This window comes from Nocardioides caldifontis, from assembly GCF_008087345.1.
Taxonomy (GTDB): domain Bacteria; phylum Actinomycetota; class Actinomycetes; order Propionibacteriales; family Nocardioidaceae; genus Marmoricola_A; species Marmoricola_A caldifontis.
On sequence record NZ_ML701736.1, the window covers coordinates 544386 to 601789 of the forward strand.

The following is a 57404-nucleotide window of genomic DNA, read 5'->3' on the forward strand; positions in this document are numbered from 1 at the left end:
GCGCCCCACACCCCCCCCCGCCCCCCCGCGGAGGGGCCCCCACACCCCCGTCCCGCGCCCACGACTCGGCACATGGAGCGGGACGGAGACCGGGTCAGCCGAGCCAGGCCTCGACCTTGTCGGGGTTGTCCTCGACCCACTTGGCCGCCGCGTCCTCGGGGCTCATCCCGTCGGCGGTGATGTACGCCGCGATCTGGTTCTGGTCCTCGTTCGACAGCGTCCACTTCTCGACCAGCGAGGCGGCCGGCGACCCGGAGTCCATGAACTCCTTGGACGCGACCTTCTTCAGCTCGGTCTCGGCGTAGTCGCAGTCGACCTCGGCCTTGTTCTTGTCGCAGCCCTCCTCGTAGGGCGGCAGCTCGACCCGGGCGAACGGGATCTCCGCGTGGATGTAGTGCGGCTCCCAGAAGTAGCCGAGCAGCCACTCCTTGTTCTTCTGCGCCTTCTCGAAGGCCTCGACCGTCGCGGTCTCACCGCCGGAGAAGACCACCTTGAAGTTCAGCCCCAGGTTCTTGATGATCGCCTCGTCGTACTGGGTGTAGGTCGGGTCGGAGCCGAGGAACTGCCCCTGGTTGCCCGACTCCGAGGTGCGGAACTCGTCGGCGAAGTCGTTGAGGTTCTCCCAGTTGAGGACCTCCGGGTGCTCCTCGGCGAGCCAGCCGGGGACGTACCAGCCGATGATGCCGACCGCGCCCATCGAGCCGAGGTCGACGGCGGTGCCGTCGGCGACGGCCGCCTCGAGCTCGGCCTGGTGCGACCACTCCTCCAGGATGACGTCGCCGTCGCCGGAGGCGAGCGCCTGGTACGACGGCCCGCCTTCCTTCAGCTCGACGTAGTTCACGGTGCAGCCGAGCTCCTCCTCGGCCACGTGGCCCACCACGTAGGCGTCGGCGGTGTAGCCCACCCACGGGTGGACGAGGATGTTGAACTCGCCGCAGTCACCGCCGGCGGCGGCCGCCTGCTCCTCGTTGGCCTCGGTCTGCTCGGACACAGAGCCCCCGCCGCACGCCGTCAACGCCAGCAAGGCCGCCGCCGCGAGAGCGGACAGCCCCGCGCGTCGCTTGATCGGATCCAGCATTGTCTTCACTCCATTTCCCTCGAGTCGCTCGCGCGACCTCCCACGTGCCGCGAAGCGCGACGCGTCCTGTGCTGACCAGCCACGGCCTCACCTGCCCGGTCCCGCGCGGTCCGCTGCCGCACGCATGACCCGGTCGATGAGGATGCCGAGGAGGACGATCGAGAAGCCGGCGGCGGCGCCCTTGCCGGCGTAGTCGGCGTGCGCCAGCGCGTACACCACGTCGTAGCCCAGGGCGCCGGCACCGACCAGCCCGCCGATGACCACCATCGCGAGCACGTAGAGCAGCCCCTGGTTGGTCGCCAGCACCAGCGAGCCCTTGGCCATCGGCAGCTGGACCTTGGTGATCTCCTGCCAGGTCGTCGACCCGGTGGAGCGTCCGGCCTCGACGACCGTCTCGCCGACGCCGCGCACGCCGTCGGCGACGAGCTTGATGGCGGCCGGGGCGGCGTAGATGATGCCGGCCACGATCGCGGTGAACCGGGTCGGCCCGAAGAGCGCGAGCACCGGGATCAGGTAGACGAAGGCGGGGATCGTCTGCCCCGCGTCGAGCGTCGGCCGGACGATCAGGTCGACCCGGCGGCTCCTCGCCATCCAGACGCCGAACACCAGGGCGAGGACCATGACGAGCGCCGTCGCGACGATCGTCATGTTGAGCACGACCATCGTGTCGTTCCACAGGTCGAGCAGGTAGATCCCGGTGAGGCCGACGACCGCGGGCACCAGCGCGCGGAGCCCGCCGACGACCAGGCTCAGTGCGAGCAGCCCGGCGTAGGCGAGCCACCACGGCGACTCGGCGAGCAGCGACTGCAGCGGGTTCAGCAGCCCGTACGTCACCGCGTCCTTGAACGCACCGGACGGACCGTCCAGCGCCGAGGTGATCGACTCCATCCAGTCGTTGGCCCGGGAGGCGACCGAGCTGGCGAGGTCGTTGCTCGGAAACACCGCAGCGTCGATGGCGTAGCGGGAGTACCAGACCGCGACCGCCACCGGGACGAGCAGCGACCCGAGGACGATGCGGCGGCGCCGCGGGTCCTCCCCGCCGCCCCGCGCCACCCGCTCGGACCGCTCGCTGGCGGCCGTCGTGGTGCGGTCGAGCATGATCCCCATGACGACGATCAGGAGACCGGGGACCAGGCCGGCGCCGAAATTGTTTTGGGTCAGGGCCGAGAGCACCGGCTTGCCGAGGCCCGGGCCGTTGACGTAGCCGGCGATGATCGCGATCGACAGCGCGGCGAGGATCGTCTGGTTCAGCCCGAGGATGATCGTCCGGCGGGCCATCGGGACCTGCACCTTCCACAGCCGCTGCCAGGTCGTCTGGCCCAACGAGTCGGTGGCCTCGATCGCCGCCGGCGACACGTCCCTGATGCCGAAGCCGGCGATGCGCACGATCGGCGGCAGCGCGTAGGCAACCGTGCAGACCACGGCGTTGGGCGCCCCGATGCCGAACAGGATGAAGACGAACATCAGGTAGACGAAGGTCGGCATCGTCTGCAGCAGGTCGAGGACCGGCGTCACGATGCGGCTCGCGGTCCGGCTCAGCCCGATCGCGATCGCCACCGGGAACCCGATGAGCACCGCGAAGAACACCGACACGAGCGTCACGATCAGCAGGTCCATCGAGTCTTCCCAGAACCCGAAGAGCCCGAAGGAGACGAAGGACGCCGCGACGAGCAGCGCGATGCGCCAGCTCGCCACCGCGTAGCCGACCCACGTCGCGATCGCCACGACGCCCAACCAGCCGATCTGCGGGGCGGGACGCGGCGCCTCCGGCGTGGAGATCAGCCCCTGCAGGGTCTCGACGATCGCGTTGATCCCGTCGGCGATCACCCCGGTGATCGCGCTGCCGCCCAGGCCGTCGGCGATGTCGGTGATGCGCTCGTGCAGGTCGGTCTGCTCGGTGCCGGAGACGAACAGCGTGTCGTCGCCGCGCGTGAAGCTCCACACCAGGATCCAGAGCCCGAGCACCACCAGCGCCCATACCCAGCGGGGGACGCGACGCGGCTCGGGAGGGGGCGGGGGCGCCGCACCGGGTTCGACCGGGCGGGCCACCGTGGCGGTGGCCATCAGCGTTCTTCCGCCACGACGACGCGCAGGATGTCGTCGTCGTCGACCATCCCGACCACGCGGTCGCCCTCGGCGACGAGCACGGGGCCGTTGTGGTCGAGCACGACCCGGGCGGCCTCGCGGACGACCGTGTCGCAGGGCAGGACGGGCGTGTCGGGGGCGACCTGGTCGTCGACCGGCCGCATCACCCAGCGCAGCGTGAGCACGTGGGACTTCGGCACGTCGCTGACGAACTCGCGCACGTAGTCGTCGGCGGGCCTGGCGACCACCTCGTCGGGGCGGCCCACCTGCACGATCTGTCCGTCGCGCATGATCAGGATCCGGTCGCCGAGCTTCAGCGCCTCCTGCAGGTCGTGGGTGATGAAGACCATCGTCTTGCCGAGCTCGCGGTGGAGCCGCACGACCTCGTTCTGCATGTCCCGCCGGATCAGCGGGTCGAGCGCGGAGAACGGCTCGTCGAAGAGGAGCAGCTCCGGGTCGTTGGCGAGGGCCCGGGCGAGCCCGACGCGCTGCTGCATGCCGCCGGAGAGCTGGTCGGGGTAGGACTGGTCGTAGCCGCTGAGCCCCACCAGCTCGATCATCCGCATCGCCCGCTCGCGGCGGGCGGCCTTCTTCTCGCCGCGGATCTCCAGCCCGTAGGACACGTTGTCGACGACCTTGCGGTGCGGCAGCAGCCCGAAGTGCTGGAAGACCATCGAGACGTGCTTGCGGCGCAGCTCGCGCAGCCGGCTGTCCGGGGCCTTGGTGATGTCCTGCCCGCCGATCTCCACGGTGCCCGCCGTCGGCTCGATCAGCCGGGTCAGCATCCGCACGAGCGTCGACTTCCCCGAGCCCGAGAGCCCCATGACGACGAAGACCTCGCCGGGCGCCACGTCGAAGGAGACGTCCTTCACGCCGACCACGCAGCCGGTCTTCCTCTTCAGCTCCGCGCGGCTGAGCTCGGCGTCGGGAGTGCCGATGATCCGCTCCGCGCGCGGGCCGAAGATCTTCCAGAGCCCTTGCACGGACAGGGCCGGGTCCCCCGCGACCCTCTCGGTGGCGACAGGGGTGGTGGGCGGGACGGTCTGGGTCATGGCGAGACTCCGGAGGGCGGCTCCAGCGGCATGCCGTCGCGGTGGCGGTAGTACGGCACGTCGAGCGGAGGCAGTGGCGTGTTCCCGAGGATCAGGTCGGCCGACTTCTCGGCCAGCATCATCACCGGGGCGTAGATGTTGCCGTTCGTGATGTAGGGCATCGCGGAGGCGTCGACGACCCGCAGCCCCTCGACGCCGTGCACCCGCATCGACTCCGGGTCGAGCACCGCCTGGTCGTCGACGCCCATCTTGGCGGTGCAGGAGGGGTGGAGGGCCGTCTCGGCGTCCTTGGCGACCCAGTCGAGGATCTCCTCGTCGGTCTCGACGCTCGGCCCCGGCGAGAGCTCACCGGCATTGAAGACGTCGAACGCCGGCTGGTTGAGGATGTGGCGCGCGGCGCGCACCATCTCGATCCACTCGCGACGGTCGTTCTCGGTCGAGAGGTAGTTGAACTGCAGGGCCGGGTGCTGGCGCGGGTCGCGGCTCTTGAGCCGGAGCGTCCCCCGGACGTCGGAGTACATCGGGCCGATGTGCACCTGGTAGCCGTGGTCGGACGCCGGCCGCGACCCGTCGTACCGGATCGCGATCGGGAGGAAGTGGAACATGAGGTTCGGGTAGTCGACCTCGTCGTTGGAGCGGATGAAGCCGCCGGCCTCGAAGTGGTTGCTCGCCCCCACCCCGCGGCGCAGGAAGAGCCACTCGGCACCGATCCGCGGCTTGTGCCGGTGCTTGAGCCACGGCCCGATGGAGACCGGCTGCTTGCTGGCGTACTGGATGTAGACCTCGAGGTGGTCCTGGAGGTTGCTGCCGACACCGGGCAGGTCGGCGACGACGGGGATGCCGAGCTGCTCGAGGTGCTCCTTCGGTCCGATCCCGGCGAGGAGCAGCAGCTGGGGGGAGCCGATCGCGCCGCCGCAGAGGATGACCTCGCCGGCCCGGACGCGGCGGGCGCCGCGGCCTGCCCGGTGGTAGTCGACGCCGGTGACGCGGTTGCCTTCGGTGACCAGCCCGGTGACCGTCGCCAGGGTCTCGACGCGGAGGTTCTTCCGGTGCCGCACCGGGTGGAGGTACGCGCGGGCCGCGCTGAGCCGACGCCCCTTGTGCACGTTGCGGTCGAACGGCGCGAACCCCTCCTGGCGGTAGCCGTTGACGTCGTTGGTCAGGGGGTAGCCGGCCTGCTGGACGGCCTCGAAGAAGGCCCCGAACAGCGGGCTCGTCGCGGGGCCGCGCTCGAGCACCAGCGGCCCGCTACCCCCGCGCCAGGCGTCGGCGCCGGCGAGGCAGGTCTCCATCCGCTTGAAGTAGGGCAGGCAGTGGGCGTAGTCCCACGACTCCATGCCCTTGTCGGCGGCCCACCGCTCGTAGTCCATCGGGTTGCCCCGCTGGAAGATCATCCCGTTGATGCTGCTGCTGCCGCCGAGCACCTTGCCGCGGGCGTGGTAGACGCGGCGGCCGCCCATGTAGGGCTCGGGCTCCGACTCGTACTTCCAGTCGTAGAGGCGGTTGCCGATCGGGTAGGGCAGCGCGGCCGGCATGTGGATGAACGGGTCGAGCCTGACGTCCGAGCGCCCCGCCTCGAGCACCAGGACGCTCGTGGAGGGATCGGCGCTCAGCCGGTTCGCCAGCGCACAGCCGGCGCTGCCGCCCCCCACGATCACGAAGTCATAGCTGCGCCCGCTGTCGACCATCCGCCCGCCTCCCTCAGCCCCGGAACCACTGCTGCACCGCCGGGCGCACGTTGTGCCAGACGTGCTTGGTCTCGCGGTACTCGTCGAGCCCGGCGAGGCCGAGCTCGCGCCCGATCCCCGACTGCTTGTAGCCGCCCCACTCGGCCTGCGGCACGTAGGGGTGGAAGTCGTTGATCCACACGGTGCCCATCCGCAGCCGCCCGGCGACCCGCTCGGCGCGGCCGGCGTCCCTCGTCCACACCGCGCCGGCGAGGCCGTAGATGCTGTCGTTGGCGGTCTCGACGGCCTGGTCCTCGCCGGTGAACCCCTCGACGGTGAGCACCGGCCCGAACGACTCGTCGTGCACCACCGACATCGAGGTGTCACACCGGTCGAGCACCGTCGGCGGGTAGTAGAACCCGTCGGCCAGCCGCGGGTCGTCGGGGCGCCGGCCACCGCAGCGCAGCTCCGCGCCTTCCTCGAGCCCGAGCGCGACGTACTTCTCGACCTTGTCGCGGTGGGCGGCGGAGATGAGCGGGCCGGTCTCGGCCTCCTCGTCGAAGGGGCCGCCGAGCCGGATGCGGGAGGCGCGCGCGACCAGCTCGTCGACGAACTCCGTGCGCACGCTCTCCTCGATGACCAGCCGCGCACCGGCCGAGCAGACCTGGCCGGAGTGCAGGAAGACGGCGGTCAGCGCGAAGTCGAGGGCGACCTCGAGGTCGGCGTCGGCGAAGACGACGTTGGGGTTCTTGCCGCCGAGCTCGAGCGCGATCTTCTTCACCGTGCTGCTCGCCGCGGCCATGATCCGCTTGCCGGTCTCGAGGCCGCCGGTGAACGACACCAGGTCGACGCGCGGGTCCTCGGACAGCGGCGCACCCGCCTGGGCCCCGGCCCCGAGCACCAGGTTGCCGACGCCGGCGGGGAGCCCGGCCTCCTCGAGGATCCGCATCAGGTGGATGGCGGTGTGCGGGGTCAGCTCGCTGGGCTTCAGCACGAAGGTGTTGCCGGCGGCGAGCGCGGGCGCCACCTTCCACGAGGTCTGCAGCAGCGGGTAGTTCCACGGCGTGATCAGCGCGCAGACGCCGACGGGCTCGTGGACGACCCGGCTCACCACGTCGGGGCGGCCGGTGTCGACGACCCGCCCGGTGTCCTCGGCGGCGATGTTGCCGTAGTGCCGGAAGACGCCGACCACGTCGTCGACGTCGTACTCGCTCTCGACGAACCGCTTCCCGGTGTCCAGGCTTTCTGCCCGGGCGACGTCGGCCTTGTCGCGCTCGAGCAGGTCGGCGACGCGGTGCAGCAGCCGGCCGCGCTCCAGCGTCGAGCTCGACGACCAGGTGCCGGCGTCGAACGCCTCGCGCGCGGCCGCGATGGCCCGGGCGGTGTCCTCGGGCCCGGCCTCGTCGACCTCTCCCACGAACGACCCGTCGGCCGGGCACAGGATGGTCCGTGAGCCGCCCTCGCGAGCGGAGATCCACTCCCCCTTCACGTACAACGTGGGCACGGGGCTCCTCACGTCAGGGCGTTGCGCAACGCGCAACGACGTTTGCCTGACGCAACAGCATTGTGGGGCGGAGCCGTCGGGTCAAGGACCGTTACGCCCTCGTTGTGAATGCGTTCGCTGCCCGCGGGTACCGTCGCCGGCTCTCGGCCGTCCGCGCTAGCCGCCGACAGCGGCCTGGCGGTGCCACCCGAGCCGGTGGGAGACCTCGTCCGCGGCGTCGACCAGCACGGGGACCAGCTCCTCGACCCGGCGCTCCGGAAGCCGCAGGGTGGGCCCTGAGATGCTCATCGACGCGACGACGTCGCCGTGCGCGCTGCGCAACGGCGCCGCGATCGCGGTCAGCCCGAGCTCCAGCTCGTCGGTGGCGACGGCGAACCCCTGCGCCCGCACGGTGGCGAGCTGGCGGTGGAGCGTCCGCCGCGCCGTGATCGTGTGCTCGGTGTACGCCGGCAGCGTCTCGACCAACCGGTCGACCTCGTCCGCCTCGAGCTCGCAGAGGAGCACCTTGCCGTTGGAGGTGGCGTGCAGCGGGATGTGCTGGCCGACCCAGTTGTGGGACTGCAGCCCCGAGCCGCCGGTGACCTGGTCGACGTAGAGCGCCGCATGGTCGGCCAGCACCGCGATGTTCACCGTCTCGCCGCACTCGGCCGCGAGCCGCCGGCACACCGGCCGCGCCTCCTGCACCACGTCGAGCCGCGCGGTGCTGGCGCCGGCGAGCCGGACCAGCCCCATGCCGAGGCGGTACTTCCCGCGGTCCTCGGTCTGCTGCACGAGCTCGTGGCCCTCGAGGGTGGTCACCAGCCGGAAGGCCGTGCTCTTGTGCACGCCGAGCTCCGCGGCGATCTCGGTGACGCCGGCCTCGCCGACCCGCGCGAGGATGGACAGCACCGTCAGCGCCCGGTCCACCGACTGCACGCCGCCGACCGCCTCGGTGGTGTTCCCCATGACGCAACGCTAGCGTGTGGGCGTTGCGCATGACAGGCCCACGAGGCGCCACACGCAACAGACGGAAGGAAGTTGCCTTGAACCGGACGCTGCCGCCGCACAGCTACGTGCTCACCATCATCTGCCCGGACCGGCCGGGCATCGTGCACGCGGTCAGCGGCTTCCTCGTCGAGCACGGCGGGAACATCCTCGAGTCCCAGCAGTTCGACGACCTCGACGAGGACCGCTTCTTCATGCGGGTGCAGTTCGTGGCCCCGCCCCCGGCGAGCCTCGAGGGGCTGCGCACCGCGTTCGCGGACCGGGCCGCGGAGTTCTCGATGACCTGGGAGCTGTGGGAGGCCGCCGCGCCGTACCGCACGCTGATCCTGGTCTCGAAGTTCTCCCACTGCCTCAACGACCTGCTCTTCCGGTGGCGCAACGGCGACCTCCAGATCGACGTCGCCGGCGTCGTCTCCAACCACATGGACTGCGCACCGCTCGCCGCGTCGTACGACGTCGACTTCCACCACCTCCCGGTGACCCCGGACACCAAGGCCGAGGCCGAGGCGGAGCTGCTCACCATGGTCGACGAGCTCGACGTGGACCTCGTGGTGCTGGCCCGCTACATGCAGGTGCTCTCCGACGAGGCGTGCGACGCGCTCGCCGGCCGGGCGATCAACATCCACCACTCGTTCCTGCCGAGCTTCAAGGGCGCCAAGCCCTACCACCAGGCGTTCGAGCGGGGGGTGAAGCTCGTCGGCGCGACCGCGCACTACGTCACCGCCGACCTCGACGAGGGGCCGATCATCGAGCAGGACGTGGTGCGCGTCGACCACCGCTTCGACGCCGCCCAGCTGGTGTCGGCCGGCCGCGACGTCGAGGCACAGGTGCTCTCGCGGGCGGTCCGCTGGCACTCCGAGAGCCGGGTGCTCCTCAACGGCTCCCGCACCGTCGTCTTCCGCTGACCGCCCCTCCCCCGCCGAGTCGTCGCATCTTCACGCGCCTCCCCCGCCGAGTCGTCGCATCTTCACGGACGAGCGCGCCGACGCAGGCGAGTCGAGCTCAGGGGAAGCTCGTCGGCCCGGTGGTCGGCAGGGGCGTCAGGCACGCCACGGCTGACGGCGACCGGCTCTGCGACTGGTGGCGCCGCTGGCAGACCCGCGGCGCCAGTCGTTTCACGACAGGGCCGACCGCATCCAGGTCGTACGCCGGCGCGGCGGCTGACGACCTCGACCGCTCGGCGCGGTCGACCGTGAAGATGCGACGACTCGGCGGGGGATACGCGTGAAGATGCGACGACTCGGCGTCAGTCGCCCAGCTCGGCCCTGCGCCGGACGACGTACTCCTCGAGCTCCTGGCGGACGGCGTCGTCGAGCGTCGGCTGCTCGTACTCCTCGAGCCGCTGCTGGTAGATCTTCTTCGCCCGGCCGGCCGCGTCGACGCCGCCGTTGCGCATCCACCGCTCGTAGTTCTCCGACGAGGAGAGCATGGGCCGGTAGAAGCAGGTGCGGAACCGCTCCATCGTGTGCATCGCCCCGAGGAAGTGCCCGCCGTGGCCGACCTCCTGGTGGGCGTCGAAGGCCAACGACGCCTCGTCGATCTCGAGCGGGGTGAACTCCGCCTGGAGCATCTGCAGGATCTCGACGTCGACGATGAACTTCTCGAACCCCGCCACGAGGCCGCCCTCGAGCCACCCCGCGGAGTGCATGACCCAGTTCGCCCCGGCCAGGAAGGTCGGCAGCATCGTCATCAGCGCCTCGTAGCCGGCCTGCGCGTCGGGCACCTGCGACGAGGTGAGCGCACCACCGGACCGGAAGGGCAGCCCGAAGTGCCGGGCAATCTGTCCGGTGCACAACAAGCCGAGCCCGGACTCGGGGGTGCCGAACGTCGGGGAGCCGGACTGCATGTCGATGTTCGACAGGAACGACCCGAAGATCACCGGGCACCCCGGCCGGATCAGCTGCGCCAGCGCGATGCCGGAGAGTGCCTCGGCGATCTGCTGCACCAACGCCGCCGGGATGGTGACCGGCGACATCGCGCCCATGAGCAGGAACGGGGTGAGCACGCACGGCTGGCCGGCCGCGGCGTACTCGAACAGCGCGTCGAGCATCCGGTCGTCCCACCGCAGCGGCGAGTTGCAGTTGATCAGCGAGATCGAGACCGGCGTCTCCTCGATGGCGGCGCGGCCGCCGAAGAGGATCTCCCCCATGGCGATCGTGTCGCGGGCGTTCACCCCCGAGACGACGTTGCCCATGTAGACCTTGTCGGTCAGCGTCATGAGCGCCAGCGTCATGTCGAGGTGCCGCGAGTCGAGCGGGGTGTCGTTGGGCTCGCAGATCACGCCGCCGGCGGAGTCGAGCACGTCGAAGGACTGCGACAGCATCGTGAACCGGCGGAAGTCGTCCATCGTCGCGTCGCGGCGCACCTCGCCCTCACGGACGAAGGGCGGCCCGTAGACCGAGCCGAACGCCATCGAGTCGCCGCCGATGTGGATGTTGTGGGCGGGGTTGCGGGCCTGGACGTCGAACTCGCGCGGCGCCTTGGCCACCTGCTCCAGCACGAAGTCGGGGTCGAGGAAGACGGTGTTCTCCTCGACCTTCTGCCCCGCCGACCGGAAGAGCTCGAGCGCCTTCTCGCTCATGAACTCCACGCCGATCTCGGTGACCAGGCGTCGCCACCCCTTGTCGAGCTGGGCCATCGCGTCGGCGGAGAGGACCTCGTAGCGCGGCATCGTGTTGCGGAACATCTTGCGCCTCCTTGACCGGGGTTCTGCGGCATCCTAGCCTCATCATGTGGGAGTCAGGTTCCACATCATGGAAGACACGCCAGCACCCAGCAACACCTCGAGGAGCTTCGTGGCACAGAACCTCAAGACGGCAGTCCCCGGGACCCAAGCGGTCGACCGGGCGTGCGCGCTGCTGTCGATGGTCGTGCTCGCCGACGAGCCCCTGACGTTCACCGAGATCAGCGAGGCCAGCGGGCTCGCGCGGTCGACGACGTCGCGGCTGCTCGCCGCGCTCGAGCGCACCGACCTGCTCCGTCGCGACGCCGAGGGGGCCTACCTCGCCGGCTCGCTCTTCGCGCTCCACGCCGCCCGCCACGACCGCTGGCAGGAGGTCGCGCGCGTCGCGATGCCCTACCTGGAGCGGCTGCGGGACGAGACCGGCGAGACCGCCCACCTCGGCGGCGCCCAGGGCGGCACCGTCCTCCACGTCGCCCAGGTCGACTCTCACTACCTGCTCGGCACGCGGGACTGGACCGACACGCACGTCCCGGACCACACCAGCGCGCTGGGCAAGGTGTTGCTGGCGTTCGGCCGGCTGCGGATGCCGGAGCGGCCGCTGGAGCAGTTCACCGAGCACACCGTCACCGACCTGCGCCGCATCGAGCGCCAGCTCGTCGAGACCCGCACGCGCGGCTACGCCGTGGCGGTCGACGAGCTCGAGGTGGGGCTGGCCGCGGTCGCCGCCCCGGTCACCGGGCGCGACGGCGAGGTCTTCGCCGCGCTCGGTGTCTCCGGGCCGACCGCCCGCCTCGAGGACCGGCTCGACACCGTCGGGCGACTTCTGATCGAGCAGGCCGACGACCTGTCGGGGCTGCTGCGTGGCTTGCACAAGGAGGGAGCGGCATGACACCGGAGGAGATCCTGCAGGGGCTGTACGACGAGACGCTCGTCGGCAACGGGCCTCGCGTGCTGGAGCTGACCCACGAGGCCCTGGGGCTGGGCATGGAGCCGCAGTCGCTCCTGTTCGACGCCCTGATCCCCTCGCTGGAGGAGGTCGGCGCGCGGTTCGAGCGCGGTGACTTCTTCGTCCCCGAGATGCTCATCGCCGGCCGGGCGATGGCCGGCTCGATGGAGGTGCTCCGCCCGCTGCTCGCCGAGACCGGCGTGCAGACGATCGGCACCTTCCTCATGGGCACGGTCAAGGGCGACGTCCACGACATCGGCAAGAACCTGGTCAACATCATGCTCGAGGGCGCCGGCTTCGAGGTCATCGACCTCGGCGTCCAGGTGGCGCCGGAGAAGTTCGTCGAGAAGATCCAGGAGCACCAGCCCGACATCGTCGGCTTCTCGGCGTTCCTCACGACGACCATGCCGATGTTCAAGGCGAACATGAACGCCCTGCAGAAGGCCGGCATCCGCGACGACGTCATCGTGATGGTGGGCGGCGCCCCCGTCACCCAGGAGTACGCCGACGCGGTCGGCGCCGACGGCTACGCACCGGACGCCTCGGCGACCGTGAAGCGGGCCAAGGAGCTGCTGGAGCAGAAGAGGGCGCTGGTCTCCGCATGACCGAGAAGCACGAGACCGTCCTCCGCTCCGCGAGCAAGGAGGTGGTGATCGGCCACGGGCGCCGGTTCTGCCTCATCGGCGAGCGGATCAACCCGACGGGCCGCCGGATCTTCCAGGAGCAGCTCCGCAACGGCGACATGTCTGCGATCGAGCGTGACGTGCGCGCCCAGGTCGAGGGCGGCGCCGACGTCCTCGACGTCAACATGGGGGTGCCGCTGACCGACGAGCCCGACCTGCTGGCCAAGGCGATCCGGATGGTGCAGGGGCTCACCGACCTGCCGATCTGCATCGACTCCTCGGTGGTCGAGGCGCTGGAGGCCGGGCTCCAGGCCTACGAGGGGCGCGCGCTGGTCAACTCGGTCACCGCCGAGGACGACCGGATGGAGCTGATCCTCCCGCTGGTCAAGAAGTACGACGCCGCGATCATCGCGCTGCCGAACGACGCCGACGAGATCCCGATGGAGGCCGACCGCCGCCTCGAGCTCGTGCAGCACGTCGTCGACGTGGCGACCGGGGAGTACGGCATCGCCAAGGGCGACATCGTCATCGACCCGCTCGCGATGCCGATCGGTGCGGACACGACGACCGCGCTCACGGCGTTCGAGACCATGCGGCGGATCCGTGACGAGCACGGGCTGAACATGACCTGCGGCGCGTCCAACGTCTCCTTCGGGATGCCCGACCGGCACTCCCTGGGGGCGGCGTTCCTGCCCATGGCGATGCAGGCCGGGCTGACCAGCGCGATCATGGACGTCCGCACGCCCCAGATCGTCACGGCGGTGAAGGCCGCGGACCTCCTGCTCGGCCACGACGAGTGGGGCGGCAGCTGGATCACGGCCCACCGCGCACGTCAGGCAGCCGTGGCGGGGTGACCGTGAGCGAGTCGGCGGCGGCCGTGCCGGACCCCCCGGGGCGCGGGGCGGCCCCGCTCTCCCCGGAGCCCTCCGCCGCCCACGACGGCACCGGTCGGGTGCGGCTGTCGTTCGCGCCGTCGGGCCGCGAGGTGAAGGTGCCTCCCGGCGTGACGGTGTTCGACGCGGCCAGCTGGAACGGCATCGCGATCGACTCGACCTGCGGCGGGCACGGCACCTGCAAGAAGTGCAAGGTGCAGGTCGTCGACGGCACGGTCCCGGTCTCCCGCCTCGACGTGCGCGCGTTCACGCCCGAGCAGCTACGCAACGGCTGGCGGCTGGCCTGCCTCGCGCAGGCGACCGCCGACCTCGCGGTCGACGTGCCCCCGCTCACCACCCGACCGAAGGCCGCGACCGTCGGCGTCGGGCGGCAGGTGATCCTGCGGCCTGCGGTCAAGAAGCGCTACGTCGAGCTCGACGAGGCGACGCTGTCGGACCAGCGCCCCGACCTCGACCGGCTGCTCGACGCGATGGACGACCTCGAGCTCACCGCCGACCTCTACGCCCTGCAGCGGTTGCCGAAGGTGCTGCGGGAGGCCGACTTCAAGGTCACCGCGGTCGTCGTGGACGACGCACTGGTCGACGTCGAGCCGGGCGACACCACAGGGCGTCAGCTGGCGCTCGCCTACGACCTCGGCACGACCACCGTCGTCGCCACGCTCCTCGACGTCACCACCGGCACGCCGGTCGCGGTGGCGTCCATGCTCAACAAGCAGCAGCCGTTCGGCGGCGACGTGATCAGCCGGATCAGCGCGACGATGCTCGACCCCGACGCGCTCCCCCGGCTCCGCGACCTCGCCCAGGAGACGCTCCGCGAGCTGGCCCGCGAGGTGTGCGACGAGGCGGGCGTGCCCCCGACCGAGGTCCACGAGGTGGCGCTCGCCGGCAACGCGACGATGGCCGCGCTGGCGCTGGGCATCGACCCCGAGCCGCTCGGCGTGGCGCCGTTCGTGATGTCCACGGCCACCGTGCCGACGCTGCTCGCCGCCGACCTCGGCCTCGCCCTGCACCCGCGGGCGCGGGCGTTCGTCCTCCCGGCCCTCGGCGCCTACGTCGGCGGCGACATCGTCGCCGGGATGCTCGCGACCGGGATGGACCGCGACAAGCGGGTCCGGCTCTTCATCGACGTCGGCACCAACTGCGAGATCGTCCTCAGCGACGGCGAGACGATCCTGGCCACCGCGGCCCCCGCCGGGCCGGCCTTCGAGGGCGGCGCGATCCGCTGCGGCATGCGGGCCGCCGACGGCGCGATCGAGGTCGTGAAGCTCGGCGACGACGTCGAGCTCCAGGTGATCGGCGACAAGGAGCCGCAGGGGCTCTGCGGCTCGGGGCTCGTCGACGCGGTCGCCGAGCTGTGCCGGGTCGGGCTGCTCGACGGCTCGGGGCGCTTCGTCCCCGACGACCGGGCCGCGGAGCTCGTGCCCAGCCTCGCCGACCGGCTCACCGCCATCGGGCAGGAGCGGGTCTTCGTGCTCCACCGACCGCACCCGGAGGCGCCCCCGGAGGAGTCGGTCTACCTCTCGCAGCGGGACGTCCGCGAGCTGCAGTTCGCCAAGGCCGCGATCTCGACGGGGTGGACGCTGCTCCTCGAGCAGCTCGGCCTCGAGCACGGCGACGTGCAGCAGGTCCTGCTCGCCGGGTCCTTCGGGAGCTACCTCTCCCCCGCGGCCGCCGTACGCATCGGGCTGGTGCCGAAGCTGCCCGTGCTCCGCATCGTCTCGGCCGGCAACGTCGCCGGCGAGGGGGCGAAGATGAGCCTGCTCAGCGTGCAGGAGCGCGCCGGCGCCCTCGCCCTGCTGGAGGAGGTGAGCTATGTCGAGCTCTCCGACCGTGCCGACTTCAACGACCGCTTCGTCGAGCTCCTCGCCTTCCCGGGCTGAGCAGGCGGCCTCCCGCGTCGCGCTGGTCGCCTGCGGCGCGATCGCCCAGCCGTGCGCGGAGGTCGCGGCACGGCGTGGCTGGCCGCTCGACGTGCACCCGCTGCCGCCCCTGCTCCACAACCGTCCTGGGCTGATCGCGGAGCGGGTCGAGGAGCTGGCCGACGAGCTCGAGGAGCGCTACGCGGCGGTCGCGGTCGGGTACGCCGACTGCGGCACGTACGGCGCCCTCGACGCGCTCTGCACCCGGCGCGGGTGGAGCCGGCTGACCGGGCTCCACTGCTACGACCTGTACGCCGGCGCCGAGCGGATGCGGGAGCTCCTGGACCAGGAGCCCGGCACCTACGTGCTCACCGACTTCCTGGTGAGGTCGTTCGACCGCACCGTCGTCGCCGAGCTCGGCCTCGACCGCCACCCCGAGCTGCGCGACGACTACTTCGCGCACTACCGCCGCGTGGTCTGGCTCGCCCAGCACCCCGACGCCGAGCTGCGGGCGCTCGCCGAGCGCGCGGCGGAGCGGATCGGGCTGCCGCTCGAGGTGGTCGACACCGGTCAGACGCTGCTCGAGGAGGCCGTCGAGCAGCTCCTGCGCGATGCCGCAGCCACCGGTGTCGTCACTGGGTGACGGGCGCCAGCCGCTCCTGGAACTCCCGGCACCACCGCTCGGTCTCAGCGATCTGGTTGAAGGTGTACAGGTGCAGCCCGGTCACGTTCGACTCGGGCCGGGCCATCGTCTTCGCGCACCGCTCGAGGAACTGCTCCCCGGTGTAACCGCCAGGCGCCGCGAGCCTGGCGAACATCTTCTTGTGCTTCATGAGGAAACGCGTCGAGTCTCCCACACCGATGCGCGTGGCCATCGCGAGCAGCTTGGCGCGCTCCACCGGGCCGGGAGCACCGACGAGCACCGGCAGGGTGATGCCGCGGCTGCGCATCCGGTTCAGCCAGGTCTGGATGGTGCCCGGGTCGAAGTTGAGGTTGCTGACGATGTGCGTGGCGTGGCGCCGCTTGTCCCACATCGACTGCACGGTCAGGTCGTCGCTGATCGTGGGGTGCGACTCGGGGTAGCCGGTGATCCCGACCTCTGGGAAGGGGCGCCCGAGCTCGGTGAGGTCCTCGAGCAGGTCGAGAGCCGCGTGGTACTTCCCCGCGGGCGGGTCCTGGTCACCGCCCGGGACGAAGACGGTCGTCACGTCGGCCGCCAGCAGCCGGTCGCAGAGCTCGCTGAGCTCGGCGCGGTCGCGCACCATCCGCGCCGCGAGGTGCGGGACGACGTCGTACCCCTGGCGGGAGAGCCGCTCGGTGAGCTCGACGGTGGTCTCGAGTCCCTTCGCCGGGGACGCCGTGACCGTGACGGTGCGCCGCAGCGGGACGTGCTCGAGCACCTTCTCCTCGACGCTCGGCGTCGGCAGCACCTCGAACCGCGCCGAGGCGACGAGCCGGCTCAGGACGGCCGCGTGGGCTTTGTTTCGCATGACGCAACCTGGTTCGTGATACGCACAATGCAGCGTAGCCCCGCGGCTCGCCCGTCAGCAACGGACCGGACGACCTAGTCCGAGAGGGCGGTCAGCAGCGCCGGCACGCGCCCGGGCACCTCCCGGGCCAGGAACCCGACGGCACCGACCTCCTGAGCCAGCACCTCGCCGGCGCGCCCGTGCAGGTAGCCGCCCCACACCGCCGCCTGGACCGGGTCGGCGCCGCGTGCCACCAGCCCGGCCACGATCCCCGCCTGGGTGTCGCCCGAGCCGGAGACCCCGAGCCCCGGTCCACCGACGTCCGCGACCCAGCACCGCCCGTCCGGGGCGGCCGTCCACTTCGACGTACCTCCGCAGAGCACGACGGCACCGGTGCGCCGCGCCGCGTCCGACGCGGCGCGCGCCGGGTCGCGCTCCACCTCGTCCTCGTCGCGGTCCAGGATCCGGGAGAGCTCGGTGGGATTGACGGTCAGGACGCAGCCGTCGAGGTGCGCGAGCCCGTCGGGGTGGTGGGTGACGAAGACCGAGCCGAGCGCGTCGACGACGACGCGGCCCTCGAGCTCCGGCACGACGCCTTCCATGAACGCCAGCGCGTGGTCCACGTCGACGAGCCCGGGGCCGAGCAGCACGACCTCGGCGCTCCCGGTTTCCCGCACGACCGCCGACGCCGCGCGGCTGCCGAGCGCGCCGTCCTCGCCCTCGCCCGGGAGCGGGAGCACCCGGCTCTCCGGGGCCGCGACGGCGACGGGTGCGCAGGCCGACGCCTCCGTGGCGATGCGCAGCTTGCCGCCGCCCGCGCGCAGCGCGGCCTCCCCCGCGAGCAGGACGGCGCCGGGCGTCTGCGCGCTGCCGCCGACGACGAGGACCGTGCCTCGGGCGTGCTTGTCGTCCCCCGGAGCGGGCAGCGCCCAGTCGCGCAGCAACGGCTCGGTGACGGGCGTCGGAGCGGGCTCAGCCACGACCGGCGCCTTCCGCGGCGCGCTCGTCGCCGGCCGTGCCTCGGCCCGAGTGGTGCTCCTCGTGGGTGACGTCGGCGTCGGCCCTGCCGACGGCGGTGGTGTCCGCGAACGCGACGAGCTCGTAGCCGTCGTCGCCGCGGCGGTAGCAGGTCATCGAGGCGTTGCCGATCTGCGTCTCGCCGTCGATCTCGAGCAGCTCCTGCTCGGTGAGCCCCTCGAGCACGTAGCGGAAGCTCATGATCACCGCCTGGTGCGTGAACAGCCACACCCGTGCGCCGTCGAACCCCTCACGCAGGTCGGACAGGAGCGAACGGACCCGGAGCACGACGTCGGCCCAGCTCTCCCCCGACGGCGGCTGGTAGTAGAACTTGCCGAGCTTCGTGCGGCGCTCGGCCTCCTCGGGGTACTCCGCCCGGATCCCCGCGCCGGTGAGCCCGTCGAACACCCCGAGGTCGCGCTCGCGGAGCCGTTCGTCGAGCAGCCGCTCCACGTCGAGCCCGCGCACGGCCAGCTCGGCGGTCTCCGAGGCCCGCCGGTAGGGCGACGACAGCACGATCGTCGGGCGCGCGTCCTCGTCCGCCCCTGCCAGCCAGTCCCCGACGGCCTCCGCCTGGCGCCTGCCGTTGTCGGTGAGCTCGACGTCGGCGTCGCGTGCCGACAGCTCGAGCCGGTCCGCACCGCGGTCGCGGGCCTCCGCGTCGGCGACGTTGCCCGCGCTCTCGCCGTGCCGCACGAGCACCAGCTCGGCAGGGCCGCGACGGGCGTCGAGCAGCTTGGACAGCGTCATGGGGCCCTCCCACGGTGACGGTCGGTCCGGTCGGCTTCACGTTCTCCCCGTGGCGGGCGGTCAAACGGCGGGAGCGGTGGCGGTCGTCGCCTCCTCCAGCACCTCCCCGCGCCGCTCGGGCAGCCCCCAGGTCGCGGCCGCCGCGACGGCGAAGAACGCGGCGAACACCGCGAACAGCACCGCGTTCGACCCGCCGGCGTCGAGGATCCACGGCACCGCGAGCGGCGCCAGGATCGACGCGATGCGGCCGAACCCGGCCGCCCAGCCGGTGCCCGTGCCCCGCAGGTCGGTCGGGTAGACCTCCGGCGACACCGCGTAGAGCGCCCCCCACGCACCGAGGTTGAAGAACGACAGCGCCATCCCGGCCGCGAGGATCGCCCCTTCCGAGTCGGCGTTGCCGTAGAGGAGCGCCGCGACCGCCGACCCCACGAGGAACGTCGAGAGCGTCGGCCGCCGGCCCCACACCTCGACGAGCACCGCGGCGACGGCGTACCCCGGGAGCTGGGCGAGGGTGATGACGAGCGTGAAGCCGAACGAGCGGACCAGGTCCATCCCGGAGGCGACCAGCAGGCTCGGGATCCAGATGAAGGCGCCGTAGTAGGAGAAGTTCACGCCGAACCAGACCAGCCACAGCGACCCGGTGGCGCGCGCGTGCTCCCGCCGCCACAGCGCCGCGGGGCCGGGCACCGGCCGCGGGGGTCGTGGCTCCGGTTCTGCGCCTGCCGGCGGCGGTGGCTCTCCGGCCGCCGCCTCGAACCGGCGGACCGCGGCCTCGGCCTCTCCATGCCGCCCCCGCGCCTCGAGGAACCGCACCGACTCCGGCAGCCCCAGCCGGACCACCACCGCGTACACCGTCGGCAATGCGCCGATCGCCAGCGCCCACCGCCAGCCGTCGTCCGACTGCGGCACGACGTAGTAGCCGATCAGCGCGGCGAGCACCCAGCCGACGGCCCAGAAGGACTCGAGCGCCACCACCACCCGCCCGCGGATCCGGGCCGGTGCGAACTCGCTGACCAGCGTCGAGGCCACCGGCAGCTCCGCGCCGAGCCCCAACCCGATGAGGAACCGGAAGACGAGCAGCGCCGCCACCGACCACGAGAGCGCCGCCGCTCCTGTCGCCAGCCCGTAGACCAGCAGCGTCACGGCGAAAACCTGCCGCCGGCCGAACCGGTCGGCGAGGAGCCCGCCGATGCTGGCGCCGAGGGCCATCCCGACGAAGCCGATCGAGGCCACCCACGACAGCGTGGAGTCGCTCAGCCCCCACTGCTTCGCGAGCGCGGCCATCACGAAGCTGATCAGCCCGACATCCATGGCGTCGAGCGCCCAGCCGGCCCCCGACCCGAGCACGAGGCGGCGGTGCTCGCGGGTGAACGGCAGCCGGTCGAGCCGCTCGGACCGGGTCAGGGCACGGTCGCCGACCGGTGTGCGGGGGTCCGGGTGGCTCATGCGGGCGTCCTACCCCGTTTCAGGGTCGGCGGCCCCACGGGAACTTCGCCGTTTCGCAGCGCCGGCGCGCACGAACGCGCACGATGGTGAGGACTGCAGGCGGAGGACGTCGCGGCCGAAGAAGGAGACATGAGGCTCGTACCTTCCCTCACGAAGTCGACCCCGATGGCGGACCCCCGTCCGGCGCGCCGACGGCTCACGGGCATCGTCGCGGTCGCGTTCGCCGTGGCGGCGCTGCTCGCGTACGCCGCGGCGCCGACGGGCTGGGCCGCCGACGTGGCGTACCTCGGGACGGTGTGGGGCGCGACGATGTACGCCTTCGTCCGGACCCGCCGCGCGGCACGGCGCTCGGTTCCCGTCCTCGTTCCTGGACTCGTGACCGCCGGGGTCATGCTCTCCGCGCTTGCCGATACGTTGTGGGTCTGGCTCGTCCGGATCGGGGCGGACCCGGACGTCTCCGTGGCCGACGTGTTCTACCTCTCGAGCTATGTGGCGGTCGTCGCGGCGCTCGTGGTCCTGCTCCCTCGAGGCAGACGCGACGGGGAGGGCCTCGATGCCGCCGTCGACGCGCTGACCGTGGTCGCGATCAGCGTCATGGTCATGTGGAGCCTCACGATCGAGGAGATGGTCGCCGACACCTCGGTGTCGCCCCTGGTGAGGACCGTCTGGGCGGCGTACCCGGTGCTCGACGCGGTCGTCATCGGCCTTGCGCTGAGGGTGCTGACCACCAGGCCGCGCGACCGCGGCGTGATCCTGCTGGCGGGTGGCGCCGTCGCCTGGTTCGCATCCGACCTCGGCTACATGCTCCTGGCCGCGACCGACGGCATCACCACCGCCCTGGATCTGGGCTGGATGGTCGGAGCGCTCCTGCTTGCGGGCGCGACGCGCGTGGAGCCCGGCGAGTCGCGGACCCGGAGGTCCCCACGGCTCCGCGTCCACGGCAAGGTCGCCATCGCGGTGCTCCCGCTGCTGGTCCCGCCCGCGATGGAGGTCGCGCAGGACGCTTGGCGCGACGAGAAGACCTCCTACGCGGCGCTCGCCGGCATGGCGGTCCTCGTGGTGCTTGCCTACCTGCGCACGGCCCGGGTCCTGCGCTCGGAGCTGGCGCTGCGCGAAGAGCTCCGTGCGAGCGAGCGCCGGTCGAGCGCCCTCGCGGCGAACAGCTCCGACGCGGTCATCGTGCTGGGCGAGCACGGGGCGGTGCTCCAGGACTCCCCGCACCTCCCTCGGCTCGTGGGGCGTCCCGAGGCCCGCGACACCGGCGAGGCCCTGTCCTCGCTGACCCCGGCGGACCGTGAACGGCTCGCCGCATCGCTGCGCGAGGTGCTGCAGCGGCCCGGCGGGGTGGTGACCACGGAGCTCCGGGCCACCGGCACCGACGGACGCGAGCGCTGGCTCAGCGCGCGGTTCGCCAACCTGCTCGAGAACCCGGACGTGGGCGGGGTCGTGGTGGCCGTCAGCGACGTGACCGCCCGCAAGGAGATGGAGCAGGAGCTGGAGCGCTCCCGCGACGCCGCGCTCGAGGCCTCCCGCGCCAAGTCGGCCTTCCTGGCGAACATGAGCCACGAGATCCGCACCCCGATGAACGGTGTCATCGGCCTCACCGAGCTGCTGCTCACCACTCCGCTCGAGGAGCGCCAGCACCGGTACGCCGACGGCATCCGCACCGCGGGCAGCGCGCTGCTCACGATCATCGACGACATCCTCGACTTCTCGAAGGTCGAAGCCGGCAAGCTCGTCCTCGAGACGATCGACTTCGACCTCGAGCGGGTCGTCGAGGAGGCCGGCGAGGTGGTCGCGGAGAGCGCGTCGGCCAAGGGGCTCGAGCTGCTCGCCTACTGCTCCCCCGAGGTGCCCGTCGCGTTGCGCGGCGACCCGTCCCGGCTCCGCCAGGTGCTGCTCAACCTGCTGTCCAACGCGGTCAAATTCACCGCGACCGGCGAGGTCGTGCTCTCCGCCCACCTCGTCGACAGCGACGCGGACGGCCACCTCGTCCGCTTCGAGGTCACCGACACCGGCATCGGGCTGGACCCGGAGCGGGCCGAGCAGCTCTTCGCGCCGTTCTCGCAGGCCGACTCCTCCACGACCCGGAGGTACGGCGGCACCGGGCTCGGCCTGGCGATCACCCGGCAGCTCGTCGAGGCGATGGGCGGCACCGTCGGCGTCACCAGCACCCCCGGCACCGGGAGCACCTTCTGGTTCACCCTGCGGCTCGCGCCCGCGCTCGACCCGCGGGTGACCACCATCGCTCCGATCGAGGACCTGGGCGGCGTCCGCGTGCTGGTCGTGGACGACAACGAGACCAACCGGCTGATCCTCCTCGACCAGCTCAGCGCGTGGGGCATGCTCCCGCAGGCCGTCGCCGACGTCCCGTCCGCCCTGGCCGAGCTGCGCCGCTCGACCCGCGCCGGCACGCCGTACCGGCTCGCGGTGCTCGACCTGTGCATGCCCGACGCTGACGGGCTCGACCTCGCCGACCGGGTGGCGGCGGACCCGGAGCTCACGGGGCTGGGCATGGTCCTGCTCACCTCGGGGCCGGACCTGTCATCGGAGGAGTCGCGGAGCCACGGCATCACGCAGGCCCTGCGCAAGCCGGTGCGGCTCTCGCAGCTCGCGGTCGCGCTGCGCGAGGCGCTCGTCGAGTCGAGCATCGGCGGCCCGCGGGCTGACGCAGTCCCGGGCGGGCCCGGCGAGGGCGAGGTGGCCGCCGAGGTGCCCGGTCCAGTGCCCGGTCCAGTGCTCGGTCGGGTGCTCGTCGTCGAGGACAACGAGATCAACCAGCTGGTGACCTGCGGCCTGCTCGAGCACCTCGGTTACGGCCACCAGGTGGTGGAGAACGGACGCGAGGCACTGGCGGCGCTCGCCGCGACGCGCTTCGACGCGGTGCTGATGGACTGCCAGATGCCGGAGATGGACGGCTACGCCGCCACCCGCCGGCTCCGGGCTCGCGAGGGAACCGGGCCCCGGACGCCGGTCATCGCGATGACCGCCGGCGTCACCGAGGGCGATCGCGAGCGCTGCTTCGACGCAGGGATGGACGACTACGTCTCCAAGCCGGTCGAGGTGGCCGACCTCGCCGTCGCCCTGACCCGCTGGGTCACCTCCCCCGGCCGGGCCCTCTCCTCCTGAGCGACCCACCTCACGACGCTCCGAGGCGTGGGGCGCGTGTGACAGGGTAGTGAGACGGCGGGATGCTCCTCGGAGCACGTGACGGCGGCTCGACCGGAGGGTGTGGAACCGGGACGATGTGTGGATTCGCAGGTGAGATGCGGCTCGACGGCTCCCTCGCGGACGTCGCCACGGTCGCCAGGATGGGCGACCTGGTCAGTCCGCGCGGCCCGGACGGCGCCGGTGTCTGGGCGCAGGGCCCTGTGGCCCTCGCACACCGGCGGCTGAAGATCATCGACCTCAGCGAGAGCGGCGCGCAGCCCATGGTCGACGCCGACCTCGGGCTGACGGTCGCGTTCAACGGGTGCGTCTACAACTACCCCGAGCTGCGCCGCGAGCTGGAGGCGAGGGGCCACCGGTTCTTCTCCACCAGCGACACCGAGGTGATCCTCAAGTCGTACGCCGAGTGGGGGCTCGACTGCGTCGACCACTTCCTCGGGATGTTCGCCTTCATCATCAACGAGCACGCGACCGGCCGCGTCGTGCTCGGCCGTGACCGGCTCGGCATCAAGCCGCTCTACGTCGCCGAGACGCCCGGCTGCATCCGGTTCGCCTCCTCGCTCCCCGCCCTCGTGAAGGCGGGCGGCGTCGACACCGGCATCGACCCGGTGGCGCTCCACCACTACCTCACGTTCCACGCGGTCGTGCCCGCGCCGTACACGATCGTGAAGGGGGTCCGGAAGCTCCCACCCGCCACGGTGCGGGTCATCGAGCCCGGCGGCGCCACGCGCGACCACACGTACTGGGAGCCCTCCTACATCCGCGACCCGGCACGCGCCGGGATGGACGCGCGTGACTGGGAGGAGGCCGTGCTGGCCTCGCTGCGCACCGCGGTCGAGCGGCGGCTCGTCGCCGACGTGCCGGTGGGCGTGCTGCTCTCCGGCGGCGTCGACTCCAGCCTGATCGTCGGGCTGCTCGCCGAGGCGGGGCAGCACGGGCTCTCGACCTTCTCCATCGGCTTCGAGGCCGCTGGTGGCGAGGAGGGCGACGAGTTCAAGTACTCCGACATCGTCGCCGAACGCTTCGGCACCGACCACCACCAGATCCGCATCGGCACCGACCGGATGCTGCCCGCACTCGGCGACGCGATCTGCGCGATGAGCGAGCCGATGGTCAGCCACGACGCGGTCGCGTTCTTCCTGCTCTCGCAGGAGGTCTCGAAGCACGTCAAGGTCGTGCAGTCGGGCCAGGGCGCCGACGAGGTGTTCGCCGGGTACCACTGGTATCCGCCCCTGCTGCACGCCACGGACGACGGCGTGTCGACGTACGCGGAGGCCTTCTTCGACCGCACCCACGCCGAGCTCGCCCAGGTCGTGAACCCCGACCACCTCGCCGACCACGACGCGAGCCTCGAGCTCGTGCGCGCCCACTTCGGCCGGCCGCAGGCCGACACCCCGGTCGACCGGGCCCTACGCCTCGACACCGAGGTCATGCTCGTCGACGACCCGGTCAAGCGTGTCGACAACATGACGATGGCGTGGGGGCTCGAGGCCCGCGTGCCGTTCCTCGACCACGAGCTCGTCGAGCTCGCCGCGAGCTGCCCGCCCGAGCTCAAGCTCGCGCACGGCGGCAAGGGGGTGCTCAAGGAGGCGGCTCGCCGGGTCGTCCCCGCCGACGTGATCGACCGGCCGAAGGGGTACTTCCCGGTGCCGGCGCTCAAGCACCTCGAGGGGCCCTACCTCGACCTCGTGCGCGACGCGCTGCACAGCCCGGAGGCCCGCGAGCGCGGCCTGTTCCGCAGCGAGTACGTCGAGCCGCTGCTGGCCGCTCCCAACGAGAGCCTGACCCCGCTCCGCGGCAACAAGCTGTGGCAGCTCGCCGTCCTCGAGCTGTGGCTCCAGGCGCACGGGATCCGATGACCGCCAGCCAGTGGCACCTCCCGGCCGACCCGCCGTCGACCGGGGAGCACCGTGACGTCACGCTCGAGTGCGGCTGGGGCCGGCTGATCTTCGGCCAGACCTTCGGCGACGACGACCGGATGCTGGAGGTGCTCCGGGCCGAGGCACCGGGGCGCCGTGACATCTGCGTCTACGTGCGCGACCCGCACGTGCTGGTCGCCCGCGCCCCGCACGAGCTGTTCATCGACCCCTCCTACGTCTACCGGCTCGCGCTCGACACCCCGCCGGAGGGCGAGCCACCCCCGGGGGCCACGATCCGCCCGATGTCCGGCGCCGCCGACGCGGAGGCGGTGAACCGGCTCTACGAGCTCAACCGCATGGTGCCGGCGCAGACCGCGGCGATGCTGCACAACCTCGAGGACGACCGGTTCACCTACCTGGTCGCCGAGGACCCCGCCTCGGGGGAGGTCGTCGGCACCGTCACCGGGGTCGACCACCACCTCACGTTCGGCGACCCCGAGCAGGGCACGAGCCTGTGGTGCCTGGCGGTCTCCCCGCACTGCACGATCCCGGGGGTCGGCGAGGCGCTGGTACGGGCGCTCGCCGACGGGTACCGCGGGCGTGGCCGCGCGTACCTCGACCTCTCGGTGCTGCACGACAACGAGCCCGCGATCCGGCTCTACGAGAAGCTCGGCTTCGTCCGCGTCCCGGCGTTCTCGGTCAAGCGCAAGAACCCGATCAACGAGCCCCTGTTCGCCTCCTCGGGCACCGACGGTCTCGACCAGCTCAACCCCTACGCCGCGATCCTGGCCCGCGAGGCGCGGCGCCGCGGCATCGCGGTCGAGGTCACCGACCCCGAGTGGGGCGAGATGCGGCTCTCGCACGGCGGCCGGTCGATCCTGACCCGCGAGTCGCTCTCCGAGCTGACCACCGCGGTGGCGATGAGCCGCTGCGACGACAAGCGGGTCACCCGGCGGATCCTCGAGCGGGCCGGGTTGAAGGTGCCCCGGGGGCGCGTCGCGTCGTTCGACGACGCCGACCTCACCTTCGTCCGCGAGCTCGGTGAAGCGGTCGTCAAGCCGGCGCGCGGCGAGCAGGGGCGCGGCATCACCGTCGGCGTCGACGACGAGGAGTCGCTGCGCGCCGCCCTCGACCTGGCGCAGACCTACTGCCCCGACGTGCTCGTCGAGGAGTGCGTCGACGGGCTCGACCTCCGGGTGGTGGTCATCGACCACGAGGTCGTCGCCGCCGCCGTACGCCGTCCGGCGACCGTGGTCGGCACCGGCCGGCACACCGTGCTCGACCTGATCAAGGCCGCCAGCCGGCGCGCCTCGGCCGCGACCGAGGGCGAGTCGACGATCCCGCTCGACGACACCACGATGGCGGTGGTGAAGGCGGCGGGGTACTCCCCCGACGACGTGCTCCCCGAGGGCGAGTCGCTCGCCGTCCGCCGGACGGCCAACCTCCACACCGGCGGCACCATGCACGACGTGACGAGCGAGCTGCACCCCACGCTGATCCAAGCGGCTGTGGAGGCGAGCCGGGCCATCGGCATCCCGGTCACCGGCATCGACCTGCTGGTCCCGCACGTCGACGGCCCCGACTACGTGATCATCGAGGCCAACGAGCGGCCGGGACTGGCCAACCACGAGCCGCAGCCGACCGCCGAGCGGTTCATCGACCTGCTGTTCCCCAACCTCGCGGCGCCACCGCGGGCCTGGCGGCCACCGGCGCCCCAGCACGCCGACGGGTCGGCGGGTCGGGACTGACCGCCTCCGGCAAGGCGACCTTCGCCCTGCCTCCCCCTGCCTCGATCGGCCTAGGGTCTCCACCGTGGGGGTGGAGATGGGATACCTACGTTCGGCTGCCCGTGGACGTGGGGTGCGGCGTGCCGTCGTGGTCGCGCTGCTCTCCGGGTTGATGACCCTCGGCAACATCGCGCTGCTGAGCCAACCGGCGGCCGCGGACTACGCCATGGCCCCACGCACGACGACGTGGTCGCCGACCAGCGGCCGCGTCTACGCCATCGAGCGGGTCGGCGGCACGGTCTTCATCGGCGGCACGTTCACCGCGCTGCGCCACCCGAGCAACGGCTCGACCGTCACCCGCAACCGGCTCGCCGCCTTCGACGCGACCACCGGTGAGCTGCTGCCCTGGAACCCGGGCGCCAACGGCGAGGTCCGGGCCCTCCATGCCGACGCCAGCGGCACCGGCCTCTTCGTCGGCGGGGCCTTCACCACGATCGGCGGCCAGACCCGCCAGCGGCTGGCGCTGCTCGACGCCTCCACCGGCGCGGTCGTCACCGGGTTCACCGCCAACGCCAACGGGGCCGTCCGCGCGATCGAGCGGGTCGGCGACCGGCTCTTCGTCGCCGGCGCGTTCACCACGGTCGGCGGTGCGGCCCGCACCCGGGTCGCCGCGGTCTCCGCGACCGACGGCGCGCTGGTGACGCCGTGGTCCGGCTCCGCGGACGCGGTCGTCACCAGCCTCCAGGCATCGACGGACGGATCCCGGGTCTTCGCCGGTGGCCAGTTCCGCACCCTGTCCGGGCAGCCCCGCGACTACATCGGCGCCTTCGACGCGGCGAACGGTGCCGCGACGAGCTGGCGCCCCCCGATCCCGTGCACCGACACGCAGAACCCCTGCCACGTCTTCGACCTCGCCGCGGACTCCGCGCGGGTCTACGCCGCCGTCGGCGGTCCCGGCGGCCGGGTCGTCGCCTGGGACACCACGACGGCGGTCCGCCGGTGGGCGGCGTACGGCGACGGTGACGTGCAGGCGATCGCGCTCGAGGGCGGCACGGTCTACGCCGGCGGCCACTTCAACCCGCTCTTCGGTCAGCAGGAGCGGGTCGGCATGGTGGCACTCAGCTCCACGACCGGCGGCGTGCTCGAGTTCGCCCCCCGCGTCTTCGGCAACCTGATGGTCTTCGACATCCTCGCCGAGCCGGGGGTGCTCCGGATCGGCGGCGAGTTCACCCGCATCGGCAACAGCACCGCCAAGCAGCGGTACGCCGAGTTCCCGGAGGTCGGCGGGACCACCGACACGACTCCGCCATCGACGCCCGGCGGGCTCCGGATGACCAGCGTCTCCGACGACCTCGTCAGCCTGAGCTGGAACGCGTCCACCGACGACGTCGTGGTCAGCGGCTACCGGATCTACCGCGACGACGTGCTCGTCGCCGAGACCGGCGTCACCAACCACACCGACCGCCCGCTCCAGCCGGCGACCGCCTACGCCTACCGGGTGCGCGCGGTCGACGGGGCCGGGAACGAGTCCCCGCTGAGCGCCGCGCTCACCGTCACGACGCGGCCTCCGTCGCAGAACTTCGTCGACGCCGGCGACTCCTGGCGCTACCTCTCCAACGGCTCCAACCAGGGCACGGCGTGGCGGGCGCCCGGGTTCAACGACGCGAGCTGGTCGGTCGGCAACGCGCAGCTCGGCTTCGGCGACTCCGACGAGACCACGGTGATCAGCCCGCTCGGGCTCACGCACTACTTCCGGACCCAGTTCACGGTCGCCGACGCCGACGCGGTCTCCTCCCTGACGGCGCGGCTGCTCCGCGACGACGGCGCGGTCGTCCACCTCAACGGCACCGAGGTGTGGCGCTCCAACATGCCGACCGGCACGATCGGCTACCAGACCCCGGCCGCCAGCGACGTGGCGGGCGCGGCCGAGTCCACCTTCGTCGAGCAGGCGATCTCCGCGGCCGCTCTCGTCGACGGGACCAACACGCTGGCCGTCGAGGTGCACAACCGGAGCGGCTCCGACGACGTGAGCTTCGACCTCGAGCTGGTCCCGACGTTCGGGGAGCCGACGCAGGACACCACGCCCCCGTCGCAGCCCGGGAACCTCCGCACCACCTCGGTGACGAGCAGCTCGGTCGCGCTCGCCTGGAACGCCTCGACGGACGACGTCGGCGTGACCGGCTACCAGGTCCGCCGCGACGGCGCGCTCGTCGCGACGGTCACCGGCACCTCCTGGACCGACACCGGCCGCACCGCGGGCGCCACCCACGGCTACACGGTGACCGCGGTCGACGCGGCCGGCAACGCGTCGGCGCCGAGCGCCACGCTCACCGTGGTGGTGCCGTCGACGACCGGGCCGCTGCAGCTGTCCACGACCGGGGCCACCTGGCGCCACCGCTCCACGGCGAGCGCCGCCCCCAACGGCTGGCAGCTCCCGTCGTTCAACGACTCGACGTGGGCGAGCGGCCCCAGCCAGCTCGGGTTCGGCGACGGTGACGAGGCGACGACGATGACCCGCGGCGCGACGACGTTCTACTTCCGCCGCGAGGTGACGGTGCCCGACCCGTCGGCGTACACCACGCTCGCCTTCGAGCTGCTGCGCGACGACGGCGCCGTGGTCTACGTCAACGGCGCCGAGGTGCAGCGGACGAACATGCCGAGCGGACCGGTCACCTACTCGACGCTGGCCTCGAGCAACATCTCGGGCAACGCGGAGAACCGCTACGTGTCGTTCACCGTGCCGGCGTCGGTCCTGGTGGCGGGCACCAACGTGATCGCGATCGAGGTCCACCAGGACGCGACCCGCTCCAGCGACCTCAGCATGGACCTCCGGCTGACCGCGCGGTGACCTCGAGGACGTGCCAGTGCTTCGGCTCCCCGCCGAAGGCGGTGCCGTCCCACTCCTCCTCGTCGACCGCGTGCACCTCCATGCCGTCCACGAGTGCGACCACCTCCGCACGTGAGTGGAAGGTGAGCGGCTGCGACCCGCGCCAGCTGTCCCGGTCGCCGAACAACGTGACCGCCAGCCAGCCCCCGGGGAGCAGGCAGCCCCGCACCCGACGCCACACCGCCGGGAAGTCGCCCGGGGGCACGAACGGCAGCGCGTAGCTGCTGTGCACCAGCGCCGCGGGCGGCAGCCGCACCGTGCGGAGGTCTTCCACGACGGTCTTCACCAGCCCACCCCGGACCAGGTCCCGGAGGTGGCCCGGCATCGTCGGGTCCGCGTCGACAGCCGTCACCCGCCATCCGGCCGCGACCATCGCCCGGGTCTCCACCCCGCTCCCGCAGCCGAGGTCGACCGCCCGCCTCCGCTTCCCCGGACCCGCCAGCTCGAGCACCCGCACCGCCAGCGGCCGCGGCGCCCTCCCGGCCTGGGCGTCGTTGTACGCCGCCCACACCGACCGAGCCGCCCGTCCTGTCCGCTCCACGCCCACCCGCCGATCCTCCCCTTCCTCGGCCCTGGTGGGTGTTGAACCGCCCCTCGTGGCGCGCGGTCGGGCGCTTGTCCCGTGCAGATGGGCTCTTCGCGGGCCGATCGAGGACCCAACTGCACAGGATGAGGCCCACGCCGTACGACGCCGCCGCTCGCCACGAAGGGCGGCTCGACAGCTCAGTCCAGGCAGAACTCGTTGCCCTCCGGGTCGGCCATGATCAGATGGCCCGCCTCGAGCGGTGGCGCCGGCTCGTGTCGCTGCAGCCGCTTCGCCCCGAGCGCGACGAGCCGGTCGGCCTCGGCCTCGAGCGCGGCCATCCGCTCCTCGCCCTGCAGCCCCGGTGCGGCTCGTACGTCGAGGTGGACCCGGTTCTTGGTGACCTTCTCCTCCGGCACCTGCTGGAAGAACAACCGCGGGCCTTGACCGGCCGGGTCCTCGACAGCCGACCGTGCGTTCCGGTGCTCGGGGGGCACACCGATGCGCTCGAGGAACCCGTCCCACGCGGCGAGCGGGTCGGCCCCTTCGGCCAGCTGGACGCCCGGTGGCGCGGGGTGCACGTACCCCAGCACGTCGCGCCAGAAGGTGGACAGCGCCCGGGGGTCGTGCGCGTCGAAGGTGATCTGGACCTGACGGCTCATGCTCGCTCCTCCTGCTCCGGTGGGACGGCACCACCCTCACACCCGATGCGGACAGCTCCGGTCCGCTACCTCCTGCGAAGTCGCCGATCTGAGGCACCGGAGGGCGCGAGATAGGGAAATCGTCCGATCCGCGCTCGCCGACCGAGGCGGACGATGGGCAGGTGCCGCAACGTCAGGAGCCCCGATGATCACCGCCACCGACATGGCCGCCGCTCGCGCCCTTCCCCACGTGGGCGCGGGGATCGAGCGGATCGTCCACCGCGCACGACGCCGAGCGGCCGCCGCCGTGGTCGGGTCCCCCCGCCACGGACGGTCCCCCCGCTAGCCCCATACCGTCGCGTGCTCGGCGAAGTCCTCGCTCTGCACGGGGACGACGCAGAACAGCAGCCCCGCCGGGTCCCGCAGGTGCACGCACCCGTCGTACTCACCGACGCGTTCCGCTCCGAGCGCCTCCAGCCGCTCCACCTCGGCCTCGGTGTCGTCGGTCTCGATGTCGAGGTGGACCCGAGAGGCCCCGCTCCCGAGCCGCTGGTGCGCCAGCACCATCCCGGAACCCAGCGGAGCGACGACGGTGAACGGCGTCCCCTCCTCGACCTCCGGTGTGCTACCGAGCGCGCCGGCCCAGAAGGACACCTCGGCGTCCGAGACCTGCGCGGGAGAGTCGAGGAGGACCACGTGCAGTCGGCTGCGATGCATCCCGGCACGGTACGCCGCAGGGGGCCGCGCGCCACAAGGGGCGGCTCGACGGACCAGGAGGTCGTCCGCCACCGGACGGAGCTCAGCGGTAGGTGAGCGGCCGCCGGTCACCTTCGAGGTGAGCGTGCTCGTTGTACGTCGACAGGGTCAGCCCTCGTCGTCCGCTGAGGACCTTCGTGACCGCCGTGTTCACGGCGACCCGGTTGAGGGCCCCGAACGTCGCGGCGACGTGGGCGGTGGACGTGGCGCCGCCACCCAACCCGGCCGCCTCCGCGCCGAGGAGCGTCGTCACGGCCATCGCGATCGGGCCACCGGAGCTCACGACCGCGACGGTGCGGTGCAGGGCGAGCAGCTCGCGGGCCCGCTCGAGGGCGGCGACGACGCGCTCCTGGAAGGCCGGGAACGACTCGTCGTACTCGTCGTCCCACTCCCCCGACGTCCAGCGCCGGGTCGCCTCCTCGAACACCTCCTGGAAGGCCTGCTTGGGGCGGAGCGTCCGCGCGAGGTCCGCGATCATCAGCGCGGTGTTGCGGTAGAGCGGCTTGTGCACCTCCACGACGTGCTCGAAGTCGAACTCGTCCCAGCCCTTGTCGACCTCACAAGAAATTTCGGCGCCGAGCCCTTCGACCAGTCCGGCCGCGGTCTCCTCGTGACGACGCATGCCTCCGCGCACGACGAGGTCCGGCACCACGCCGCGCTCCCGCAGCGCAGCGCCCAGGACGCGGGACTGCTCGTGGCCGACCTCGGACAGCGCGTCGTAGTTCTTCGCGCCGAAGGACGCCTGGCCGTGGCGCACCAGGAGAAGGACGCTCACCGTTCCGCCTTCCGGATCAGCCGGCGGCACCGCAGCTCGAGCATCACGACCGCGATGCCGAAGTGGCGGAACGCCGGGTTGGTGGTCTGCTTGTGGTGGTAGCGGTAGTAGATCTGCTGGCAGATCACCGCGAGCCGGAACAGCCCGAACACCTCGTAGAATGCCCACTCCCGGTCGGTGAGGACGAGCCCGGTGCGCGCGCAGTAGTGGTCGACCACCTCACGCCGGGTCATCATTCCCGGCGCGTGGGTGGGCTGCCGGCGGAACATCCGGAACCACCGGCTGTCGTCGGCCTGCACCCAGTAGGCGAGTGCCCCGCCGAGATCCATCAGCGGGTCGCCGACGGTCGCCATCTCCCAGTCCAGCAACCCGATCGGACGCGTCGGGTCGTCGGGCGAGAGCACGAGGTTGTCGAGGCGGAAGTCGTTGTGGATCAGGCAGCTACGCACGTCGGCCGGCTGGTGCTCGTCCAGCCAGCGCATCACCTTCTCGCAGGAGCCCACGTTGCGGGTGCGGGCCTTGCGGTAGCGCGTCGACCACCCGGCGACCTGGCGGGCGACGTACCCCTCACCCTTGCCGAGCGACGCGAGCCCTGCCGCCTCGACGTCGATCGAGTGGAGCTCGACGAGCAGGTCCACCGCGTTGGTGCACAGCCGTCGCACCTCCTCGGGTGAGAGCGCCAGCCCGAGCTCCTTGCGCGGGATGTGGCCGACCAGCCGCTCCATCACGTAGAACGGCGAGCCGATCACCGACTCGTCCTCGCAGAGCGCGACCATCCGCGGCACGTGCGGGAAGACCGGCCCGAGCTGCGACTGGATCCGGAACTCGCGCGCGACGTCGTGGGCGCCCTTCGCCTTCTGCCCCGCCGGCGGGCGGCGCAGGATCAGGTCCTGGTCGGGGTAGCGCAGCAGGTAGGTCAGGTTCGAGGCGCCGCCCGAGAACTGCCGCACCTCCGGCGTGCCGTCGACCCCGGCCCGCGCGGCGAGCCAGGTCGCGACCGCCTCGACGTCGAAGGCGTCCTCGTGCCTGACGGGCCGCGCCCCGGCGACCGATCCCTCCACCACGGGCTCAGCTGAGCTTGCGGACGACCGACAGCGGCAGCGTCCGCATGAGCACCGAGATCGGCACCCACGGCCAGGCGGGCACGAAGGCCTTCGGCTTCCGCTTCTCGATCGCCTCGACCATCGCGCGCACGCCGGTCTCGGTGTCGACCATGAACTTGGTCCGCTGCTGGACGTGCTCGTTCATCTCCGAGCGGATGTACCCCGGGTAGACGACCGACACGTCGACCCCCTTCACCCGCTCGCTGCGCAGCCCCTCGGCGAGCGAGGCCACGCCCGCCTTGGTCGCGGCGTACGTCGTCATCGACTTGCGCATCCCGCGCAGCGCCGACATCGAGGAGACCATCACGAGGTGGCCGTGGCCCTGCTCGCGGAAGAGCTCCATGGCGGCCTCGGACTGGGCCAGCGCACCGATGAAGTTGGTCATCGCGGTCTGCTTGTTGGCGTCGTAGCGGCCGGTGCCGAGAGGAGCGCCCTTGCCGAGCCCGGCGTTGACCACGACCCGGTCGATCGTGCCGAGCTCGGCGGCCAGCTCACGGAACACCCGGAACACCGCAGTGTCGTCGGTGACGTCGAGCGCGCGGAGCGCCACCGTCCGGTCCGGGTGCGCGGCGCCGATCCCCTTGGCGAGCAGCTCGAGCCGGTCGGTGCGCCGCGCGCAGAGGGCGAGGTCGTAGCCGAGCGCGGCGAACTGCCGTGCCATCTCCTCGCCCAGGCCGGAGCTCGCGCCGGTGATGAGGATCGTCCCCTTGCTGCTCATGCCCCGTCCTTCGTGGTCGATCGGTCGGCGGCGCCCTCGGCCGCCTCCTTGATGCGCCGGGCGAACCCGTGCTGCTCACGTTCGTACACCGGCCGCGCGAACCGCTTGGCGAGCACCGCGCGGCGGCCCGGGCGGTCGGTGAGGATGACGGGGCGGCCGGCGTCGACGCCGCGCACGACCTCCGCGGCGATCTGCTCGGCGGTCGTCCCCGACCGGTCGATCAGCCGTCGGGCGATCGACTGGAGCACCGTGTCGCTGCCGCTGAGCGAGGCGCCGAGGTTGGTCCGGAAGAACGACGGGCAGACCACCGAGGTGGTGATGCCGTACGGCGCCAGCTCGAACTGCAACGTCTCGCTGAGCGCCACGACCCCCGCCTTCACCGCGTTGTACGACGCCATGCCGGGCGGGTGCACGAGCCCGGCGAGCGAGGCGGTGTTCACGAGGTGGCCGCTCCGCTGCCGCTTCATCACCGGGGTGAAGGTGCGGCAGCCGCGGACCACCCCCAGCAGGTTGATGTCGATGACGCGCCGCCACTCCTCGAGCGTCGCGACGTCGATCCGGCCGCCGGACGCGATGCCGGCGTTGTTCACCAGCACGTCGAGGCCGCCCCACTGCTCCTCGACGTGGGCGCGCGCGGCCTCCCAGTCGGCCTCGGAGGTCACGTCCAGCCGGAGGTACGACGCGCCGTCCGGCACGGAGGCGTCCTCGCGGACGTCCGTCACCAGCACCCGGTCCCCCCGGGCCACGAAAGCCGTGACGAGGGCAGCACCGAGCCCCGACGCGCCCCCGGTGACGAGGACCCGGCGGCTCATCGCGCCACCCCGTGCTTGCCGAGCTCGAGCCGGGCGACCATCCCGAGGTGCACCTCGTCGGGCCCGTCGGCGAGCCGGAGCGCGCGGGCGTTGGCCCACGCCCCGGCCAGCGGGAAGTCGTCGGTCATCCCGCCGCCACCGTGGAGCTGCATCGCGAAGTCGATGACCTCCTGCGCCATGGCCGGCGCGGCGGCCTTGATCTGGCTCACCTCGGACAGGGCGTCGAGGGGGCCGCCGACGTCGAGCTTCCAGGCGGCGTTCAGCACCAACAGCCGGGTGGAGTCGATCGCGATCCGGGCCTTGGCGATCCGCTCGCGGTTGCCCCCCAGGTTGACCAGCGGCTTGCCGAACGCCGTGCGTGAGACCCCGCGCCGGCAGGCGAGCTCGAGCGCCTTCTCGGCGAGCCCGATCAGCCGCATGCAGTGGTGGACCCGTCCGGGGCCGAGCCGTCCCTGGGCGATCGCGAACGCCTCCCCGGGCCCGGAGACGAAGCTGGAGAGCGGGACCCGGACGTCGGTGAAGGTGACCTCGCCGTGGCCGATCGGCTCGTCGTAGAACCCCATCGTCGGCAGCATCCGCACCACCTCGACCCCAGGGGCGTCACGGGGCACCAGCACCATCGAGTGGCGGTGGTGCCGGTCCGCCTCGGGGTCGGTCAGCCCCATGACGATGAGCAGCGCGCACTCGGGGTTGCCGACGCCGGAGGAGAACCACTTGCGCCCGTTGACGACGATCTCGTCCCCGTCCACGGCCGCGGTGAGCTCCATGTTCGTGGCGTCGGAGGAGGCGACGTCGGGCTCGGTCATGCAGAAGGCGCTGCGGATCCGGCCGTCGAGCAGGGGGTCGAGCCACTGGTCGCGCTGCTCCTGGGTGCCGTACCTCAGCAGCACCTCCATGTTCCCGGTGTCGGGCGCATTGCAGTTGAGGACCAGCGGCGCGAGGAACGACCTGCCCATCTCCTCGGCCACCGGCGCGTAGTCGACGTTGGAGAGCCCTGCCCCGCCGTCGGTGCCGTAGCGCTCGGCATAGGGGCCCTCGTGGCCGGCAGGCAGGAAGAGGTTCCACAGCCCCTGGCTCCGCGCCTTGGCCTGGAGCTCCTTGACGGCGGGCTGCGGGGCCCAGGGGTCGCCCCCGGTCTCCCGGAGCCGGCGCAGCTCCCGGTGGAGCTCGGCCTCGACCGGCTCGACCTCCGTCTCGACGAAGGCGCGCACCCGGGCGCTGAGCTCGGCGGCGCGCGCTGACGGCTCGAAGTCCATGGGCAGGACCCTAGGTCACCCCGTCCGGGTCATGCAGAGATGGCTCGGACGGGCTATCAAGCGGGGTGTCGCCCCGGCCGATGAACAAGGTGACCGCTCACGGCAGCGCTTTCCCCGAGGCGCCCGGAACCCCCACGTGGTCACCGCGGCGAGGCTCACCCCCAAGGCCAGCCGCCCCCGGTGCCGGCCCCCTCCGGCCCCGGACAGGCAGCCCCCGGACCCCCTCCGGGGGCTCTCGCCTTTTTCGCGCCGGCCCTGACGGGCCGGACGGGCCCGGGGCTCAGACGGCCTCGGCCAGCAGGTCGCGCAGCCCCCGGGTGGCGCGGCTCTTCAGCTGGCTGACCCGGGACTCCGAGACCCCGAGCACCTGGCCGATCTCGCCGAGGCTGAGCTGCTCGAAGTAGTACAGCGACAGCACCACCTGGTCGCGCTCGGGCAGCCGTCGGATCGCCTCCACGGCCAGCTCGGAGACCTCCTCGAGGTCCTCGTCCAGCTCCTCGCCTCCACCGCCGGCCGGCGCGAGCCCCTCGGGCTCCCAGGTGACCTCGTCGAGGCTCCGCACCCGTGAGGAGGTCCGGTTGTCCTCCAGCGCGCGCAGCTCCTTGACGGTGGTCCCGAGCCGCTCGGCGACCTCGGCGTCGGTGGGCGGGCGCCCCACCTCGTCCTCGAGCTCGGCGCGCGCCCGCTCGGCCTTCTTCAGGTCGTCCCGGACCGAGCGCGGCACCCAGTCGGAGCTGCGGAGGCTGTCCTTGATCGCGCCGAGGATCCGCGGAACGGCGTACGTCGAGAACTGCAGCCCGCGTCCGGGCTCGAACCGCTCCACCGCGTTGATCAGCCCGATGACGCCCTCGGAGGTGAGGTCGTGCTGGTCCACGTGGTCGGGGAGCTGCGCCCGGAACCGGCCGACGACGAACTTCACCAGCGGCGAGTAGTGGACGACGAGGTCGTTGCGCAGCTCGTCGTCGTTCGTCTCGCGGAACCGGAGCCAGACCTCGTCCATGTCGTTCACTTGCGGACCGTCCTGTCCAGCAGCATCAGGGCCTGGGAGGGGTTCTCGCGGTAGCGCTCGACGAGCTTCGCGGTCGCCTCGTCGATGCGGCGGTGGAGGGCGGAGCGGTACTCGGTGAGCCGCCGCTCGGCCTCCTTCAGCCGCTCGAGCAGCGCTTCGACCGCCTCGGTGTCGCCGGGGTCGACGTGGGTCGACCAGATCTCGTCGACCTCGGGCAGCTGCGGGAGCGCGGTCTCGGCGGCGATCCGCATGAGCCCGGTGCGCCGGCCGCCGCTGCCGGTGTCGGCGAGCGCGCGGACCAGCTCCTTCTGGGTGAGCGTCCGGCCCGGGCGGGCCTGCAACGTGAGCACGTCCATGCGGCCATGGGTGAGCCGCCGCCAGTAGGAGACCCGGTCCTCCTCGGCGCGCAGAGCGGCGCGGTAGCTCCTCAGCTCGCCGAGGGTCAGCTCGTCGAGCGCCCTCGGTTGCGGTACCTGCACGTCCGCCATCGCCCGTGGTTCCGGGACCTTGCCCGCGCTGATCATCCGCTCCCCCTCACGGTGTTGCCTCGTGACCCAGCTCATACAACCACAAATCAGTCATGGCTCGGCAGGGTGCCGAGGCGCAGCCGGGTGGCCGCACGCCGGAAGCACTACCCACCTGACGGCGTCCGGCACCTTCCGAAGGCCCTCGGATGCTTGCGGTCCGGTCCGGTCCGGTCGCGAGCGGCCGACGGCTCAGGTCGGCTGGGCCCCGGCGGTCGCCCGGGGGCCGCCCTGCCCGCTGATCGCGGCCGCCACCGCACCGGGGACGTCGGGGTGGAACACGGTCGGGATCACGAAGTTGGGGTTGAGCTCCTCCGGCTTCACGACGGCCGCCAGCGCCTCGGCCGCACGGAGGAGCATCTCGACGTCGACCTCGGTCGCGCGGGCGTCCAGCAGCCCGCGGAACACGCCGGGGAACGCCAGCACGTTGTTGATCTGGTTCGGGTAGTCCGAGCGGCCGCTGGCCACCACCGCGGCGTACCTCTCCGCCTCGCGCGGGTCGACCTCCGGGTCGGGGTTGGCGAGCGCGAAGACCACCGGGTCCTCGGCCATGTCCTTGATCCACTCCGGCTCGAGGACGCCGGGGCCGCTCACCCCGATGAACACGTCGGCACCGCGGAGCCCGTCGCGCAGCGTCCCGCGCACCTGGCGCGGGTTGGTGACGCCGGCCAGCTCCGCCTTGGCGGCCGGCAGCTCCTCGTCGTCGCGGGACAGCAGCCCCTCGCGGTCCCAGACGACGACGTCCTCGACGCCCGAGGCGAGCAGCAGGGTGACGATCGCGGTGCCCGCGGCCCCCGCGCCCGCGACCACCACGCGGACGTCCGAGAGCTGCTTGCCGACCACCCGCAACCCGTTGCGCAGCGCCGCCGTCACCACGATCGCGGTGCCGTGCTGGTCGTCGTGGAACACCGGGATGTCGAGGCTCTCCCGCAGCCGCCGCTCGATCTCGAAGCACCGCGGCGCGGCGATGTCCTCGAGGTTGATCCCGCCGAACCCGGGCGCGATGAGCTCGACCGCCCGCACGATCTCGTCGGTGTCCTGGGTGGCCAGGCAGATCGGCCACGCGTCGATGTCGGCGAACCGCTTGAAGAGCAGCGCCTTGCCCTCCATCACCGGGAGCGCCGCGCCCGGACCGATGTTGCCGAGGCCGAGCACCGCGGAGCCATCGGTCACGACCGCCACCGAGTTGCCCTTGATCGTGAGCCGGCGCACGTCGTCGGGGTTCTCGGCCAGCGCCTTGCTCACCCGACCCACCCCGGGCGTGTACGCCATCGACAGGTCGTCACGGTTGCGGAGCGGGACCTTCGGGGCCACCTCGATCTTGCCACCGATGTGCAGCAGGAAGGTGCGGTCGCTGACCTTGTGGACGGTGACGCCCTCGAGTGCGTCGACGGCAACCTGGAGCTGCTGGGCGTGGTCGGCGTCGCCGGCCGAGCAGGTGACGTCGACGACGATCCGCTCGTGGCTGGACTCGGCGACGTCGACGGCCATCACGATGCCTCCGGCCTCGGAGATGGCGGTCGCGACGGTGCCGACGACGCCGTGGTCGGGCTTCGTGTGCAGCCGCATGGTGATGGAGTACGACGAGGTGGTGGCGGTGACCATGGCAGAACTCTTACCCCTCTTCGGCCTACTCGCGAGTCCGGACGTGCCGGAAGGGCAGAATGCAAGGCCGACCCCCAGGAGGTTCCGTGCCCGCTCGACGACTGATGCCCACCCCCGAGGCCGCCGACCTGCTCCAGCTGGTGCGGGACGTCAGCGCCAAGGAGCTGCTGCCCGCGGCCGCGGACGCCGAGGCGACGGAGCGGTTCCCGCGGGAGTCGTTCCGGACGTTGGGCCGGATGGGGCTGCTCGGGCTGCCGTACCCCGAGAAGGTCGGGGGCGGCGAGCAGCCCTACGAGGTCTACCTCCAGGTGCTCGAGGAGCTCGGCTCGGTGTGGGCGAGCGTCGGGGTCGGCGTCTCGGTGCACGCGCTCTCGTGCTTCGCGCTGTTCACCGCCGGCACCGAGGAGCAGCGGCAGCGGTGGCTCCCGGAGATGCTCGGCGGTGAGCTGCTCGGCGCCTACTGCCTCTCCGAGCCGCACGCCGGCTCGGACCCGGCGGCGATGCGCACCCGCGCCGAGCGGGACGGCGACGGCTACGTGCTCACCGGGGCGAAGGCGTGGACGACCCACGGCGGCCAGGCGGACTTCTACACCGTGATGGCCCGCACCGGCGACGAGCGCGGCGCGATCTCGTGCTTCCTGGTGCCGGCCGATGCCGAGGGGCTGTCGTCGGACGCCCCGGAGCGGAAGATGGGGCTCACCGGCTCGTCGACCACGACGATGCGCTTCGACGGCGTCCGTGTCGGCGTCGACCGGCGGATCGGCGCGGAGGGCCAGGGGCTGCGGCTCGCACTGGCCGCCCTCGACTCCGGGCGGCTCGGGATCGCCGCGGTGGCCACCGGGCTCGCCCAGGCGGCGCTCGACCACGCGGTCGCCTACGCCAAGGACCGGGAGACGTTCGGCCGCCGGATCATCGACCACCAGGGGCTGGCGTTCGTGCTCGCCGACATGGAGGCGGCGGTGCAGTCGGCCCGGGCGACGTACCTGGCCGCGGCCCGGCTCCGCGACCGCGGACTGCCCTTCGCCACGGAGGCGTCGGTCGCCAAGCTGGTGTGCACCGACAACGCGATGAAGGTGACCACCGACGCGGTCCAGGTGCTCGGCGGCTACGGCTACACCCGCGACTTCCCGGTCGAGCGGTTCATGCGCGAGGCGAAGGTCATGCAGATCTTCGAGGGCACCAACCAGATCCAGCGGATGGTCATCGGCCGGGCCCTCGACAAGGGGACCAGCGCCCGGATCGAGGCCGACCCCGCGTGACCGAGTCGCGTAGACTCGCCCGTTTTGTTCGGCGTGTCGAGTTGACTTTTTTGTTCAACCCAGTCACACGAGGCGACACGCTCCCCTAACCTCACAGGGTGCGCGCCCCCCTCCGGTATGCCCTGACGACCGCCACGGCCCTGCTGCTGACCTGTGCCGGAGCCCTGGCGGCGCTGGCCCCGGCCTCGGCCACCGTGACCCGGCTCTGCCTCACCTACTCCGGCTGCGAGAAGGCCGGGATGGGCCACGCCGGCTACGCCCAGGCCAACCGGGTCATGTACTGGCGGATGTACTCCGGCCACAACTGCACGAACTACGTCGCCTACCGGCTGGTCAAGAACGGCATGCCGAACGTCCGCCCGTGGGACGGCAGCGGCAACGCGACCAACTGGGGCGTCGCGATGGCGAAGATCACCGACAGCACCCCCACCGTCGGCTCGGTCGCCTGGTGGCGCGCCGGTGTCTACCCCGCGGGCTCCTCCGGCCACGTCGCGTACGTCGAGCGGGTCGTGTCGGCCGACGAGATCATCGTCAGCCAGGACAGCTGGGGCGGCGAGTTCTCCTGGGCCCGGATCACCCGCGGCTCCAAGGGGTGGCCGAGCGGCTTCATCCACTTCAACGACAAGAAGACGACCGTCACCAAGATCCCGAAGGTGAAGGGCGCGGCCCGCGTCGGCGCCACGCTCACCGCCACCGCGGGCACGTGGAGCCCGGCGGACGTGACCACCTCCCTGCAGTGGCGCGTCGCCGGCAAGGACGTCAAGGGAGCCACCTCGTCGACCTACCAGGTCCGCCCCGCCGACCTCGGCAAGCGGGTCCGCGTCGTCGTCACCGCGACCCGGTCGGGTTACCCGACAGCGACGGTGATGTCCCGGCGTACCGCGGTCGTGGGCGAGGCCGCGCTCGTGCCGACCGCGGTGCCGTCGGTGACCGGCGACGCCGTCGTCGGCGGCACGCTCACCGCCACCACCGGGACGTGGGACCCGGTGCCCGCCTCGCACTCCTACCAGTGGCTGGTCGGCGGGGTCGCCGTGCCCGGCGCCCAGGCCTCGACCTTCGCACCGCGCCCCGAGCACCTCGGCAAGACGGTCACCGTCCAGGTCACCGCGCGCAAGGACGGGTTCGAGCCGGTCACCGCCACCTCGCGGCCGACCGGCGCCGTCCAGCCCGGCACGCTCGCCGTCGCTCCCCCGGCGCTGGCCGACAGCGACGGCGACGGCAAGCCGACCCCCGGCGAGACGCTGACCGTCACCCCCGGCACGGTGCCCGGCGCGAGCGCCCCGAAGGTCGTCTGGCTCCGCGGCACCACCCCGGTCGCGGGTGCCACCGCCACGAAGTATGCCGTCACCGCGGCCGACCTCGGACAGCCGCTGACCGTCCGGCTCGTGTGGAGCCGCCCGGGCTACAAGGAGACGACCGTCGAGGCGTCGACCGGCCGACCGGTCAAGGCCGTCCCGACCGTCGGCGTCGCCGCGGCTCCCGGCAAGCGGACGCTGGGGCTCACGGTCAGCGTCACCGCCGCCGGCGTCACCACGCTCCCGGGCCGGGTGCGGGTCGTCAGCGGCGGCAAGGTGCTCGGCAAGGCGCGCGCCGCCACGGGCAAGGTCGTGCTCCAGCTGACCGGGCTCGCCCCGGGCACCCGGACGTACCGCATCGTCTACACCGGCGGCCGCGACGTGCGGCGCACGGTGGTGCGCCACCAGCTCACCGTCCGCTGAGCCGGCAGGCCACCGTCCGCGCAGCGGTCAGGACATCGCCGCCATGAAGAGGATCTCGTCGCGGGAGTACTCCCGGCCGGGGTGCTCCGCGGCGAGGTGCTCCTGGGTCAGCCGGACCAGCTCGTCGTCGTCCTCGGCCTCGATCCGGGTGCCGCACGGGCAGCGCAGGCGTGAGCTCATGGCCGTCACGGTAGGCGGCGGACCGCACGGCGACAACGACCCGTGACCACGACCGGTGACGACGACCGGTGACAACGACCCGTGACAACGGCCCTTGGACCAGCCGGTCCGCCGACCGCTACGGTTTCCGGACGAGGATCCGATTCGACGGTTCCGGTGAGGCGGTGGTTCGCCATGACGGTTCACTGGAGGGTCGTCCTCGTGGTCGCCGTGGCGTACCTCGCCGGCTCGACGTACAGCTTCCTGGTCCTCGAGGCGCCCAGCGCCCTCGCAGTCTTCTTCCCGCCCTCGGGCGTGACCCTCGCTGCGCTGGTGCTCACTCCCCGCTCGGCCTGGCCCTGGATCCTCGTCGCGGCCGGGCTGACCGAGGCGGCCAGCGACATGCTGCACGGGATGTCGGCGACGGCCGCACTCGGCTTCGGGGTCACCAACACCGCCGAGCCGCTGGTCTCCGCCCTGCTGCTCACCCGGTTCGTCCCGGAGATCGACCTGCGCCGGCGACGCCACCTCGGCGCCTTCCTGGCGATGCCGGTGCTCGTCGGGCCGCTGGTCGGTGGCTTCCTCGGCGCGACGACGATCGCCCTCACGCTGGACGGGCCGTGGCTCGCGTCCTTCCCCGCGTTCTGGTCCGGTGACGCGCTCGGGGTCCTCACCGTCGGGGGGACGATCCTCGCCGCCCGCGACGTCCGGTGGGACCGGGCCACCGTCCTCCGTTGCCTCGGCGTGGCCCTGGCGGCCCTCGTGGTGACGGTCGTGGCGTTCCTGCCCGAGCACAACCCGCTCGTCTACCTCCCGATCCCGCTGCTGCTCGGGATCGCGCTGCGGTTCGGCCTCTTCGAGGTGCTGCTCGGCGGGCTGGTCGTGACGGCGACCGCCAACGCCGTGAGCGCGCTGGGGTTCGGGCCCTGGGGTGACTCCGTCCTCGACCCGACGGCCGAGGTAGCGACCCTCCAGCTGTTCCTCGCGATCGCCGTGCTCGCCGCCTGGTTGCTCACCGTGGCGCTCGGCGAGCGTGACGAGGCCACGCTGCTCTACGCCCGTGAGCGGGAGTCGGCGCTGCTGCTCCAGCGGGCGCTGCTCCCCCACGTGCCCGACTCGCTGCCCGGCGTGGAGGTCGGCACCCTCTACCGGCCGGCGGACTCGGCCCACGAGGTGGGCGGCGACTGGTACGACGTCTTCCCGCTCGGCGAGCACCACGTCGGCATTGCCGTCGGCGACGTGGTCGGCCACGAGCTGCAGGCGGCGGTCACCATGGGCCGGTTGCAGGCCTCGCTGCGGCTGGCCGCGTCGACCACGCCGCTCGGCCCGAGCTACGTGCTCACCGCCCTCGACGCCGCCACCGCCACGATGCCCGACGCGGTGTGCTCCACCGTCGGGTACGCCGCGTTCGACCCCGTCGCGGGGCGGTTGCGCTACGCCTGCGCGGGCCACCCGCCGCCGTTGCTGGTGACGGGCGGGACGGCGACGTACCTCGACGCCGGACGGTCGACACCGCTCGGCGTCGGCGACGGCCCCCGCGAGGAGGCGGTGGAGCAGGTGCCCGACGGCGCGCTGCTGGTCTGGTACTCCGACGGGCTCGTCGAGCAGCGCCAGCACGGCATCGACGAGGGGCTCGCCAAGCTCGCGATGGCGGCCACCCGGCTCGATCCCGAGGGGTCCCCCGCGCAGTGGTGCGAGACCCTGCTCTCCGACGTGATGGCCGACCACGCCCTCGAGGACGACGTCGTCGTGCTCTGCCTGCGGCTCAGCCAGGTGACGACCGGCGACCACACCGGTGTTCCGTTGTCGGAGGCCGGCGCCTGACGGGCTACCGTGACCCGGTGACGTCGACGAGCACGGTGACGGTGACCCGGTTGTCGGTCACCCCGGTCAAGGGGTTCGGGCTGCGGGAGGTCGGCGAGGTCGCGCTCACGCCGCACGGCGTCCCCGGCGACCGTTCGCTGTTCCTCGCCGACGACGGCGACAAGCTCTTCTCCGCGACCCGCAGCGGGGTGTTCCTCCCCTACTGGGCGGACCTCGACGTCGACACCGGGGTGCTCACCATCGGCCGGGGCGACGACGTGCTGCTCCGCGACGTGCTGGAGCCCGGTGAGCCGGTGCGCGCGCACTTCTTCGGCAGCCGCTACCCCACGGGACGGGTGGTCCGCGGCCCCTGGGCGGCGTGGCTGAGCGAGGTCGCCGGCCGACCGCTGCGGCTCGTGCTCGTCGACGTCCCCGGCGCCGGCTACGACGTGCACCCGGTGACGCTGGTCTCCGAGGCCTCGGTGGCGGCCCTCGGCCGGGAGGCGGACGGGACCCCCCTCGACCCGCGCCGGTTCCGGATGACCATGACCGTCGACGGCGTCGCACCGTTCGCCGAGGACGGCTGGCGGGGACGCACCCTGCAGGTCGGCGACGTCATGCTCCGCGCTGGCGGACCGGTCAAGAGGTGCGCCGCGATCCAGAAGCAGCCCGACGGGGAGCCCTCCGCGGTCAACGCGCTCCGGCTCATCAACGACGTCCGCGGGGTGCAGGACAGCGAGCTCGGCAAGGGGCTGGTCCTCGGCGTCTACGGCGAGGTCGTGCGGCCCGGCGCCCTCCGCGTCGGTGACCGCGTCGAGGTCGCGGAACAGGAGCCCGTCGCGGCGCCGGCCGGCTGACCCCGCCGACCGCCTCGGTCCGAGTCTCGCGCTGCTCCGCGACCGGCGGTGCCGGTGGGTAAGGAGGTGAGCATGGCTCAGCTTGACCCCGAGAACCCCACCCTGCGACGGCTGCAGGGTGAGTGGGCCGCGCGACCGCGCATCGCGCTCGCACTCAAGGCCGCGCTGGCGGCGGCGATCGCGTGGGCGTGCGTCCGCCCGTTCGGGGGGTTCGTCGCGGAGTACGAGTACTACGCGCCCTTCGGGGCCGTCGTCGCGGTGTCCAGCACCCTTGCCAACTCCCTGCGGAGCACCGGCCAGACCGCGGTCGCGATCACCCTCGGCGCCGGGCTCGCGCTGCTCGGCCGCCAGGTCCCGGGGTCGGTGGTCGTCGACCTCGCCGTCGTGGTCGCGGTCGGCACCCTGCTCGCCGGGTGGCCCCGGCTGGGCTCGATGGGCAGCTGGGTCCCGGTCGCCGCGGTCTTCACGATGATCGTCGGTGCGAAGGACCCGTTCACGTACGTGCTCGGCTACCTCGGGCTGACCACCCTCGGGGCGGTCATCGGCGTGCTCATCAACGCCGCGTTCCCGCCGCTGCCCCTGACCCCGGCGAAGCTGGCCCTGCGCCGGCTCCGGCTGGTCCTCGCCGATCAGCTGGCCGCCGTCGCGGACGGGCTCGACCAGCCCTCGGCCCCGACCCTCGAGGAGTGGGACGAACGCCGGCGAACCCTCACGCCGTACCTCTCCCACGTGCACACGCTCGTCCGTGAGGCCGACGAGGGCCGACGGATCAACTGGCGGGCCCGGCACTGGGAGCGCGAGGCCGACCAGGTGTACGACGTCGCCCGCGCGCTCGACCAGCTGAGCTCGCTCGTGGAGCAGCTCGTGGCGATGGTCGTCGAGCGCGAGAGCTCCGACCTGCACGAGGTGGCGCTCGGCCCCGAGATGCGGCCGACGACGGCGGCCGCGCTCCGGTCGATGGGCGAGCTGCTCACGACGATGGACGACGACGAGCAGCTGCACGAACGGCGGGTCGCCACCACCGCCGCCGTCGACGACCTCCGCAAGGCGACGCGACGGGCCTGGCAGGAGGCCGGCGAGGACCGGTTCACCGCAGCCGCGATCGTGACCGTGCTCGAGCGGGCCGTCGAGGCGCTCGCCGTCGAGGAGGAGGACGAGGCGCACGACGAGCAGCTGGAGGGGACCAGTGGCTCGTGATCAGGGGCGGCTCCTGATCAGGGCTGCTGCTTCGTCCGGTGGACGAGCCAGTCGGTGTCGGTGCGGATGAGCGCGTAGCGGACGCTGCCCTCCCGGCCGTGCAGCACGAACAGCAGCCGGCGCTCGTTGCTCCCGACGTCCTCCCACCAGCCGATGTCCGCGATCGACTTGTGCTCGTCCTCGTAGGTCAGGTGGTCGAGGTCGTGGTCGGGCACCGCGACGGCCAAGCGGTCCTCGCGGCTCGTCGGTGGCAGCCCGCGGGGCACCGCCCAGGAGCGCAGCACGCCGTCCTGCTCGAGCCGCAGGTCGAAGTGCGGGCGCGGCTTGCGGTGGTCGTGGAGGACGAACGCCGGTCGGCCGTCGGGCTGGTCGGTCACACCTCCGGTGTACCCCTCAGCGCGGCGTCGGCACCTGCGGTGGGAGGAGGTACATGTACGACGTCAGCCCGGCGTCCCTGCCGCCGCAGGCGTGCCTGGCGACCAGTCGCCACCCGTGCTTCTCGTAGAGCCGCACACCTTCGCGGCCCGGGCTCACCAGCTCGGCCACCGGCGTGAGCCCGCGTGCACGAACGTCGGCCACCGCGGTCGTCAGCAGCGCCGCGCCGATCCCCTGCTCGCGCGCCCGGGGCCGCACGAACAGCCGCGAGACGCCCATGAGCTGCTCGACCGGCCGTCCGGCCTCGCGCCACCGCATCCGCGACACGGCGTCGTGGCCGACCCGGCCGACCGCGACGTGGCCGAGCACCTCGCCCTGCCGCTCCGCGATCCACGCGCCCTCGAGCCCCGCGTCGGTCAGCCAGCCCCGCAGCGACTCGGGCCGCGGGAGCGGGTAGCCGCCCTCCGCCTGCACCAGCCCCAGCAGCCGCGCGCAGGCCGCCACCTCGTGGTCGCGCCGCCGCCGCACCCGCACCCCGGCGGGCAGCATGACCTCTGGCGCGGCGCTCACCTGTGTCGCCGGCGGTGCATCCCCGCGGTGGCGCTGCCGCGCGATCCAACGCTGGAGCGGCACGGTCAGCTGCGCGACGTCGGTCATCGGCACCTCCTGGAGCAGCGGGACGGGCGGGCGGCGTGCTCGGTAGCGCTCCGCGCCCGCCTCCGACGCTAGGACGGCCGGCTCGGCCGGTGAAGGGACGTGCGGCCCTGTCCCGCTCCCCGCCGACCCGTCGCATCTTCACGCCCGACCGCCGCCGAGCCGTCGCATCTTCACCGCGACACCATCGGCGTGGGCGCAGCCCGCCGGTTGGCCTGCCGGGCCGGGATCATCCCCCAGGTCCTCGACTCCAGGTCGGTGGTGCTCGACCAGGGCCGCCGGACCCGGCTGCACACCCACCCCCAACGCATCGCGATGGCCTCCCGCGACAAGCACTGCACCGCCACCAGCTGCACCATCCCGGCGTCGTCCTGCCACGCCCACCACAAACGACCCTGGTCCCGCGGCGGCCGAACCACCGTCCGGGACGGCACGATGCTCTGCCCACGGCACCACCGAATGGTCCAGGACCCCCGCTACACCACCGAGTACGCCAGCGACGGCAAGACCTGCATCACCCGCAACCGGATCAACAGCCGCCAATAGGCCAGCGGTCTCACGGAGACAGGGTGGCGGCGAGGAAAGCTCGCAGCTCCTCGTCGCTGATCCCGTCGGCCTCCTCCAGCGGGAGCCGCAGCGTCCCCTTGCCCGAATCCAGGTGCGGGCGTCTCCCCACCAGTCCCCCGTCCCGCCGACGGCGCGAGCGCAGAAATGGCCTCGACCGCGGCGGCGGGCTGCTTGACTGTCGTGGTGCTCCGCCACCCGGTCCTGACGCTCCTCCTCGTCACCGCACCGGTCGCCCTCTCCCTCACTGCCTGCGGCGCCTCCACAACCGGCGAGAAGATCGAGATCGGCGGCTCGACGGCACTGACCTGGGGCGAAGGGTCGTACGGCGTCGTCCTGGCCCACGGTGCTTCCTACGACGCCGCCAGCTGGGAGGAGCAGGCGGTCGACATCGCCGACGAGGGCACCACGGTGGTCGCAGTGGAGGACATCTCCCCGGACAGCATCGCCGAGGCCGTGCGCCACCTGCATGACGACGGGATCGATGACGTCGCGCTGGTCGGCGGCAGTGCCGGGGCGGACGCGATCCTGCGCCTGTCGACGGCCGAGCCCGAGCTGGCGGACCAGCTGGTGCTGCTGTCACCGAACCGGGTGGTGGAGGGGCTGGGCGAGCAGCCCAAGCTGTTCGTCGCCAGCGAGGACGAGCCAGTCGCCGACGTCTCCCGTGAGCTCGCCGGCACGGCACCAGGGCCGGACAACGAGCTGGTGCTGCTGCCCGGCTCGGCGCACGCGCAGGCGATCTTCGACAGCGAGCACGGCGACCGGACGATGGAGCTGATCCTCGACCGGATCGCCCGCGCGGTCAGTCGGTGAGCCGGACGAGCATCTTGCCGGTGTTCTCGCCCTTGTGCAGCCCGAGGAAGGCGTCGACGGCGTTGCCGAGCCCGTCGACGACCGTCTCCCGGTAGCGCAGCGTCCCGTCGGCCACCCACGCCGGCACCTGCCGGTAGAACTCCGATGCCGCCTCGCGGTGGTCGCTCACGATGAAGCCGCGGAGGGTCAACCGCTTCTGCACCGCCATGAACATGTTGCGCGGCCCCGGCACCGGGTCGTTGTACCCGGCGATGGCGCCGCAGAGCGCGAGCCGGCCGAAGTCCGCCATGTGCCGGATCGCGGCCTCGAGGTGCTCACCGCCGACGTTGTCGAAGTACACGTCGACCGGCCCGTGCGGCTCCAGCAGCGACGCGACCTTGCCGTCCTTGTAGTTGAACGCCGCGTCGAAGCCGAGCTCGTCGGTCAGCCAGGCGACCTTCTCCGCCGAGCCGGCCGAACCGACGACCTTGGCGGCGCCCAGCTTGCGGGCGAGCTGGCCGGCCACCGAGCCCACCGCGCCTGCCGCGCCGGAGACGAAGACGGTGTCGCCCTCACGGACGCCCGCGATGGTGGTGAGCCCGACGTACGCGGTGAGGCCGGGCATCCCCAGCACCCCGAGGTAGGCCGAGGCCGGCACCGCCGCGGCGTCGACCGTGCGGACCTGGCGCGCCGGCAGCACGGCGTGCTCCCGCCACCCCGCCTGGTGCAGCACGACGTCGCCGACCGCGACCGACTCGTCCTCCGAGGCGACGACCTCGCCGACCGCCCCGCCGTCCATCGGCGCGTCGAGCTGGTACGGCGGGATGTAGGACTTCACGTCGTTCATCCGGCCCCGCATGTACGGGTCGACCGAGATGTAGCTGTTGCGCACGAGCACCTCGCCGGGCCCCGGATCGGGCAGCTCGACCTGGACGGTGCGGAAGTTCTCCTGGGTGGGCCAGCCGGTCGGTCGGGAGGCGAGGTGGATCTCGCGGGTGCGCGTCGTCATGGTGCCGATCCTGCCGGGTGGAGCCCGAGCACCGGCCACCGCCTACGCTCGCGACCATGAGCACGACGGCGCCCGCCCGGACGGTCAACCAGAGCCAGATCATGTCCCGACGCGACCTGGATTTCCTGCTGTTCGAGTGGCTCGGCACCGAGGAGCTGTTCGGCCGGCCGAGGTTCGCCGACCACGACCGGTCCACCGTGGAAAGCGTCCTCGAGCTCGCCGAGTCGATCGCGACCACCCGGTTCGCGCCGCACAACCGCGCCGCGGACCTGGCCGAGCCCCGGTTCGACGGCACCCGCGTCGAGCTGCTCCCGGAGGTCGGCGACGCGCTCCGGGCGTTCGCCGAGGCCGGCTTCCCTGCCGCGCCGCTCGACCAGGGCGTCGGCGGGCTCCAGCTCCCGTCGTCGGTGTTCGGCGCCTGCATGGCCTGGTTCCACGCCGCGAACACCGGCACCACGGGGTACGCCCTGCTGACGGCGGCGAACGCGAACCTGCTCAGCGTCCACGGCACGCCGGACCAGGTCGACCGCTACGTGCGCCCGATGCTCGAGGGCCGCTTCTTCGGCACGATGGCGCTCAGCGAGCCGCACGCCGGCTCCAACCTCGCCGACCTGACCACCCGCGCCGAGCCGCAGGACGACGGCACCTACCGGCTCTTCGGCCGCAAGATGTGGATCTCCGCCGGTGACCACGAGCTCGGGGAGAACATCGTCCACCTCGTCCTCGCCCGCACCCCCGGCGCGCCCGCCGGCACCCGCGGGGTGAGCCTCTTCCTGGTCCCCAAGCACCTCGTCGAGCCGGACGGCTCGATCGGTGAGCGCAACGACGTGGTGCTCGCCGGGATCAACCACAAGATGGGGTTCCGCGGCACGGTCAACACGGCTCCGGTCTTCGGCGACGGCGCGTTCACGCCCGGTGGACGCCCGGGTGCGGTGGGCTACCTCGTCGGCGAGGAGAACCGCGGGCTGCGCGTGATGTTCACGATGATGAACGAGGCCCGCATCGGCGTCGGGCTCTGCGCGACCGCGCTCGGCTACACCGGCTACCTCAAGTCGCTCGCCTACGCACGCGAGCGGCTGCAGGGACGCCCCGCCGGCGTCGGCCCGGAGGAGCCGCAGGTCCCGCTGGTCGAGCACGCCGACGTACGCCGGATGCTGCTGGCGCAGAAGTCGTACGCCGAGGGCGCGCTCGCCCTCAACCTGTACTGCTCCCGGCTCGTCGACGACGCGGCGTCGCTCGACGACGAGGGTGCCCGACGGGAGGCGGGGACCCTGCTCGGGGTGCTGACGCCGATCGCGAAGAGCTGGCCGTCCCAGTGGTGCCTGGCCGCGAACGACCTGGCGATCCAGGTCCTCGGCGGGGCCGGCTACACGCGGGACTTCGACGTCGAGCAGCACTACCGGGACAACCGGCTCAACGCGATCCACGAGGGCACCCACGGGATCCAGGCGCAGGACCTGCTGGGGCGGAAGGTGATGCTGGACGGCGGCGCCGGGCTGGGGCTCCTGCTGGACCGGGTGCGTGCGACGGCGCAGCGCGCCTCGGCGACCCAGGACGACGAGGCCGCCGCGCACGCCGCTGCGCTCCTGGCCGCGGCCGACCGGCTGGTCGAGGTCACGGGTGCTCTCGGTGCGCTCGGCGACCCGCGGCTCGTGCTGGCCGACGCGACGGCGTACCTCGAGGCGGCCGGCCACCTGGTCGTGGCCTGGCTGTGGCTGGAGCAGTGGCTGGCGGCGCACGGCAAGGAGGGCGCGTTCTACGACGGCAAGCGCGCGGCGACGCGGTACTTCTTCGCACGCGAGCTGCCGAAGGTCGGGCCGATGCTCGACCTGCTCGCCTCCGGCGACCGGACCACCCTGGACCTCGACCCGGCCTGGCTCTGAGCGAGGACGGGGCCGGCCGGGCCGCGAGCTACCCCTGGTCGAACGCCGCGTCGAACGAGGCAGACGGCAGCTCGAAGTCGAACCGCTTGAGGAACGCCAGGGCCTCCGCGGCGCCGTGCAGCCGGTCCATCCCCGCGTCCTCCCACTCGACCGAGATCGGGCCGGTGTAGCCGGCCCGCGCGAGCGCCCGGAAGCAGTCCTCCCAGGGGACGTCGCCGCGGCCGGTGGAGACGAAGTCCCAGCCGCGGTGCTGGTCGCCCCACGCCAGGTGGGACGAGAGCCGGCCGTTGCGCCCGTTGCCGGTCCGCATCCGCACGTCCTTGCAGTCCACGTGGTAGATCCGGTCGGCGAAGTCGGTGATGAAGCCGACCGGGTCGATCTCCTGCCACACCATGTGGCTGGGGTCCCAGTTGAGCCCGAACGCCGGGCGGTGGCCGATCGCCTCCAGCGTGCGCACCGTCGACCAGTAGTCGTAGGCGATCTCCGACGGGTGCACCTCGTGGGCGAACCGCACGCCGCACTCGTCGAAGACGTCGAGGATCGGGTTCCACCGGTCGGCGAAGTCCTGGTAGCCGGCGTCGATCGTGGCCGCGGGGACCGGCGGGAACATCGCGACGTACTGCCAGATCGAGGAGCCCGTGAACCCGACGACGGTGTCCACGCCGAGCTTCTGCGCCAGCCGGGCGGTGTTCTTCAGGTCCTCCGCCGCCCGCTGCCGCACCCCCTCGGGATCGCCGTCGCCCCACACGGCCGGGCCGACGATCGCGCGGTGCCGGTCGTCGATGGGGTCGTCGCAGACCGCCTGTCCCTTGAGGTGGTTGGAGATCGTCCAGACCTTCAGTCCGTGGCGCTCGAGGATCCCGAGCCGCTCCTGGACGTAGTCGTCGTCGTCCCAGCGGGAGGCGTCGAGGTGCTCCCCCGAGACCGCGATCTCCAGACCGTCGTACCCCCAACCGGCGGCGAGGCCGGCGACCTCGTCGAGGGTGAGGTCGGCCCACTGACCGGTGAAGAGGGTGAAGTTGCGGCCCATGGATGCTCCTTCGTACGTCGGGGTGGGTGCTCGGGTCAGAGGTCGATCGTGGCGCCGCCGCGGCGGTCGCTCTCCTCGACGGCGGCGAGGACCCGCTGGACCGCGAGGCCGTCCTCGAACGACGGGCGCGGCGAGCGGCCCTCGGAGACCGCGGCGAGGAAGTCGGCTGCCTGCGAGGTGAAGGTGTGGTCCCAGCCGAGGATGTGGCCGGGCGGCCACCACGCCTCGAGGTACGGGTGCTCGGGCTCGGTGACGAGGACCCGGGTGAACCCGCCCACCCCGTCTTCCGCCGTGTGCACCCACAGCTCGTTGAGCTGCTCGAGGTCGAAGCGGAAGGCGCCGCCGGAGCCGTAGACCTCGACCTGCAGCCCGTTCTTGCGTCCGGTGGCCACGCGGGAGACCTCGAGCGAGGCCACCGCACCGGAGGTGGTGCGCAACCTCGCCCAGGCGGCGTCGTCGACGGTGACCGGCTCGCGGCCCGACGGGCCCTCGCGCTGGGGGACGAAGGTGCGCAGCTCGCCGCTGACCTGGGCCACCCGCTCACCGAGGAGGTGGTGGAGCAGGTCGACCGCGTGCGAGCCCAGGTCGCCGAGGGCCCCCGATCCGGCAGTCTCCTTGCGCAGCCGCCAGGTCATCGGCGCGGCCGGGTCGGCGAGCCAGTCCTGGAGGTAGCTCAGCCGCACCTCGCGCACGGTGCCGAGCCGCCCCTCGTCGACCAGCCGGCGGGCCAGCGCGAGCGCCGGGACCCGGCGGTAGTTGAAGCCGACCATCGAACGCACACCGGAGGCCTCCGCCGCCTGGGCCGCCTTCACCATCTGCTCCGCCTCGTCAACGGTGTTCGCCAGCGGCTTCTCGACGACGACGTGCTTTCCCGCCTCCAGTGCGGCGAGCGCGACCTCCGCGTGGAGGTGGCCCGGCGTGCAGACGTCCACCACGTCGATGTCGTCGCGCTCGAGGACGCTGCGCCAGTCGGTGCTCCACCCGGCCCACCCGTAGCGACCGGCCGCCTCCTGCACCGCCTGCTCGTCACGGCCGACGAGGAGCTCCTGGCGGACGGCCGGGGCGGAGGGGTAGAACGCACCGACGTTGCGCCAGGCGTTGGAGTGCGCCTTGCCCATGAAGGAGTAGCCGACGACGGCGACCCCGAGGGGGCGGCCGTGGGGGGTGGCGCTCATGCGGTCGCCCTTCCTGTCGAGGTCAGCTCCCGCAGGAACGCCAGGCCGTCGTTGGCGAGCTGGTCCTGGGTCGGGGCCAGCGGCCGCCAGATCGAGGCAGCCGTGGCGATGGAGGCGTTGTCGGCGGTGAAGCTCTCGATGTTCAGCGGACCGGTGTAGCCCACCTCGTCGAGGGCGCGCAGCAGCGCGGGCCAGTCGGTCTGGTCGCCGCCGGGGGCGCCGCGGTCGTTGCCGCAGACCTGCAGGTGCACCAGGTGCTCCCCCGCCGTCCGTACGGCGCCCGCGCTCGACCGCTCCTCGATGCCGAGGTGGTAGGTGTCGAGGGCAAGCCCGACCGCCGGGCCGAGGAGCCCGTCGAGCGCCGTCAGCGCCTGTTCGGTCGTGTTCACCAGTGAGGTCTCGTAACGGTTCAGCGGCTCGATGCCGAGCCGGGCGCCGCGCTCCCCCGCATGCGCGGCGACCGGAGCCAGGTGTTCGCGCCACTCGGCGTAGGCCGCGTCGCGCTCGGCTGCCGACATCCGCCAGACCCGACCGGTGGCGGCGTAGAACGGGCCGCACACCGAGGGCGCCCCGATCGCGACCGCGAGGTCCAGGCACGCGCGCAGGTAGTCCTGCGTCGCGGCGACCGCGTCGGGAGTGGTGGCCACCAGGTCACGGCCGGGGGCCATGGCGCCGACCACGTAGGGGCGCAACCCGGTCTCCTCGAGGAGCGGGCCGGCGACGTCGGCGCTCCAGTCCCCGGGGTTCTCGAGCGGCAGCTCCACCGCGTCGAACCCGAGCGCGGCGACCTTGCGCAGCACCGACGGGAGCAGCTCGTCCGTCAGAGGCGAGGTCCACACCCAGGTGTTGATGCCGATGGCTCTCACACGATGCCTTCCGAGATTCTGGTCTGGCATTTCTGTAGCGGTGACAACTCGTGCCGGGCCACGGGCGCCCAGGGTGCGGACGCCCGCGGCCCGTGATCATGACCCGTCAGGTCACGGGATGATGCGTTCCTGCCACACGTCCGGGTAGCCCGGCAGGTCCTCCCCGCCGAACTTCGCGTAGTGGCCGTCGGGCATCCCGTCGTTGGCCTCCAGGAACTGCGCGCGCTCCTCCTCGGTGATCGGCACCTGCGGGAGCACCCACTCCTTCGGGACCTCCTCGCCCTTGAAGATCTTCTCCACCGCGAGCAGCGGCGTCCGCCACTGGAAGTTCGAGTACACGGGGGCGAGGCCGGTCAGCCCGGTCTCCTCCCACTTGCGCAGGAAGCTCATCTCGTCCTCACCGGTCATCACCGGGAGGTCCGCACCCGCGTCCTCGAAGGCCTCGATCGCTGCGACCGCGCCGTCACCGGCGTCCATCCAGACGCCGTGCACGTCGCCCTTGGCGAGCTCGTCGGAGATGATCGACTTGATCTCGGTCGGGTCGGCGCCGGTGAAGTAGTCGACGGCGTCGATGCCGTTCTCCTCGAAGATCTTCTCGGCGGCCGCCCAGCGGTGCTCGAGCACGTCGACACCGGGGAGGATCCGGAGCGCGACGACCTTGTCGCCCTCCTCGAGGTTCTCGCTGAGGAACTCGGCGGTGTCGATGCCCCAGGCGTAGCCGCCGATCGGGTGGATGAACGTCGTCGGGCAGTCGGTCTCGACGCCGCGGTCGAACACGATCACCGGCTTCCCCGTCTCGCACGCCCGCTCGACGCCCGGGGTGAGCGCGGCGGTCGAGTTCGGCGAGATCACGAAGGCGTCGCAACCGCCCTCGGAGATGAAGTAGTCGATGTCGGAGAGCTGGGTGTTGTCGTCGGCCTGCGCGTCACGGGTCTCCATCTCCGAGATCACGCCGGCGTCCTGGAGGACCTTCAGCTGCTCGTTCATGGTGATCCAGCCGGTCTGCCGCCACGGGTTGTCGATCGAGGCGTTCGAGAAGCAGACCTTCTTCGCACCCTTCGCCGCGAAGGACGAGGTGTCAGTCATCTCACCGTCGATGTACTGCAGCCACGGCTGCTCGGGGTCACCCTCGAAGGTCGCGGAGCGCTGCTCGAACTGCTCGTCGTAGTCGGCCTGGACGAACCACTCCTCGCTGCTGCCCTCGGTCTCCTCGCTCGACCCCTCGGCCTGCGGGGCGGGGTCGTCGACGTCGTCGGTGGAGCAGGCGGCCAGCGCGACCACCGCCGCGACGGCGACCGAGCCGCGGATCAACTTTCTGCGCATCAGGACTCTCCTTGTGTGGTGCCCGGGACGGGCGTGCCGGGGCTGGCTGGACTGGTGGCTGGACTGGTGGCTGGACTGGTGGCTGGATCGGGACCGGCGGGGCTGCGTGAGGCCGGACGACGGCCGGCCGACCAGGCGCGACCCGCCACCGCGACGGCGGCGATGATGATCACGCCCTGCACGGTGTCGCGCCACGTGGACTCGACCCCGAGGAAGTTGAGCAGGCTGAAGAGGAGCTCGAGGGCGAAGGCGCCGGCGGCCGCGGAGAGCACCCAACCGCGCCCGCCCCCCAGGACGACGCCACCGAGGACCACGGCGGTGATCGCGGTGAACTCGTAGCCGCGGCCGACGGAGGGGTGCACGCCGGCGTACCCGACCAGGATGATGCCGGCGACCGTCGCGGAGAGCGACGAGAGCACGAACGCGCGGGTCTTGAGCCACCACAGGGTGGTCCCGGCGAGCCGGGCCGCCTCCGGGTTGTCACCCGCGGCGATCAGCGTCCGGCCGAAGGGGCGGCGCATCAGCACGACCGCACCCACCGCGAGCACCAGCAGGATCAGCGCCGGGTAGGGGATCACCTCGAGCACCGGGACGCCCTGGATGCCGCCCCGTCCGATGTTGCGGAACGAGTCGGCCGGGTTCCCGGTCGCCGCTCCGCCGGTCAGGTAGAGCACCAGCCCCGAGAGGGCGAGCATCGTCCCGAGCGTGACGATGAAGCTGGGCACCTTGAGCAGCGTGGTCAGCAACCCGTTGACCAGCCCGATCAGGACCCCGAGCCCGATCATCAGCAGCAGGACCGGGACGACCTTGCCGTCGTCCTGGCCGATCAGGTTGCCGGCCATCACGACCTGGGCGGTGATGACCGCCCCCATGGAGAGGTCGAACTCGCCTGAGACGATGACGAAGTACTGCCCCATCGCCGCGATCGCGATCGGCGCGGTGCGCCCGACGAAGCGGATCAGCGACCCGGGCTCGCCGAAGCTCGGGTTGGCGACGACCACCGCCACCAGCAGCAGCGCTGCGAGCACGAAGACCCCGCCGCCCGGCGTCTGGAGCGCCTCGACGAGCCGTCGACCGGGCCCGCCCCGGTGCTCGGGGATCGGCGGGCGCGCCCCGCTGACCGGGACCACCGTCGGCGCGCTCATCGGGCCTCCTCCAGGACCCGGTCGGTGACCGATGGTCGCTCGAACCTCGCCAACCGACGGTGGGTGTCCCGCCGTGCGTAGACCGCCACCGCGGCGACGATGACCAGGCCGCGCACCGCGTCCTTGAGGAACGCGTTGAGCGACATCACGCTCATGAGGTTGTCGAGGACCGCGAA

The 57404-nt window shown here is 72.4% G+C and carries 50 protein-coding genes (1 of these 50 only partly in view); 18 read left to right on the top strand and 32 right to left on the bottom strand.

The annotated features are described in order from the left end of the window. Positions 1-94: 94 nt before the first annotated feature. The 6 genes from FIP57_RS05385 to FIP57_RS05410 form a co-directional block, all read right to left on the bottom strand. The gene (locus tag FIP57_RS05385; RefSeq protein WP_148572463.1) at positions 95-1078 is read right to left on the bottom strand and encodes an ABC transporter substrate-binding protein; all 984 of its coding nucleotides are present in this window, start codon (positions 1076-1078) and stop codon (positions 95-97) included. Between the two features lie 87 nt (positions 1079-1165). Further along, positions 1166-3142, bottom strand: coding sequence for an ABC transporter permease (locus FIP57_RS05390; protein ID WP_148572464.1), 1977 nt, complete (start codon positions 3140-3142; stop codon positions 1166-1168). Then, the gene (locus FIP57_RS05395) at positions 3142-4215 is read right to left on the bottom strand and encodes a quaternary amine ABC transporter ATP-binding protein (RefSeq protein WP_148572465.1); all 1074 of its coding nucleotides are present in this window, start codon (positions 4213-4215) and stop codon (positions 3142-3144) included. The genes FIP57_RS05390 and FIP57_RS05395 overlap by 1 nt, the downstream gene beginning before the upstream one ends. Further along, on the bottom strand, positions 4212-5903 hold the full coding sequence (gene betA / locus FIP57_RS05400; RefSeq protein WP_148572466.1) for a choline dehydrogenase: 1692 nt from the start codon (positions 5901-5903) through the stop codon (positions 4212-4214). Before betA ends, FIP57_RS05395 begins: the two co-directional genes overlap by 4 nt. A gap of 13 nt (positions 5904-5916) precedes the next feature. After that, positions 5917-7386 (bottom strand): aldehyde dehydrogenase family protein, encoded by a 1470-nt coding sequence (locus tag FIP57_RS05405; RefSeq protein WP_148572467.1) that lies wholly within the window; start codon positions 7384-7386, stop codon positions 5917-5919. 156 nt (positions 7387-7542) lie between these two features. After that, positions 7543-8331 (bottom strand): IclR family transcriptional regulator, encoded by a 789-nt coding sequence (locus FIP57_RS05410; protein ID WP_148572468.1) that lies wholly within the window; start codon positions 8329-8331, stop codon positions 7543-7545. A gap of 77 nt (positions 8332-8408) precedes the next feature. On the opposite strand from FIP57_RS05410, the gene purU reads away from it, so the two are divergent. Further along, positions 8409-9275 carry a formyltetrahydrofolate deformylase gene (purU, locus tag FIP57_RS05415; protein ID WP_238993295.1) on the top strand — a complete coding sequence of 289 codons (867 nt, stop codon included), beginning with the start codon at positions 8409-8411 and terminating at the stop codon, positions 9273-9275. 341 nt (positions 9276-9616) lie between these two features. On the opposite strand, the gene FIP57_RS05420 is transcribed toward purU, so the two are convergent. Further along, positions 9617-11056: a trimethylamine methyltransferase family protein gene (locus FIP57_RS05420; protein WP_148572470.1), complete on the bottom strand. Its 1440-nt coding sequence runs from the start codon at positions 11054-11056 to the stop codon at positions 9617-9619. A gap of 109 nt (positions 11057-11165) precedes the next feature. Here FIP57_RS05420 and FIP57_RS05425 point away from each other — a divergent pair, with 109 nt between their 5' ends. Genes FIP57_RS05425 through FIP57_RS05445 form a run of 5 tightly spaced genes read left to right on the top strand, consistent with a single transcriptional unit; the run spans position 11166 to position 16017 of the window. Next, complete coding sequence (locus FIP57_RS05425) at positions 11166-11942, top strand: IclR family transcriptional regulator (protein WP_203231067.1); 777 nt, start codon at positions 11166-11168, stop codon at positions 11940-11942. Continuing rightward, positions 11939-12604 (top strand): corrinoid protein, encoded by a 666-nt coding sequence (locus tag FIP57_RS05430; protein ID WP_148572472.1) that lies wholly within the window; start codon positions 11939-11941, stop codon positions 12602-12604. The genes FIP57_RS05425 and FIP57_RS05430 overlap by 4 nt, the downstream gene beginning before the upstream one ends. Continuing rightward, positions 12601-13476: a dihydropteroate synthase gene (locus tag FIP57_RS05435; protein ID WP_148572473.1), complete on the top strand. Its 876-nt coding sequence runs from the start codon at positions 12601-12603 to the stop codon at positions 13474-13476. Before FIP57_RS05430 ends, FIP57_RS05435 begins: the two co-directional genes overlap by 4 nt. A 2-nt stretch (positions 13477-13478) precedes the next feature. Beyond that, positions 13479-15395 (top strand): ASKHA domain-containing protein, encoded by a 1917-nt coding sequence (locus FIP57_RS05440; protein ID WP_203231068.1) that lies wholly within the window; start codon positions 13479-13481, stop codon positions 15393-15395. After that, positions 15328-16017, top strand: a complete 690-nt coding sequence (locus FIP57_RS05445; RefSeq protein WP_148572474.1) for a DUF1638 domain-containing protein — start codon at positions 15328-15330, stop codon at positions 16015-16017. The genes FIP57_RS05440 and FIP57_RS05445 overlap by 68 nt, the downstream gene beginning before the upstream one ends. Here the strand turns inward: FIP57_RS05445 and FIP57_RS05450 are convergent. The 4 genes from FIP57_RS05450 to FIP57_RS05465 all read right to left on the bottom strand — a co-directional run bounded on the left by FIP57_RS05450 (position 16007) and on the right by FIP57_RS05465 (position 20056). Then, entirely contained in the window at positions 16007-16864 is an 858-nt protein-coding gene (locus FIP57_RS05450; protein ID WP_148572475.1) for a methylenetetrahydrofolate reductase, read from the bottom strand. The genes FIP57_RS05445 and FIP57_RS05450 overlap by 11 nt on opposite strands. 74 nt (positions 16865-16938) lie before the next feature. Continuing rightward, positions 16939-17823: an NAD(P)H-hydrate dehydratase gene (locus FIP57_RS05455; protein ID WP_148572476.1), complete on the bottom strand. Its 885-nt coding sequence runs from the start codon at positions 17821-17823 to the stop codon at positions 16939-16941. Next, positions 17816-18610, bottom strand: a complete 795-nt coding sequence (locus tag FIP57_RS05460) for a histidine phosphatase family protein (RefSeq protein WP_148572477.1) — start codon at positions 18608-18610, stop codon at positions 17816-17818. The genes FIP57_RS05455 and FIP57_RS05460 overlap by 8 nt, the downstream gene beginning before the upstream one ends. Positions 18611-18670: 60 nt before the next feature. Further along, positions 18671-20056, bottom strand: coding sequence for an MFS transporter (locus tag FIP57_RS05465; protein ID WP_148572478.1), 1386 nt, complete (start codon positions 20054-20056; stop codon positions 18671-18673). 129 nt (positions 20057-20185) lie between these two features. On the opposite strand from FIP57_RS05465, the gene FIP57_RS05470 reads away from it, so the two are divergent. The 4 genes from FIP57_RS05470 (at position 20186) to FIP57_RS05485 (ending at position 29658) form a co-directional block, all read left to right on the top strand. Beyond that, positions 20186-23185: a response regulator gene (locus tag FIP57_RS05470; RefSeq protein WP_148572479.1), complete on the top strand. Its 3000-nt coding sequence runs from the start codon at positions 20186-20188 to the stop codon at positions 23183-23185. A gap of 116 nt (positions 23186-23301) precedes the next feature. Then, positions 23302-25083, top strand: a complete 1782-nt coding sequence (locus FIP57_RS05475) for an N-acetylglutaminylglutamine amidotransferase (protein ID WP_148572480.1) — start codon at positions 23302-23304, stop codon at positions 25081-25083. Further along, positions 25080-26831, top strand: a complete 1752-nt coding sequence (ngg, locus tag FIP57_RS05480; protein ID WP_148572481.1) for an N-acetylglutaminylglutamine synthetase — start codon at positions 25080-25082, stop codon at positions 26829-26831. The genes FIP57_RS05475 and ngg overlap by 4 nt, the downstream gene beginning before the upstream one ends. A 112-nt stretch (positions 26832-26943) precedes the next feature. Next, a complete protein-coding gene (locus tag FIP57_RS05485) occupies positions 26944-29658 on the top strand; it encodes a fibronectin type III domain-containing protein (RefSeq protein ID WP_148572482.1) in 2715 nt (904 codons plus the stop codon). On the opposite strand, the gene FIP57_RS05490 is transcribed toward FIP57_RS05485, so the two are convergent. The 11 genes from FIP57_RS05490 to FIP57_RS05540 form a co-directional block, all read right to left on the bottom strand. Further along, positions 29627-30238, bottom strand: coding sequence for a class I SAM-dependent methyltransferase (locus FIP57_RS05490; RefSeq protein ID WP_148572483.1), 612 nt, complete (start codon positions 30236-30238; stop codon positions 29627-29629). The two genes, FIP57_RS05485 and FIP57_RS05490, sit on opposite strands and share 32 nt — an antisense overlap. Positions 30239-30420: 182 nt before the next feature. Then, positions 30421-30882: a VOC family protein gene (locus FIP57_RS05495; protein ID WP_148572484.1), complete on the bottom strand. Its 462-nt coding sequence runs from the start codon at positions 30880-30882 to the stop codon at positions 30421-30423. Positions 30883-31203: 321 nt separating this feature from the next. Continuing rightward, the gene (locus FIP57_RS05500) at positions 31204-31578 is read right to left on the bottom strand and encodes a VOC family protein (RefSeq protein ID WP_162529689.1); all 375 of its coding nucleotides are present in this window, start codon (positions 31576-31578) and stop codon (positions 31204-31206) included. An 82-nt stretch (positions 31579-31660) separates the two neighbouring features. Next, positions 31661-32392: a histidine phosphatase family protein gene (locus FIP57_RS05505; protein ID WP_148572485.1), complete on the bottom strand. Its 732-nt coding sequence runs from the start codon at positions 32390-32392 to the stop codon at positions 31661-31663. Further along, positions 32389-33456, bottom strand: a complete 1068-nt coding sequence (locus FIP57_RS05510) for a phosphotransferase family protein (protein ID WP_148572486.1) — start codon at positions 33454-33456, stop codon at positions 32389-32391. The genes FIP57_RS05505 and FIP57_RS05510 overlap by 4 nt, the downstream gene beginning before the upstream one ends. 4 nt (positions 33457-33460) lie before the next feature. Continuing rightward, positions 33461-34213: an SDR family oxidoreductase gene (locus FIP57_RS05515; protein ID WP_148572487.1), complete on the bottom strand. Its 753-nt coding sequence runs from the start codon at positions 34211-34213 to the stop codon at positions 33461-33463. After that, a complete protein-coding gene (locus FIP57_RS05520; RefSeq protein ID WP_148572488.1) occupies positions 34210-35025 on the bottom strand; it encodes an SDR family NAD(P)-dependent oxidoreductase in 816 nt (271 codons plus the stop codon). The genes FIP57_RS05515 and FIP57_RS05520 overlap by 4 nt, the downstream gene beginning before the upstream one ends. After that, positions 35022-36281, bottom strand: coding sequence for an acyl-CoA dehydrogenase family protein (locus tag FIP57_RS05525; RefSeq protein ID WP_148572489.1), 1260 nt, complete (start codon positions 36279-36281; stop codon positions 35022-35024). Before FIP57_RS05525 ends, FIP57_RS05520 begins: the two co-directional genes overlap by 4 nt. A gap of 280 nt (positions 36282-36561) precedes the next feature. Next, complete coding sequence (locus FIP57_RS05530; protein WP_148572572.1) at positions 36562-37281, bottom strand: sigma-70 family RNA polymerase sigma factor; 720 nt, start codon at positions 37279-37281, stop codon at positions 36562-36564. Positions 37282-37286: 5 nt separating this feature from the next. After that, positions 37287-37814 carry an RsiG family protein gene (locus FIP57_RS05535; protein WP_203231069.1) on the bottom strand — a complete coding sequence of 176 codons (528 nt, stop codon included), beginning with the start codon at positions 37812-37814 and terminating at the stop codon, positions 37287-37289. 192 nt (positions 37815-38006) lie between these two features. Then, complete coding sequence (locus tag FIP57_RS05540) at positions 38007-39419, bottom strand: NAD-dependent malic enzyme (protein WP_148572490.1); 1413 nt, start codon at positions 39417-39419, stop codon at positions 38007-38009. An 86-nt stretch (positions 39420-39505) separates the two neighbouring features. On the opposite strand from FIP57_RS05540, the gene FIP57_RS05545 reads away from it, so the two are divergent. Continuing rightward, positions 39506-40678, top strand: a complete 1173-nt coding sequence (locus FIP57_RS05545; RefSeq protein WP_148572491.1) for an acyl-CoA dehydrogenase family protein — start codon at positions 39506-39508, stop codon at positions 40676-40678. A 98-nt stretch (positions 40679-40776) separates the two neighbouring features. Continuing rightward, positions 40777-42396, top strand: a complete 1620-nt coding sequence (locus FIP57_RS05550; RefSeq protein WP_148572492.1) for a CHAP domain-containing protein — start codon at positions 40777-40779, stop codon at positions 42394-42396. 27 nt (positions 42397-42423) lie between these two features. Here the strand turns inward: FIP57_RS05550 and FIP57_RS05555 are convergent, their stop codons facing one another. Further along, a complete protein-coding gene (locus FIP57_RS05555) occupies positions 42424-42576 on the bottom strand; it encodes a DUF1059 domain-containing protein (RefSeq protein ID WP_148572493.1) in 153 nt (50 codons plus the stop codon). A 174-nt stretch (positions 42577-42750) separates the two neighbouring features. On the opposite strand from FIP57_RS05555, the gene FIP57_RS05560 reads away from it, so the two are divergent. The 3 genes from FIP57_RS05560 (at position 42751) to FIP57_RS05570 (ending at position 46412) form a co-directional block, all read left to right on the top strand. Beyond that, positions 42751-44379, top strand: coding sequence for a PP2C family protein-serine/threonine phosphatase (locus FIP57_RS05560; RefSeq protein WP_148572494.1), 1629 nt, complete (start codon positions 42751-42753; stop codon positions 44377-44379). Positions 44380-44396: 17 nt separating this feature from the next. Then, positions 44397-45215: an MOSC domain-containing protein gene (locus tag FIP57_RS05565; protein ID WP_162529690.1), complete on the top strand. Its 819-nt coding sequence runs from the start codon at positions 44397-44399 to the stop codon at positions 45213-45215. Positions 45216-45287: 72 nt separating this feature from the next. Continuing rightward, on the top strand, positions 45288-46412 hold the full coding sequence (locus tag FIP57_RS05570; RefSeq protein WP_148572496.1) for an FUSC family protein: 1125 nt from the start codon (positions 45288-45290) through the stop codon (positions 46410-46412). A gap of 17 nt (positions 46413-46429) precedes the next feature. Here the strand turns inward: FIP57_RS05570 and FIP57_RS05575 are convergent, their stop codons facing one another. Both FIP57_RS05575 and FIP57_RS05580 read right to left on the bottom strand, forming a co-directional pair. After that, positions 46430-46789, bottom strand: a complete 360-nt coding sequence (locus FIP57_RS05575) for a DNA polymerase ligase N-terminal domain-containing protein (RefSeq protein ID WP_148572497.1) — start codon at positions 46787-46789, stop codon at positions 46430-46432. A 16-nt stretch (positions 46790-46805) separates the two neighbouring features. Further along, on the bottom strand, positions 46806-47444 hold the full coding sequence (locus tag FIP57_RS05580) for a GNAT family N-acetyltransferase (protein ID WP_148572498.1): 639 nt from the start codon (positions 47442-47444) through the stop codon (positions 46806-46808). Between the two features lie 189 nt (positions 47445-47633). Between FIP57_RS05580 and FIP57_RS05585 the strand changes: the two genes are divergently transcribed. Further along, positions 47634-47987: an HNH endonuclease signature motif containing protein gene (locus FIP57_RS05585; RefSeq protein ID WP_148572499.1), complete on the top strand. Its 354-nt coding sequence runs from the start codon at positions 47634-47636 to the stop codon at positions 47985-47987. A gap of 192 nt (positions 47988-48179) precedes the next feature. Beyond that, entirely contained in the window at positions 48180-48818 is a 639-nt protein-coding gene (locus tag FIP57_RS23565; protein WP_203231071.1) for an alpha/beta fold hydrolase, read from the top strand. On the opposite strand, the gene FIP57_RS05595 is transcribed toward FIP57_RS23565, so the two are convergent. Then, entirely contained in the window at positions 48808-49806 is a 999-nt protein-coding gene (locus FIP57_RS05595; protein ID WP_148572500.1) for an NADP-dependent oxidoreductase, read from the bottom strand. The two genes, FIP57_RS23565 and FIP57_RS05595, sit on opposite strands and share 11 nt — an antisense overlap. Before the next feature lie 56 nt (positions 49807-49862). Here FIP57_RS05595 and FIP57_RS05600 point away from each other — a divergent pair, with 56 nt between their 5' ends. Next, entirely contained in the window at positions 49863-51689 is a 1827-nt protein-coding gene (locus tag FIP57_RS05600; RefSeq protein WP_148572501.1) for an acyl-CoA dehydrogenase, read from the top strand. 28 nt (positions 51690-51717) lie between these two features. Here FIP57_RS05600 and FIP57_RS05605 read toward each other — a convergent pair whose 3' ends face one another. The 6 genes from FIP57_RS05605 to FIP57_RS05630 form a co-directional block, all read right to left on the bottom strand. Beyond that, on the bottom strand, positions 51718-52719 hold the full coding sequence (locus FIP57_RS05605) for a sugar phosphate isomerase/epimerase family protein (RefSeq protein ID WP_148572502.1): 1002 nt from the start codon (positions 52717-52719) through the stop codon (positions 51718-51720). A gap of 35 nt (positions 52720-52754) precedes the next feature. Then, complete coding sequence (locus FIP57_RS05610) at positions 52755-53894, bottom strand: Gfo/Idh/MocA family protein (protein ID WP_148572503.1); 1140 nt, start codon at positions 53892-53894, stop codon at positions 52755-52757. Continuing rightward, on the bottom strand, positions 53891-54760 hold the full coding sequence (locus FIP57_RS05615; RefSeq protein ID WP_203231072.1) for a sugar phosphate isomerase/epimerase family protein: 870 nt from the start codon (positions 54758-54760) through the stop codon (positions 53891-53893). The genes FIP57_RS05610 and FIP57_RS05615 overlap by 4 nt, the downstream gene beginning before the upstream one ends. A 111-nt stretch (positions 54761-54871) precedes the next feature. Beyond that, entirely contained in the window at positions 54872-56083 is a 1212-nt protein-coding gene (locus FIP57_RS05620) for a substrate-binding domain-containing protein (RefSeq protein ID WP_148572505.1), read from the bottom strand. Next, positions 56083-57228, bottom strand: coding sequence for an ABC transporter permease (locus FIP57_RS05625; RefSeq protein ID WP_148572506.1), 1146 nt, complete (start codon positions 57226-57228; stop codon positions 56083-56085). The genes FIP57_RS05620 and FIP57_RS05625 overlap by 1 nt, the downstream gene beginning before the upstream one ends. Then, positions 57225-57404, bottom strand: the 3' portion of a protein-coding gene (locus tag FIP57_RS05630; protein WP_148572507.1) for an ABC transporter permease. 852 nt of this gene lie beyond the right edge of the window; 180 of the gene's 1032 nt are visible here — the last part of the coding sequence; its start codon lies beyond the right edge, outside the window; the stop codon is at positions 57225-57227. The genes FIP57_RS05625 and FIP57_RS05630 overlap by 4 nt, the downstream gene beginning before the upstream one ends.

Coding starts and splice junctions, on each gene's coding strand:
- FIP57_RS05385 (WP_148572463.1), bottom strand. CDS start 1,078: ATGCTGGATCCGATCAAGCGACGCGCGGGGCTGTCCGCTCTCGCGGCG.
- FIP57_RS05390 (WP_148572464.1), bottom strand. CDS start 3,142: ATGGCCACCGCCACGGTGGCCCGCCCGGTCGAACCCGGTGCGGCGCCC.
- FIP57_RS05395 (WP_148572465.1), bottom strand. CDS start 4,215: ATGACCCAGACCGTCCCGCCCACCACCCCTGTCGCCACCGAGAGGGTC.
- betA (WP_148572466.1), bottom strand. CDS start 5,903: ATGGTCGACAGCGGGCGCAGCTATGACTTCGTGATCGTGGGGGGCGGC.
- FIP57_RS05410 (WP_148572468.1), bottom strand. CDS start 8,331: ATGGGGAACACCACCGAGGCGGTCGGCGGCGTGCAGTCGGTGGACCGG.
- FIP57_RS05420 (WP_148572470.1), bottom strand. CDS start 11,056: ATGTTCCGCAACACGATGCCGCGCTACGAGGTCCTCTCCGCCGACGCG.
- FIP57_RS05430 (WP_148572472.1), top strand. CDS start 11,939: ATGACACCGGAGGAGATCCTGCAGGGGCTGTACGACGAGACGCTCGTC.
- FIP57_RS05435 (WP_148572473.1), top strand. CDS start 12,601: ATGACCGAGAAGCACGAGACCGTCCTCCGCTCCGCGAGCAAGGAGGTG.
- FIP57_RS05445 (WP_148572474.1), top strand. CDS start 15,328: ATGTCGAGCTCTCCGACCGTGCCGACTTCAACGACCGCTTCGTCGAGC.
- FIP57_RS05450 (WP_148572475.1), bottom strand. CDS start 16,864: ATGCGAAACAAAGCCCACGCGGCCGTCCTGAGCCGGCTCGTCGCCTCG.
- FIP57_RS05460 (WP_148572477.1), bottom strand. CDS start 18,610: ATGACGCTGTCCAAGCTGCTCGACGCCCGTCGCGGCCCTGCCGAGCTG.
- FIP57_RS05465 (WP_148572478.1), bottom strand. CDS start 20,056: ATGAGCCACCCGGACCCCCGCACACCGGTCGGCGACCGTGCCCTGACC.
- FIP57_RS05470 (WP_148572479.1), top strand. CDS start 20,186: ATGAGGCTCGTACCTTCCCTCACGAAGTCGACCCCGATGGCGGACCCC.
- FIP57_RS05475 (WP_148572480.1), top strand. CDS start 23,302: ATGTGTGGATTCGCAGGTGAGATGCGGCTCGACGGCTCCCTCGCGGAC.
- ngg (WP_148572481.1), top strand. CDS start 25,080: ATGACCGCCAGCCAGTGGCACCTCCCGGCCGACCCGCCGTCGACCGGG.
- FIP57_RS05495 (WP_148572484.1), bottom strand. CDS start 30,882: ATGAGCCGTCAGGTCCAGATCACCTTCGACGCGCACGACCCCCGGGCG.
- FIP57_RS05500 (WP_162529689.1), bottom strand. CDS start 31,578: ATGCATCGCAGCCGACTGCACGTGGTCCTCCTCGACTCTCCCGCGCAG.
- FIP57_RS05515 (WP_148572487.1), bottom strand. CDS start 34,213: ATGAGCAGCAAGGGGACGATCCTCATCACCGGCGCGAGCTCCGGCCTG.
- FIP57_RS05520 (WP_148572488.1), bottom strand. CDS start 35,025: ATGAGCCGCCGGGTCCTCGTCACCGGGGGCGCGTCGGGGCTCGGTGCT.
- FIP57_RS05525 (WP_148572489.1), bottom strand. CDS start 36,281: ATGGACTTCGAGCCGTCAGCGCGCGCCGCCGAGCTCAGCGCCCGGGTG.
- FIP57_RS05530 (WP_148572572.1), bottom strand. CDS start 37,281: ATGGACGAGGTCTGGCTCCGGTTCCGCGAGACGAACGACGACGAGCTG.
- FIP57_RS05535 (WP_203231069.1), bottom strand. CDS start 37,814: ATGATCAGCGCGGGCAAGGTCCCGGAACCACGGGCGATGGCGGACGTG.
- FIP57_RS05540 (WP_148572490.1), bottom strand. CDS start 39,419: ATGGTCACCGCCACCACCTCGTCGTACTCCATCACCATGCGGCTGCAC.
- FIP57_RS05555 (WP_148572493.1), bottom strand. CDS start 42,576: ATGAGCTCACGCCTGCGCTGCCCGTGCGGCACCCGGATCGAGGCCGAG.
- FIP57_RS05560 (WP_148572494.1), top strand. CDS start 42,751: ATGACGGTTCACTGGAGGGTCGTCCTCGTGGTCGCCGTGGCGTACCTC.
- FIP57_RS05570 (WP_148572496.1), top strand. CDS start 45,288: ATGGCTCAGCTTGACCCCGAGAACCCCACCCTGCGACGGCTGCAGGGT.
- FIP57_RS05580 (WP_148572498.1), bottom strand. CDS start 47,444: ATGACCGACGTCGCGCAGCTGACCGTGCCGCTCCAGCGTTGGATCGCG.
- FIP57_RS05595 (WP_148572500.1), bottom strand. CDS start 49,806: ATGACGACGCGCACCCGCGAGATCCACCTCGCCTCCCGACCGACCGGC.
- FIP57_RS05600 (WP_148572501.1), top strand. CDS start 49,863: ATGAGCACGACGGCGCCCGCCCGGACGGTCAACCAGAGCCAGATCATG.
- FIP57_RS05605 (WP_148572502.1), bottom strand. CDS start 52,719: ATGGGCCGCAACTTCACCCTCTTCACCGGTCAGTGGGCCGACCTCACC.
- FIP57_RS05610 (WP_148572503.1), bottom strand. CDS start 53,894: ATGAGCGCCACCCCCCACGGCCGCCCCCTCGGGGTCGCCGTCGTCGGC.
- FIP57_RS05620 (WP_148572505.1), bottom strand. CDS start 56,083: ATGCGCAGAAAGTTGATCCGCGGCTCGGTCGCCGTCGCGGCGGTGGTC.
- FIP57_RS05625 (WP_148572506.1), bottom strand. CDS start 57,228: ATGAGCGCGCCGACGGTGGTCCCGGTCAGCGGGGCGCGCCCGCCGATC.